We start from the raw sequence: 57,671 nt of genomic DNA, 5'->3' as shown, positions 1-57,671 counted from the left end.
AGTTACCCTCGGCAGGGTCGAGGAAGTAGATGCCCAGTCCGGGGATAACCTGCCGTCCGTTGCTTTGCTCCTGCCAGTCGAGTGCGAACGGATAGAAGTTGTTGCCGCGGAAGTACATCATGGGGTAAACCTGGTCTTGTATGCCTTCGCCCAGCCAACCTTGCACGTCCTGGCAAACGGTATGGAAGGCGTTCCAGCCGCGTGACGGATAGCGGGATGTGTCGCGGTACTTACCTACGGGACAGGTGCTGACCTTTACCCACGGTTTTATCGCCTTAACGCCTTTATAGAGGTAGCGGACGATTTCCGTGATGTTGTCCCGCCGCCATTGTGCGAGGTCGCGCCCGTTGCCGTATTTTTTGTAGGTGTAGCTATCGGCAAAGCGCAGGGCGCGTTCGGGGTAGCGCAGGTAGTCGAAGTGCACGCCGTCTACATCGTATCGCTCCACTACCTCGCGTACAAGGCTCATCAGGTACTCTTTGGTTTGCGGATGTCCGGGGTTGAGGAAATATTCGCGCTTGTAGGGTATGCAGATAGCCGGCTTGCGTTTGGTGACCGATGCTTTGCCGAGGGCGGCTACATGCTTGCGGTTACCCAGGGGAATGGTTACTATCCAGGCGTGGCACTCCATGCCCCGTTTATGGCACTCCGCCACTGCAAAGGCAAGCGGGTCGTAACCGGGATTGCCGCCGGTTTTACCTGTCAGAATGGAGTTGTAGGGTTCGATGTCCGATTGGTACAGTACGTCGCCACGGGTTCGTGTCTGGAACAGTACCGTATTGAAATTGGCGGCTTTCAGCTTATCCAGTATTTCCACGAGTTCAGCCTGCTGCTTGCGTATGCCTTCGGGAGTGGTGGTACGGGTACGAGGCCAGTCCAGCCCGTAGACGGCAGTAATCCAGGCGGCTCGCACTTCATATTTCGGGGGGCGCTGGGCGGTAAGGGGAGGGAAGAGCAGTATGGATAATAGTAGTATGAAGCTTGATTTTTTCATAATTGCATTATGGGTTGGGGAGGTGGTGAATAAATTCCTGCCTACCTCCTTTTTTCTGTTATATTTCACGGCGAAGATAAGTAAATCACTTGATAAATTTGTGTAGTTTAGTTGGAAACTGTTACATTTGCATGCATAAAATACATTAAACATCTACACGCCATGATTACATTTACACTTTGCCTGTTGGCGTTGGTTGCAGGTTATTTTATCTACGGGCGCTTTATCGAACGTGTGTTCGGGCCGGACGACCGTAAGACCCCTGCTCTTACAAAGGCCGACGGAGTGGATTATATTCCGTTGCCTACATGGAAAATATTTATGATACAGTTTCTGAACATTGCGGGCTTAGGACCTATTTTCGGTGCGATTATGGGAGCCAAGTTCGGTACGGCGTCCTACTTGTGGATAGTGTTCGGAAGTATATTTGCCGGGGCGGTGCACGATTATTTTGCAGGAATGCTTTCGTTGCGGCACGACGGCGAGAGCCTGCCGGAAATCATAGGCCGCTACTTGGGGCTGACCGCCAAGCAGGTGATGCGCGGGTTTACCGTTATCCTGATGATATTGGTGGGGGCTGTTTTTGTGGCGGGACCTGCCGGACTGCTTGCCAGCCTGACACCGGAAACGCTGGATACTACTTTTTGGATTGTGGTGGTATTTATCTACTACGTGCTTGCCACGCTGTTGCCGGTAGACAAGATTATCGGTAAGATATATCCGTTGTTCGCCATTGCGTTGCTGTTTATGGCAGTGGGTATCCTGGTGATGCTTTACGTTAACCACCCGGCGTTGCCGGAAGTGTGGGACGGGCTGGAGAATACCAATCCCGATGCCGCCGTGCTGCCTATTTTCCCTATAATGTTCGTGAGCATCGCGTGCGGGGCAATCAGCGGTTTTCATGCTACGCAAAGCCCGCTAATGGCACGTTGCATGACGAGTGAGCGTCATGGCCGCCCCGTGTTCTACGGAGCGATGATTACCGAGGGTATCGTGGCGCTTATCTGGGCTGCCGCCGCTACTTACTTTTTCCATGAAAACGGAATGGGAGAGACGAATGCCGCCGTGATAGTGGATGCCATTACCAAGGACTGGCTGGGTACTGTGGGTGGCGTGCTGGCGGTATTGGGTGTGATTGCCGCGCCTATCACCAGCGGCGATACCGCTTTCCGCTCGGCACGGCTTATCGTGGCCGACTTCCTGGGTATGGAACAAAAGTCGATGCGCCGCCGTTTATATATATGCGTGCCGATGTTCCTGGCGGCTATCGGGCTGCTGTTGTACAGCTTGCGCGATAAAGACGGTTTCGATATGATATGGCGTTATTTTGCGTGGGCCAACCAAACCCTGTCCGTTTTCACCTTGTGGGCTATTACGGTGTACCTGGTGCGTGCAGGGAAACAATATTTCCTGACGCTGATACCCGCCTTCTTCATGACCTGCGTCTGCACGACCTATATCTGCATAGCACCTGAGGGATTCGGACTGCCGCATCCAGTGGCTTACGGCATAGGGCTTGCCAGCGTAGCGATAGCCTTGGTGTGGTTCGTCGTATGGAAAAACAAACAGACTAAAAATCTTTAACTGATGAAGAAATTCAAGAAATCTACCGGGCTGACCGTAGCCCTGCTTATCTATGTTTCTGCTACTGCGGCATATTTCCTGCCGCGCAATACGGAAATCAGCAATACGGAAAAGTATGTTACCGTGATTGCTTCGTATGTCATCGTACTCGTGTTGTGGCTGGTGCTCCGCAAGAAGGAGGAATTGCAGCAGAAACGCCGTAACGAAGATAAAATAGAACGAAAATAATTATTTACCAAAAATGAAAACAAGATGAAAAAACTTGTATTACTCGTATGCCTGCTTATCGGCACTGTGGCTGCCCATGCGCAGTTTGAAAAAGGAAAATGGTTTGTAAACCCTTCCATTACCGGGCTTAACTTCTCTTATAACACAGAAACGGACAAAGCCCATTTCGGCCTGGAAGCCAAAGGCGGTGCGTTTGTTGTGGATAATTTTGCGTTGCTGATAGATGCCGGTGCGAAGTGGCAAGGCGGCGGTACGGATGTCTATACGCTGGGTGTGGGCGGACGTTACTACATCGAGAAAATCGGTGTATTCCTGGGCGCTGATGTCAACCTGAACCATTATAACTGGGACGGCGGTGACAAGACGCGTTTCGGCTTCGGCATGGAAGGCGGTTACGCATTTTTCCTCTCGCGTACGGTAACTATCGAACCTGCCGTGTACTGGGATATAAATAAAGACCGTTCGGAATTCGGGCTGAAAGTGGGATTCGGTTTCTACTTCTAAGCAGGGAGAAACCGGTTGAGGATATGGAAAGGGTTGCATCTGTTGCAGGGTGCAACCCTTCTTTAATATAAGGACTATGATTGGCTTTCCTTTTCTTCTCTTTTTTCTCTTTTCTTTCTCTTCTTTCTCCCCATTATGTCCGTAGGTGTCCTTTATCGGTTTGAGGGTATATCGGCATTCACCACAGATTATGCGGATTCACATAGACTTTCTATCTTGATAATTATTATTTGATTTCAATTTGTGTGAATCCGCGTAATTCAGCGGTGAATACTGACACCTATTCTGCCGGAGTCAGTTTTTCTTTCAGGAACTGCCCCGTATAGCTTGCAGCACATGCCGCCACTTCTTCCGGCGTGCCGGTTGCCACGATGTTACCGCCTTTGTTTCCGCCTTCGGGTCCGAGGTCGATAACATGGTCGGCGCATTTCACTACATCCATATTGTGTTCGATGATGACAATGGAATGGCCGCGGCGTATCAGGGCGTCGAAGGCTTCCAGCAATTTGCGGATGTCGTGGAAGTGGAGGCCGGTAGTGGGCTCGTCGAAGATGAAAAGCGTCGGATCTGCCTTCTCCATGCTGAGGTAGTAGGCGAGTTTCACACGTTGGTTCTCACCGCCGGAAAGGGTGGAGGACGACTGGCCGAGCTTGATGTACCCCAGTCCGACGTCTTGCAGCGGTTGCAGGCGCTTCACAATTCTTTTCTGCCCGTACTGGGTGAAGAATTCGATAGCCTGGTTGACGGTCATTTCCAGTACGTCGTAGATGTTGACGTCGTGGAACTTCACTTCCAGCGTATCTGCCTTGAAACGTTTGCCGTGGCAGGACTCGCATTCCAGTACGAGGTCTGCCATGAACTGCATCTCTACGGTGATAGTGCCTTCGCCTTTGCACTCCTCGCAACGTCCGCCTTCGCTATTGAAGCTGAAATGCCCGGCGGTGTAGCCCATTTGCTTGGCAAGGGGTTGCTCTGCCCATAGTTTACGGATTTCATCGTAAGCCTTGATATAAGTTACGGGGTTGGAACGCGAGGATTTGCCGATAGGGTTCTGGTCTACGAACTCCACGTTGCGCAGGTTCTGCAAGTCTCCGCCGATAGAGGCGAACTCGCCCGGGCGCTCGCTGCATTCGTCCAGCTCGCGTTTAAGGGCGCGGAAGAAGATGTCGCGCACCAATGTACTCTTGCCCGAGCCCGACACGCCGGTAACTACGGTCATTACGTTAAGCGGGAAACGTACATCGATACCTTTCAGGTTGTTCTCGCGGGCGCCCGTGATTTCGATGTACTGGTTCCACGGGCGGCGGCTTTCGGGTACGGGAATGGTTTCCTCGCCCCGCAGGTAACGCACGGTGTACGAGGGGGAGAGGGGAAGGGCGGTAGTGGACGGTGTCGTTTTGCCGCTTACCTGTCGGTCGCCTAAAATATCTTTCATGTCGCCGTGGTAGACCACTTCGCCACCCAGACGGCCGGCTTTGGGACCGATGTCGATGATATAGTCGGCGGCACGGATTATCTCTTCGTCGTGTTCCACCACTACTACCGTATTGCCCAGTTGTTGCAGTTGGCGCAATACGTGTACCAACCTGTCCGTATCGCGGCTATGAAGCCCGATACTCGGTTCGTCCAGGATGTATAGGCTACCCACGAGGCTGCTCCCTAAGGAGGTGGCCAGGTTAATGCGCTGGCTTTCACCGCCGGAGAGCGAGTTGCTGAGGCGGTTCAGCGTGAGGTAGCCCAAGCCTACGTCCAGCAGGAAGCGGAGACGGTTATTGATTTCCGTGAGGATGCGGCGGGCGATGTCGGCATCGTGCTTGTCCAGTTGCAGGTTGTCGAAAAACTCTTTCAGCTCGGTTACAGGTAGGTCTACCAGTTCGGAGATGCTCCGTCCGCCTACGCGGACATAGCCGGCTTCGGGCTTCAATCTCGTACCGTGGCATTTGGGGCAGAGGGTTTTGCCGCGATAACGTGCCAGCATTACGCGGTATTGTATCTTGTACTGGTTTTCCTGTAACATCTTGAAGAAATCATTGATGCCTTCGAAGTAACGCGTACCTTCCCACAGCATCCGGCGCTGCTTGTCCGTCAACTGGTAATAAGGGGTGAAAATGGGGAAGCCGGCTTTCTCCGCGCCCCGTATCACCATGTCTTTCCATTCGCCCATTTTTTCTCCGCGCCAGCACACCACCGCACCGTCGTACACGGAGAGGGAACGGTTGGGAACGACGAGGTGCTCGTCAATGCCGATAACCCGTCCGAAACCTTCGCATTCCGGGCAGGCTCCGATAGGAGAGTTGAAAGAGAACATCTGGTCGTTGGGTTCTTCGAACGTAATGCCGTCCGCCTCGAACTTGGTGCTGAAACGGTACAGGCTGGTAGTGCCGTCCGGTCGGTAAAAGCGCAGCAGGCAGGCTCCGTCACCTTCGTACATGGCAGTTTCGGCGGAGTCGGTAAGGCGGCTGACGGCATCTTTCTCGCCGGAAGCCGTCATGCGGTCTATCAGGAGGAATACGGTGTCGCCGTTTTTGTGGCGGTACTCGTCGATACGCACCATTTCGCCGTTCACTTCCAGGCGGTTGAAACCTTGTTTCATATCTATCTCCAGTTGCTGTTGCAAGGTGCGTCCCTCGCGGAGCAATATCGGAGCGAGCACGGTGTAACGCGTACCTTCGGGTTGCTGGAGCATGCAGTTCACGATGTCCTCGGTGGAATGTTTCTTTACCTCCTGTCCGCTGACCGGGCTGAACGTCCGTCCCACACGGGCGTAGAGCAAGCGCAGGTATTCGTATATTTCGGTGGAAGTGCCTACGGTGGAACGCGGGTTGCGGCTGCTTACCTTCTGCTCGATAGCGATAGCAGGGGGGATGCCTTTGATGAAGTCGCATTCGGGCTTGCTCATACGTCCCAGGAATTGGCGGGCGTAGCTGCTGAGGCTTTCTACGTAGCGGCGCTGCCCTTCCGCATAGAGAGTGTCGAATGCGAGCGAGGATTTGCCGGAGCCGGATAGCCCGGTGATGACGACCAGTTTGTTGCGGGGAATCTCCACGTCGATGTTTTTCAGGTTGTTGACGCGGGCTCCCTTTATGATGATAGATGTATTTTTTGTCATAGACTGTTGAAAATGAATTGGGGTACAAAGATAATCATTATCTTTGCCATGCAATATTTAAAAAGAACAAAATGAAATTCAGAAATCTCCTCTTGCTATTGTTGCTGTGTGCGCAACCCTGGGTAATCCGGGCACAGCAGACCTCCGCGGCCCCTCATCCGAAACGTGAATTCCGCGCCGCATGGATACAGGCGGTGAACGGGCAGTTCCGCGGCATGCCCGCCGGCAAGCTGAAACAGACTTTGATAAACCAGTTGAACTCCTTGCAGGAAGCGGGCATCAATGCCGTTATCTTCCAGGTACGTCCTGAGGCGGATGCGTTGTATGCCTCGCAATACGAGCCGTGGAGCCGTTTCCTGACAGGGACGCAGGGCAAAGCGCCGGAGCCGTACTGGGACCCGATGCAGTTTATGATTGAGGAGTGCCACAAGCGTTGCATGGAGTTTCATGCCTGGATTAACCCCTATCGTGTAAAGACGTCGCTGAAAAACGAGCTTGCTCCCATTCATATTTATAATTCGCATCCGGAGTGGTTCGTGACGTACGGCGACCAGTTGTACTTCGACCCGGCATTGCCCGAGAGCCGCGAGCATATCTGCAAGGTGATAACCGACATCGTTTCGCGTTACGATGTGGATGCCATTCATATGGATGATTATTTCTATCCTTATCCTATCAAGGGGAAAGACTTTCCGGACGATGCGAGCTTCACGCGCTATGGCGGCGGTTTCGACAATAAGGCGGACTGGCGCCGCAGCAATGTGAATATCCTGATTCAGAAGATACACGAGACGGTTCGCGGATTGAAGCCGTGGGTGAAGTTCGGGGTGAGTCCTTTCGGTATCTACCGCAACCAGAGCAGCGACCCGCTGGGCAGCGATACGAACGGCCTGCAAAATTATGATGATTTGTATGCCGATGTGCTGCTGTGGGCACGCAAGGGGTGGATAGACTACAATATTCCGCAGATATACTGGCAGATAGGGCATCCGGTAGCCGACTATGAAACATTGGTGAAGTGGTGGGCGAAGCATACGGAGAACCGTCCTTTGTTTATCGGCCAATCCGTGATGAATACCGTGCAGAATGCCGACCCGAAAAATCCCTCTATCAACCAGCTCCCCCGCAAAATGGCTTTGCAGCGGGCTTACCAGACGATTGGCGGCAGTTGCCAGTGGCCTGCCAGCGCCGTAGTGGAGAATGCGGGCAGATACCGGGATGCCCTGGTTACGGAATACCATAAATATCCCGCCCTTCCGCCGGTGTTCGACTTTATGGATAATGAGGCTCCGGGCAAAGTACGCAAAGTGAAGCCCGTATGGACTGCCGACGGTTATATCCTCTTTTGGACTGCACCGAAGTTCAAGGATGAAATGAACCGTCCGGTACAGTATGTCGTCTATCGCTTCGGGGCGAAGGAGAAGGTGGATATCGACGACCCCTCGCACATCGTGGCTATCACGCGCAATACTTTCTACAAGCTGCCTTACGACAACGGCAAGACGAAATACCGCTATGTGATTACGGCACTCGACCGCCTGCACAACGAATCCAAGTCGGTAGGAAAGAAAGTGAAGTTGTAGGGGAGGGCTTGCCTAATAGAGTATCAGCCCCGCTATTCCGCATGCTATAATCATCAGTATGGGGTTCGCTTTGTACTTTTTCGTCCCGATGAAAGCTACGAGGAAGATGATGATACTGATAACAAAGGAATACATATCTTCGCCGGGCGAGCTGAAATTCTCCGCATTCATCAATACCAGCGCCGCCGATGCCAGCAGGCCGACTACTGCCGGGCGGAGTCCGCTGAATACGGATTCTACCGCCGGGTGCTTCTGGTATTTCAGGAAGAACCTGCTGATAGTGAGCATTAGGATGAATGAGGGTAGCACTACGGCGAAAGTCGCCACACAGGAACCCAGTACGCCCATACCCGCACCGTAATGCTCGGCTATCGTGGTGTAGCCTACATAGGTTGCCGAGTTGATACCGATAGGTCCGGGTGTCATTTGGCTGATTGCTACGATGTCTGTAAACTCCTGCGGTGTAAGCCAGCCGTAGCGGGTCACTACTTCACCCTGTATCATGGAAAGCATGGCGTACCCGCCGCCGAAACCGAAAAGGCCTATTTTGAAGAAGGTATAGAATAATTGAAGGAAAAGCATGGATGGTTAGTGGTTAGTGATTAACGGTTAGTGATTGAATTTGGTGATTGATATTTGATGATTTATACTTAATACTTGCTGATTAGCGCTCATTTATTTATCCCCATTTGTTTATACTTACTTATCTATCTACTTATTTATTTAGTTATATTCAACTCTATCTATTTATATTCAGCCGGCTGATATTTATCGGCTGATACTTGCCGGTCGATATGCAAAGTCGATATTCAGCGGTTGGCAATGCAGTATCCGCCTGGCTTTCAATTTCCTATTCCCACTTTTTCGCTTTCGCCTGGCGTAACCTCCCGAACAAATACCCGCCTACGCCGGCTGCTATGATAATCCAAATTGGCGAGAATCCCAGTAACCAGATAAGCAGTGCCGATACGACCGGAATCCAGATAGTATAGCGGTTGATTTTGGCGGATTTTGCCATGCTGAAAGTCGGGGCGGCTATCAGTGCGACCACCGCCGGGCGGATACCTTTGAAGATACGCTCTACATAAACGTTGTCTTTGAAGTTGTGGAAGAACAAGGCTATGGCGAGAATAATGAGGAACGAGGGCAGTATCGTTCCCAAAGCCGTAATGATACTTCCCCGTATTCCCCGCAGGCGGTAACCTATGAATATGGATATGTTGACAGCAAGGATACCCGGAGCCGACTGGGATATGGCAAGCAAGTCTATAAAATCCTCTTTGGCTATCCACCGGCGCTTCGTTACGATTTCGTTCTCGATTAACGGAACCATGGCATATCCCCCGCCGATAGTGAATGCCCCGATTTTAAAGAAAATGGAGAATGCTTCGATATATATGTTACTCATATCGCGTGTAATGCTATAATCTACTTATTATTTTGCCCGCCGGCATTGCCTTCTTCTTTTGCATACTGGCTCGGGCTTACGTTGAAATGCTTCTTAAAGACTTCACGGAAATATTTCGCATCGCTGAACCCGGTCATTTCGGCAACCTCGGTGATAGTGTACTTCTGCTCTTTCAACAGTTGCATGGCACGTTTCAGGCGGATTAGCCGCACATAGTCCCCCGGAGACTGGTCGGTCAGCGCTTTCAGCTTGTTGTAGAAACTGGTACGGCTCATGTTGAGCAGGGTACAGAGTACGTCGATAGTGAAGCCCGGATTGTCCATATTCTCCTCCACATTTTTCTTGATACTGGCGATGAACTTCCAGTCCAAATCAGTCGAGCAGTTGATACACTCCGCATTGTGGGAGTCGTCGTTCAAATCCAGGTTGGCGTATCTGTGGCGCAGCAGGGCACGGTTGGTTAGCAGGTTGGCAATGGTGGCGCGTAGTATTCCGATGTTGAACGGCTTCACGACGTATTCGTCCGCTCCGGTCTGCAAGCCGTCGATGATGTTTTTGTCCGTGTTGAGAGCGGTGAGCAGGATAACCGGAATGTGCGAGGTAGCAATATCGTTCTTTACCGCCTGGCATAGTTCGTCGCCCCGCATTTCGGGCATCATGATGTCCGAAATAATGAGGTCGGGGAAATACTCTTTCACGATGTAAAGCGCCGATTTGCCGTTGGAGCATACCTGTACATGATAGTTCTCCGCCAGGGTACGGCGCAGGTACTCCCTCAGCTCGTCATTGTCCTCTACCACCAATATCTTCTGGCGGTTGTCGGCGTGCCGGGTTTGCTGCTGGGCATGTTCGTAACCCTCTATGGGAGCGGTTGCGGTGGCGGGAGTGCTCGGCACATCCTTCCTTAAGGTTGCGGCAGGTTCCGGTACATAACTCTTTTCCTGCGCTTTCTCCTTTATGAAGTCGGGACGGCGTATGGCTTTACGGTAACGCTTCTCACCCTTCGGGAAAGACACCTTGATGCAGGAACCTTTGCCCTCGGTACTGGTGAAGCTCAGCTTCCCTTTGTGTATATGCACGAGTTTCCATACCAAAAGCAACCCTATTCCGCTGCCGGTTACTTTGGAGTTGATAGCATTGCTGCCGCGGAAATGCATCTTGAACAACTTCTTCTGCTCGGCTAACGGAATGCCGATGCCCGTATCGCTCACCTCTATATTCCAGGTATCCTCCGCTTCGTAGGCGTAGACGTGTACACTGCCGCTGTCAGGTGTATATTTCAGTGCGTTGGATACGATATTCTTCAGGATAGAATCCATTTTGTCCTTGTCCAGCCACACGTTCAGGTAGCGGAAGTTGCTTTCGTAGGTCAGGTTGATATGCTTTACGGAAGCATAGGGGCGGAAGGTGTTGATAGTCTCGCTTATATAAGCTCCCAGTTCGTATTCGGATACGTGGAAGTTATTCGTATATGTGTCCGCCCGCTCAAAGTTGATAAGGTTGGTCGTAAGGCGCAGTAGGGCGTTGACATTACGGAGTGCCGTGTTGAGGTTGTCTATTCCGTCCTTGCTCAGCGTTTCGCGGTCAGAGAGCTCCTCCAACGGCGCTTTGATAAGCGTCAGCGGTGTACGGATGTCATGCGCCGTGTTGACGAAGAAGCGAATCTTGTCGTCGGATATCTTTCGCTGCTTGCGCAATACGATGATGCGCAGCGCAATGCCTGCAATGGCTATGAGGATGAGTGCATACAGCAGCAGCGCCCATATGCTGAGCCAGGCAGGCTGTTCGATGATAATGTCCATGCTGCGTTCTTCCAGAACGATGCGGCGGTCTTCATTGGATATGGCGCGGACACGCAAGGTATAATGACCGGGATTCAGGTTGGTAAAACGGATAACGTTTTCCTCTCCCGGGCGGCTCCAGCCGTCGTAAAACCCTTCCAGCTTCCACGAATATAGGATAAGGGAGGGATAGTCGTAGTTGATAGAGGACACCTGGAGCGAGAATATATTCTGGTTATACTTCAGTCTCAGGCTCTTCGTTTCGTCGATGTCCAGAACCAGCGGAGAACCCTCGTCCTTGGGATATACAGTCTGGTAGAATACGCGCAAATCGCTGAATATCATACGCGAGTCGTACTCGCGGGGCATTGCCATGTCCCTCGGGAACTCTATGGCGCCGTCGGTACTTCCGAAGATTACGTTCCCGTTTTTACGCAATGTTCCCGAGCTGGCATTGAAATGGTCGGAGTGCAGTCCCTGTTCCTTTGTCCAGTTATGGAAAACCTTTTCCTTGGGATAGAAGCCGCTCAGCCCGTGCTCGGTACTTAGGAGGATGTCGTCTTTCCCGTCAGACAGGATTGTGTAGATGTTGTTGGAGATAAGCGCGCAGTTATCCTTGTGGTAATGCTCGAAACTCTTTTGTACAGGGTCGTAAATAAGCAGTCCGGAGTTGTTGGTTCCGATGTACAGCAGCCCGCCCGGAGCCTGGTATAAAGAGCATATATACGACGATTCTACCGGCATCGTGATATATTGGTGCTTGCCGGTAGCTTTCTCCAGCAGGTACAACCCGTTGGTAGTACCTATCCACATATATTCCCTGTCCTTCTCTTTGATTTCCGTTATGCCGTCCAGCCCGGATATGAAATTTATCTTCTTGTGGATGAAGTCTATCTTTTTGAGGTTGTAGTATCCTCCCGACCAGATATACCCTTCGCTGTCCTTGACGATAGAGCGGATATATTTGTCGGGGCGGATATTCGTTCCCCCGAATAGTGCAGGAGTAAAGAAACTCACACTCCCCTTCTTCTTGTCTATCTGATAAATGCCGGAACTATACCCTCCTGCCCAGATAATGCCGGGGCTGACCTCGCACAATGAAATGAAGGTATGGTTCTGATTCTTATGGTTTTCGTTGAACACGCTCAGGAATGATTGCCATTGCCCGGTACGCTCGTTGTACAGGCTGATGCCGTTGTTGGTGGCATACCACAAATCGCCCTCGCTGTCTTCGATGATAGCGTTTACTTGGTCGTTGATAAGGGATTGCCTGTTGCCGACGGAATGCTTTATCCACTCGTAATCGCTGTATTTATTATTGCGTACGGTAATGCCGATAGGGTAGTTTGCCATCCAGATGCGCTGGTCGTCGTCTACGTATATGTCGTAAATCGTATTACCGTTCATGGCATTGTACCTGTTGAAGTCGGCTACGATATACGGTTCGGACTGGTAAGTGTCCACATTCATCTTGTAAACGCCCGCACCGTCCGTCGCTATCAGTATTTCCTTGTCGCCGAACATGCAGATGCGGTTGATACTAACATCTACCAGCCCCGACTTGATGTGGAACGCCTTGTGAAGATTGAGGTCGTACACATAGATACCTCTTTGAAAAGTCCCGATAAAGACCTTGCGGCTGCTTTTATGGAAAAAAAGCTCATTGATTTGCAGCCTCAGGGTATCCAACTTCTCGCAAGGGTTCAATGAGAGTACGTTGTTCTTTAGTTCGGCATAATGCACGCCTACGTCCGTACCTATGAAAAAGTGACTGGCATCTATCTGCTCGATGTCCGTAATACTTTCGTTGATTTCGTTCCTGATAATGACAGTCTCTTTCGTATTGCTGTTATGCAGGTAAATGTTTTTCTGGTTACAGAGCCATATGGTGCTGTTATCGTCTACGAAGCCGTAGCTTACGGGGATGTGCAAGCCCTGCGTCTCGCTTTTGGGAAGTTTATATATCAGTTGGAAACGGTCGTGCTTGCTCTCGTAACAGAATACGCGCCCGTGCTTGCCGATTTCCCATAATCTGCCCTGGGAGTCGGTGTACAGCCAGTTGAGGTTCATCATGGAATTGATTTCCTCTTCTCCGTCCATGAGCTTGTAATGTTTGAATTCTTTCCCGTTGTAACGGTCGATGCCGTCGTGCGTAAGGAACCACATATAACCTTTAGGCCCTTTCTGGATTGCGTACACCCGTCTGTTGCTCAAACCGTCTTTTACTCCGATGTACTTGTACGTCTGGGCGGTAGTCAAAAAAGATGATACCAGGAAAATGAAGAAAAAGAAGAGCTTTTTCATGTTGGGCAATTTAGGAGTTCGAGTTCGATAAACGTTAGGGAAGTCATGATATTAACACAAAAGTAGTGAAATTGTTTGATATATGCAAAAAAGGCGGAACAGAATAGCGAGGTAAACAAGAAAGTTACGGACGACGGAGGGATAAATAAAATGTACCGAAGCTCCTGCACATAGGCAAGAACCCCGGTACATTACCGTATTGATTACGTTGTTACCGTATTATTGCGTTACAACCGTATCATTCATTATTACCGTGTTGTTACGTTATAACCGTGCTGATTACATCATAGCCGTATTGCTGCGTCGTTACCACATTGTTACACCGCAACTTTACGCCTTGTCTTTTTTTGTCTTTTCCTCCACCCACTTGCGTGCGTTGACAAATGCTTCTATCCACGGTGTAATCTGGTCGCTGTGGATGCGGTCTTTGGGATAGCAGCCGTTTTGCCAGGGGAAGATAGAACGTTCCAAGTGAGGCATGATAGCCAGGTGACGCCCGTCGGTGCTGGCTATTGCCGCGATAGAATAGTCGGAATCGTTCGGGTTGCCCGGATATTCATCGTACGTATATTTTGCCACCACATTATATTTGTCTTCATCGTAGGGCAATGAGAACTTGCCTTCTCCATGCGCCACCCAGATACCGAGCTTGCTGCCGCTCAGGGAGCCGAACATCACGCTGCGGTTGGCAGGGATAGTGAGGCCGACGAAAGCCGACTCGAATTTATGCGAATCGTTGTGCAGCATCTTTCCCTTCTTTTCGTGGTCGGGAGTGATAAGCCCCAGCTCCATCATCAACTGGCAACCGTTGCATACGCCCAGGGACAACGTATCTTCGCGTGCATAGAACTTGTCGAGCGCTTCTTTAGCTTTCGGGTTGAAAAGGAAAGCACCTGCCCAGCCCTTGGCGGAGCCCAGCACATCGGAGTTGGAGAAACCACCGCAGTACACTACCATATTCACGTCTTCCAGCGTCTCGCGTCCGCTGACGAGGTCGGTCATGGTTACGTCCTTCACGTCGAAGCCGGCGAGATAGAGCGAATATGCCATTTCACGTTCGCCGTTGGTTCCTTTTTCACGGATGATAGCAGCACGGATACCGGTCGGAGTACGGCGCTCCGGGTCGATGCCGTATTGTGAAAGCTTACCCTTGAATCCGGGCAGGAATGCCAAGTCCAGCGGTTGCATCTTGTAGTTCTCGAAACGCTTTTGGGCACATCCGTTCATGGACTGCTTGCGGTCGAGCAGATAAGAAGACGAATACCACACATCACGCATATAGTCTATGCCGAACTGGTAAGTAGCGCCGTCTTTGGTTACGAGGATATGGCGCTCTTCGGCCGGCTTGCCGATTTTGATATAGCCTACGCCGGCATCTTCCAATACCTTCTTCACCTCCTCTTTGTGCTTGTCGCTAACCTGGATAACGATACCCGGATTTTCGGCGAACAATATCTTAATGAGGTCTTGCTCCTTCATCTTGTCGAGGTTGATTTCCATACCGCCCTCCACGTTGGCGAAACACATCTCGAGCAGGGTGGTGATAAGACCGCCGGCGGAGATATCGTGTCCCGCAAGAATCAACCCTTTGCCGATAAGCGCCTGTACCGCCAGGAAAGCGTCGCGAAAGTATTCGGCATCCTGCACGCAAGGAACTTCGTCGCCTACCTTGCCCAATGACTGCGCAAAGGCGGAACCGCCCAGTTTCAGCTTGTCGAAGCTGAAATCTATATGGTAAAGAGTAGTCTTTTTATCGTTGACGAGCACCGGAGATACCACCTTCTTCACATCGGAAACTTCGCCGCCGGCCGATACGATGACCGTACCCGGAGCGATAACCTTGCTTCCGTCGGGATATTTCTGCGTCATAGACAAAGAATCCTTGCCCGTAGGAACGTTGATTTGCAGTGCGCAGCAGAAGTCGCTCAATGCCTTGACCGCTGTGTAGAGGCGTGCGTCTTCACCTTCCTGCGAACGGCACGGCCACATCCAGTTAGCCGACAGCGATACGCTGTCCAGCCCTTCGGCAAGCGGAGCCCATACGAGGTTGGTCAGCGCTTCGCTCACGGAAAGAATGGAACCGGCTGCCGGGTCGGCAAGCGCTGCCTGCGGGGCATGTCCCAAAGAAGTGGCGATACCCTTCTCGCCGCGATAATCCAACGCTACGACACCGCAGTCGCTCAACGGCAACTGAAGCTCGCCCTGGCATTGCTGGCGGGCAATCTTACCCGTTACGGAACGGTCTACTTTGTTCGTCAGCCAGTCCTTGCAGGCAACAGCTTCCAATTGGAGCACGTTGGTGAGGTATTCGTGCAGTTTCGACAATTCGTATTCCGGCATTTCGTAATGGCGTTCCACTGTTTTGTCCACCATATAAGTCTTGGGAGAAGAACCGAACATCTGCTCTACGGCAAGGTCGAACGGACGTATGCCGTCGGCTTGTTGGAAGGCGAAACGATGATTGCCGGTAGTTTCACCGACTACATACATCGGGGCGCGTTCCCGCTCGGCCACCTTACGTACATGCTCGATAGCCTCCTCGTGAATCAGCAGACCCATGCGTTCCTGGCTCTCGTTGGCTATGATTTCTTTGGCAGACAACGTTTTATCGCCGATAGGCAGCTTGCTCATGTCGATAAGCCCGCCGCATTCCTCTACCAGCTCCGACAGGCAGTTCACATGGCCGGCAGAACCGTGGTCATGGATAGAAACCACCGGATTGGTGTCCTCCTCGCAGAGTGCACGTACCACGTTATAGGCACGCTTCTGCATCTCGGCATTGGCACGCTGTACGGCATTCAGCTCGATACCGCTGCTGTAACGTCCCGTATCTACGGACGATACGGAGCCGCCTCCCAAACCGATGCGGTAGTTGTCGCCACCGATAACCACCACTTTGTTACCGGCTTCGGGCGTACCTTTCAGACAGTCGCGCTGCGTGCCGTAGCCCACACCGCCGGCAAGCATGATAACTTTGTCGTAACCGTAAACCTCATCATTCTCCTTATGTTCGAAAGTCAGTACGGAACCGCAAATCAGCGGCTGGCCGAACTTGTTTCCGAAATCGCTGGCGCCGTTAGATGCTTTAATCAGGATTTGCTCGGGAGTCTGGTACAGCCATTTGCGTACCGGGAGTATCTCCTCCCAGGGACGTTCCTCGTCCGTACGGGGATAAGAAGTCATATACACGGCAGTTCCGGCGATAGGCCAGGAACCCTTACCGCCGCCCATACGGTCGCGTATCTCGCCGCCCGTACCGGTAGAAGCACCGTTGAAAGGCTCTACGGTAGTAGGGAAGTTGTGCGTTTCGGCTTTCAGGGAGATAACGCTCTTGATATCCTTTATCTGGAAGAAATCGGGTTTGGAATGGTCTGCCGGGGCAAACTGTTCGATAACCGGACCTTCGGCAAAGGCTACATTATCTTTATAAGCCGATATAATCTTGTTCGGATTTTCCTGCGTGGTCTTTTTAATCATCTGGAAAAGGGAAGATTCCTGCTCTACTCCGTCGATGATAAATGTACCGCCGAAGATTTTATGACGGCAGTGCTCGGAGTTGATTTGTGCAAAGCCGAAAACCTCGGAGTCGGTGAGCGGGCGTCCCAGGTCTTTTTCTACCTTTTTGAGGTAGTCCATTTCTTCTTTGGAAAGAGCCAAGCCTTCTTTTTCGTTGTACGCTTCGAGGTCGTCGATGTGTATAATAGGTTCCGGCTGGCGGTTAGTCGTAAATACATTCTGGTCTAAACCCTTATACATGCGTTGCAGCATCGGGTCGTGGTCTGCGTTTTCATCTTTTACGGGGAAATATTCTTCGATACGGATAATACCGTCCAAACCCATGTTTTGGGTGATTTCCACAGCATTGGTACTCCAAGGAGTAATCATTTCGCGGCGCGGACCTACGAAATGTCCTTTCAGGTTGTCTTCACTCTCGGGGGTGGCTTCTCCAAAAAGCCAGCAGAGTTTGTCGCTGTCTGCTTGGGTAAGTTCGTGGCCACATTCTACGGCAATCACGCTCTTGGATAGTGTTCTGAAAAAAAGAATCATACTTTTATTTAAGAATTTACGGATTTGCTACTCTTGATTGAAGTTCCTCACAATAAGTCGGCTTCTTCTCTTTTCTTCTTGGGTGCAAAGATATACAAAATCGTTGGGTGAGAGAAAGAAATGGAAATAAAAAACTTTAGCCGGACATAAGTGAAGCATGTCCGGCTAAAGTTGTTATTTTATATCCGAATAAGGATGTACGAAAGAGCTGTGTTAGTTCAAATCAATGCAAGAACCCTGGGGGTTTCTGTACCAATACTTGCAATCTTCGCCACCACTTGTTACCCACTTATTGAATTTGGGATATACTTTAATGATATCTTCCTTTTCTGCAGGGTGGCTAATCTTTTGTGGAACAGCGATAGCCCAAACTAAATTTTCTTTGGATTTATATTCCGTATCAATACTTTGCTTGTTTCCCTCTATACCTGTAGGAGAAAAACCTCTGAAGTGGATTTCATCTCCAGTTTCTTTGTTTTGGATAAAGAAATCGAAATAATCGGGAAGATTCTTTGCTAACTTTTCGTATTGTTTAGCAATATAATAATTCTCCTCACCAAAACCGTTTCTGGTAACTCTGCAAGTAACAACCGGCATATTTTTATTTATTTGTCCGGTAACTGTGTTGTAATAACCGCCATTGCAAAGGGATTCAGTACCATTGATAAAGAAAATGACATCATCTTTGCCACTACGACCTTCTCTTAGTAATTCTATGGTAATGCCATCAGTGGAAGACTCATATTCTATATTAGCCCATTTGAGATTCTCCATAGCAAACCCTTTCAGACGAATGGCCGGACGGAAAGGCAAACTACCGCCTATGGCGCGTATTTGGAATTTCATTATAAAACCGACGGCAGCTTTTCTCCAATCAATACCGATAAACGGGGATTTGAAAATCTCTACATTATATCCGATAACATAATCATTAAAGTCATAATCGCCCTTTGAAGGGTAAAGGTCTTCGAACATCAATGTTCCTTGACCTCTTTTTTGGGGGTAATAGTAATGTTCCCGAAGATCTCCCAAAAGTCCTTCGCGCACTACGTCCTTTTCAGCAGGCAACTGTATGAAACTTCCTTCTCCCGGCCATACCCGTGTCGTAACCCCATTCGTATTGATTTCGAATACCTCTTTCCCGTCTTCCGTGGGATATTGTACGAAGATGCTGGTTACATACGTCGGAATATTCACTGAGACATCCGTTGCCTCATTAGCATTCAGCACGAGGTTCTCAATCAACAGGCTTTCGTCTGTACAGTCTTTATCCGTATAGATAGACACTACTGTGTTTACTTTCGAAATAAGGTTATAAGTCTGGCTTTGGGTCGTTTTCCAGTCAAAGTCAGCGGGAGCTACAAGGTCTTTGGTGTTTTCCACTCTTTCGGGGGTGAACACCTCGTTTTCGCAAGCATTGAATAACAACATGCTGCTTGCTGCAAATAAAAGGGTTAGACATTTTTTCATATTTCTGACCGATATTTTATGGTTATCCGCCACAAAGATATGAATTATATACTAACAATGTATATAAAAGTTGTATTATTTATCCTATTTATTCCGTTTTAACAATTTAAAGGCTTGTAAACTGTATATGCCTATACATAATATACAAGTTTTGTGCTTGCTGCTATTGCTTGCCCGCACCCCGGAAAAGGGCGATATCCGGAGTACAGACAGGCGGAATTTCTGTGTGGTGTCAATATATTACCACGCCGCCCACCGTCATGTAAACTTACTATTCCGTTGGATTGGCAAGAATAACATTGCTTTATTAAAATCCTTTTCTGACGAAAAAACGTTAACTCTATTCGGTCGTCTCATAAAAAAGTACGATATTTGCAGGCATGATTCAGATAGAAACCATATTTGACATATTGTGGAAGGGATTCATAATCGGTGTGATAGTGTCTGCACCGTTGGGTCCTGTAGGAGTATTATGCATTCAGCGTACACTGAACAAAGGGCGTTGGTATGGTTTTGTAACCGGGATAGGAGCCTCGCTGAGCGATATAGCCTATGCGTTGCTGACAGGTTACGGCATGAGCTTCGTTTTCGACTATGTCAACAAGAATATTTTCTATCTGCAACTGTTCGGAAGCATCCTTCTGCTGGCATTCGGTATCTATACATTCCGCAGCAATCCCGTACAGTCCATTCGCCCGGTATCCACCAGTAAAGGTTCTTATTTCCATAACTTCATTACGGCATTTGCCGTTACCCTTTCCAATCCGCTAATCATATTTCTTTTCGTAGGTCTTTTCGCCCGTTTCGCTTTTGTCAGCGAAGGCGTCCTGGTCTTTGAGGCCGTTACGGGCTACCTTGCCATTGCTTTAGGAGCGTTGAGCTGGTGGTTTGGAATAACCTTTTTCGTCAACAAGGTACGTACCCAATTCAACCTACGTGGCATCTGGATATTGAACCGGATTATTGGCGGCATTGTCATGATAGTCTCTGTGCTCGGTCTGGTGTTCACCCTAATGGGCGAGTCGCTTTATTAGCCGGAGCGGATAAGGAAGAGACAAACGATACATAAGCGATAAGCTGGCGACAGGTAGCGGATAGGCAATAAGCAATAAACGGATAATGACGGCAACAAGCAAGTTATGACAGGCAACAGAGCGATAAGAACAATGACAGATACCAGGTAGATAATGGTAAGTAACAGACAGCTAATAAAGCTCCGGTTATAAACCGTAAATCTGAAATCGTAAACCGTAAGTTTGAAATCTGAAATCATAAACCTAAAATCATCGACCCCTGACGTGAAAATTTCGCAGCAACTGAAAGAAAAGAATATTGCCGAATACCTTATATATATGTGGCAAGTGGAAGACTTGATTCGCGCCAACAAGTGCGACATCGATTTGCTCCGCAGCAATATCATTTCCCGTTACCCGGCGGAAGACCATGCGGCATTGGAGGAGTGGTACGCCAACCTTTCCGATATGATGCGCGCGGAGGGAGTGACGGAGAAAGGCCATTTGCAGATTAACTGCAACGTTATCCGCAACCTCACGGAGCTGCATGCCGGGTTGCTGGCATCCACGAAATACCCATTTTACAATGCGGCGTATTTCAAGGCACTGCCTTTCATCGTAGAATTGCGGCAGAAAGGCGGCAGGGAAGAAGAACCCGAGTTGGAAACCTGCTTCGAAGCACTTTACGGCGTACTGCTGTTGCGCCTGCAGAAAAAGGAAATCAGCCAGGGCACTGCCAAAGCGGTAGAAGCTATCAGCAGCTTCCTTTCTTTGCTTGCCAACTATTACGACAAAGACAAGAAAGGCGAATTAAAGCTGGACGACGACTGACGGCATATGTACACGAACTTAGGTAATAAACAGGTTAATAAACAATAGATTGTCAAATAATAAATATCAAAGTAAATCTGCCGGCAAGATAACCCCGCCTGGCAAGCAAAGTAATAAATAGTAAATCGTCAACGTACCTATGTGTCAAAGATAAAAAATATGTCATGACCGCAGGGAATAAATAGTAACTATCAAGATGAATATATTAGTAACCGGCGCCAACGGACAACTCGGTAACGAGATGCGGGCGCTCTCTGCTGAACATCAGCAACACACTTACTTTTTTACAGATGTACAAGAACTGGATATCTGTGACGAACAAGCCATACATACATTCGTGACCGGCAACCGGGTGGATGTCATCGTAAACTGTGCCGCTTATACCGCCGTAGACAAAGCGGAAGATAATCCGGAACTTTGCGACAAACTGAACCATATAGCCCCCGGCTACCTGGCTGCTGCGGCCGAGGCCTGCGGTGCTGCCATGATACAGGTTTCTACGGACTACGTGTTCGACGGAACCGGCCACATCCCCTATACGGAAGACATCGCCCCTTGTCCCAATTCCGTTTATGGTTCCACGAAACTGGCGGGCGAGCAGGCTGTTATGGAAAAATGCAGCCGTGCAATGATTATCCGTACGGCATGGTTATACTCCATTTACGGCAATAACTTTGTAAAGACAATGATTCGCCTGGGCAAAGAACGCGATACGCTGGGCGTCGTATTCGACCAGATAGGCACGCCCACATATGCCAACGATTTGGCTCGCGCTATCTTTGCGGCTATCAACCAGGGCATTATCCCCGGTATCTATCATTTCAGCGACGAAGGCGTCTGCTCCTGGTATGATTTTACGGTAGCCATTCATCGCATAGCAGGCATTACCTCATGTAAAGTCAGCCCGTTACACACCGGTGAGTATCCGGCTAAAGCCCCGCGTCCCCAATACTCCGTGCTGGACAAGACGAAGATAAAGAATACCTATAAGCTTGAAATTCCCCATTGGGAAGAGAGCCTTGCGGTATGTGTAGGACGATTGGATTCGTGAATATCGGAAAGAATTGAATGTATATATAAAAATAAAATAACAGGCACATATAGAACGGATACGATAGTTGAAGATACCGGTACATTGAAAACCGGGAAATCCGTATAATCCGTGCCTGAAAAATAATCAGTTATGGCAAATCAAGAGATAGAGAGAAGGCGCACCTTTGCGATTATCGCGCATCCCGATGCCGGTAAGACATCGCTCACCGAGAAACTGCTGCTGTTCGGTGGCCAGATACAAGTGGCGGGTGCGGTGAAAAGCAACAAGATAAAAAAGACGGCAACCTCCGACTGGATGGACATCGAGAAGCAGCGCGGCATCTCGGTCACCACCTCCGTAATGGAATTCGACTACCACGACTATAAGGTCAACATACTCGACACCCCCGGTCACCAGGACTTTGCCGAAGACACCTACCGCACGCTTACGGCGGTAGACAGCGTGATTATCGTGGTAGACGGTGCGAAAGGTGTGGAAACCCAGACACGCAAGCTCATGGAAGTCTGCCGCATGCGCAACACCCCCGTAATCATCTTCATTAATAAAATGGACCGTGAGGCAAAAGACCCGTTCGACCTGCTGGACGAGCTGGAAGAAGAACTCGCTATCCATGTCCGCCCCCTCACATGGCCTATCGAGAGCGGCATCCGCTTCAAAGGAGTGTACAATATCTACGAACACAACCTCAACCTCTACCAACCCTCCAAGCAAGTAGTAACGGAGAAGGTGGAAGTCGATATAAACACGGAAGAGCTGGACAACCGGATAGGCACCCAACTGGCGGACAAGCTGCGCGGCGAGCTGGAACTGATAGACGGCGTATATCCCGAGTTCCAGGTAGAGGAATACCTGAAAGGCGAATTAGCCCCCGTATTCTTCGGCTCCGCCCTGAACAACTTCGGCGTGCAGGAGCTGCTGGATTGCTTCGTGGAGATAGCCCCCAGCCCCCGTCCCGTAAAGGCGGAGGAGCGCGAGGTAGAGCCGGACGAACCCAAGTTCACAGGCTTCATCTTCAAGATAACCGCCAATATCGACCCGAACCACCGTTCGTGCATCGCATTCTGCAAGATATGCTCCGGCAAGTTCACCCGCAACACGCCTTACCTGCATGTGCGCCACGGCAAGACGATGCGTTTCTCGTCGCCCACGCAGTTCATGGCACAGCGCAAGACCACTATCGACGAGGCATGGGCGGGCGACATCATCGGCCTGCCGGATAACGGTACGTTCAAGATAGGCGACACGCTTACCGAGGGCGAGATGCTCCATTTCCGCGGCTTGCCGAGCTTCTCGCCGGAGATGTTCAAGTACATCGAGAATGCCGACCCGATGAAGCAGAAACAGCTTGCCAAAGGCATCGACCAGCTAATGGACGAAGGCGTGGCGCAGTTGTTCGTCAACCAGTTCAACGGGCGCAAGATTATCGGCACGGTGGGGCAGTTGCAGTTCGAGGTTATCCAGTACCGCCTGGAGAACGAATATACCGCCAAATGCCGCTGGGAGCCGCTGAGCCTGTACAAGGCATGCTGGATAGAGAGCGACGACCCCGCCGAGCTGGAGGCTTTCAAGAAACGCAAGTACCAGTATATGGCAAAAGACCGCGAGGGCAGGGACGTGTTCCTGGCAGACAGCGGCTACGTGCTGCAAATGGCGCAAATGGACTTCAAGCATATAAAGTTCCACTTTACGAGCGAGTTCTGACAAAATATATACTATTACGCTATGACAGAGGCGCAAAAGAATAAAAAACTTTGTGCCTCTTGCTTTTTTATATGCAGAAAGTGTTACCTTTGTGATTGTAATGAAACGAATAAGTATGGCTTATGAAGACAATGGATTTAAACGATTATCGGAATGAATTGATTCGCGATATATCGGTTACCGATAATTTAGAGGTCCTGCGGACCGTGCGCCGTGCTTATTGCCGCGCATTGGGCAGGGTGGCGGAAAGCGCTGGTAAGGAAGATAATCTTCCAGTTTATACGGTAGAGGAACTGAATGCTCGGATTGATGAAGCTGAGGCGGAGTTTGAAAACGGAGAGGGAATTCCGTCGGAAGTGGCGCATCGCCGTATGAAACAATTTATAGCGGAGTTATGAGAATAGAGTGGTCTGCTCGAGCTTTGTGTGAATGGGAAAATACAACACGTTACATCTATAATGAGTTTGGCAGGAAGGCTGCCGAAGAATTTGAAAAAAATATAGCTTGTTGGGAGAACCGAATAGCTATAAATCCTGAATTGGCACATCAAGAACCTCTATTGAAAGACCGTTCCAGGTTATATAGGGGATTGATTGTGAGCAAGCATAGCAAATTGATTTTTTATGTAGAGGCAGAGGTCATTTATATTACCGACCTTTGGGATATGCGTCGTGAGCCTTCCTGGTTATACAGACGGATAAAATAGGTGAACCGCCGATAATGAAACACATATATATTCTTTTCTTACTGGCTTCTTTTGGGGGCGGTAACCGTATCTTGTTCGGTTCTTGCCGATAACTAGCTCTGTCTGCTCATCCAGCAGGGTTTCAGCAGTGCGCAGATAGTCGCATGTCATGTATCGCCGTTTCTTCCTCTTCCATATCCCGGCAGAAATTCCGTTTGAAGAAGCGGATAATGCAAGCGGAAAAGGGATTGTTTGTCAATGGGGGGGAACACTGGAAATAGTAGTGCATCATATCTGAAATTTCGGATTGTAAGGCAATGCTGATAATTCTCTCTATACTTATCTTTATAGAGGTATAAAGTTATTAGGTGGCGTTAAGATAAATTAAACCCGTAATTTTTTACGGAAATCCTTTTCCGTATCTTTGTCTTTTGATAGTTAAGCCGATAGAAATATGTTAGTAAAATTTGCCGTTACCAATTACCGTGGATTTGCAGACCGCATCGAGTGGGATTTGTCGACTCCGCCAGTTATGAGTTCAATAAAATGCCATAAAGGACGGAATAATAAAGAATGGTATAATATATGGCCCGAACGGTTCGGGCAAAACAAATTTCAGCTTGGCTTTATTTGATATCGAGAACCATTTATCACCCAAATGGAAGAAGATAGATTATTATGTGAATTTCGTGTATGCCGGCAAAAAAGAAGGCGTGGTAGAATTCGAATATACATTCAGATTCGGGAGCGAGGCAGTCGTGTATGCTTATTCTAAGAATGCCGGCGGCATATTGGTGTCCGAATCGCTTCGTGTCGGCAAGCAGATTTTTTGCGATATAAACGGTTCGGAGATTCCTTTCAGCTTGGTTGCATCTACCGGAACCAAGTCGCTGCAACTGCTTTATTTCTGGATGAAGCGGATGAGCGAGGCATCATTTGTCTTTATCGACGAGTTCGATACATTCTATCATTTCCGCCTGGCTTTCGAGGTTTGCAAAGTACTGTTCAATATGGATTGCCAGATATTTACCTCTTCACACAATATTTATCTGATGACGAATGACCTGCTGCGTCCGGATTGCAATTTTATTTTGAATGACAACAAGATTAAACCTTTATGCGATTGTACGGATAAAGAGATGAGATTCGGGCATAATATCGAAAAGCTATTCCGGGGTAATACCTTCAACGTATGATTCTATTTATATTTGAGGGCAGGAAATGCGAGCCACGTCTTTTCGAGACTTTGAAACATCTGTTTTTTACTAAAGAGGCAGAGCCGTTTGTATGTATCCGTTAGGATAACCCCTCTGCGCCCCGGCGGGCATACCTTGCCCCGTGCCGTATCACCGGTAAATAAGTTCCCTTGTCGCCCCCCAGCGGGACGGCAGGGGAACTTTGCTGTAAGTATCAATGGCGTTTGCACGTCGTGCATCTGTAATGATAGTGGTCGGTCGTACCTCCGCAGATGTTGCACGTGCTGCCTCCCGTATTGTGGTAGGGGGCGAATGAGCTGGATGCCGCATACCGGTACGACTCCGGACGGTAGCCTTTGCCGCCGCAGTCGGGGCAGACGCCGCTGCCCGTTGAGGTGCTGCGGGAAGGAGTGCTGTTGGAGGGACTGCCCGAGCCGTTGCCGCCACCGCTGGAATATACATTTCCGTTCTGGTCGTAGCCTATGCTTACGCCGTTCTGGAAGTGGCTGACCAGCGTGGTATAGCCCTGTCCCCGGCAGCTTTGGCATACTTTGCTCCCGCCGCAGGCTTTGCAGGGATACCACGTGCCCCCGTAGGCGCGCCCCATGACTCCTCCCTGCCCATTGCATACACGGCACACTTTGCTCCCGCCGCAGATTATGCAGGGGTTCACGGCGGTCGCATCTATGGAGCCGTCCGGGTTCTGCACATAGTCCACATAGCCTCCGTTGGGATTGTTCTGCCTCCAGGAGCGCCTGCCGGTGTCGTTGGTAGTGTTGTTGCCGGTGGTTACGGTACGGGAGGCGGTGGCGGTAGAGGAGCCGGAGCTCGTAGGATTGCCTCCGCCTAAGTATTGAATGGATATCCCCTCTTGCCAGTTCTTGGAAATCCAGTCCGAGATGCCGGAGGTGCGGAAGGTGTAACTCTGCTTCGCCGCGCCCCTGCGGGTGGAGCCGTAGGGGATAAAGTATTCGCCGTCGGCATACTCCACCAGGTGCACCCGGTTGCCTTCGTTCCATATCTGCTTGATTTTCTGGGTTACATTGTCGTTTGTAGCCCAGGCATATCCCTGCGACGTTATTTCGCTGCCCTTGGTCATCACCCAAAGCCATTTGCCGCTGCTGTAAGTGGCTTGGGTTATGTAGTATTCCTCGTCGCGGTTCTTGTCGTACCACACTTTCAGCTTGCTGAATACGTCTTGCTTGTACCTCTGCCCCGTGTAGTTTTTTACTTTGGACATGACGATGAGCCATTTGGACTCGCTGCATGTAATCGAGGTGATGTAATGCCCCGCATCGTACTTTTCCTTTATCCAGTCCGTAGGCCACGAGCTGCTGTAATGGTAGCTCTGGCCGGTGAAATTGTCGTTTTGGGACATCGTGACGAACCACCCGTTCTCGGTATAGGAGGCGGCTGTGATGTACTTGTCCTGTTCCCAGTATTTCTTAATTTCGGACTGTTGCAGCTCTTCGCCCGACCCGCTGTAAAACCACGTTTGTTCCTTTAGCTTGTCGTTTGCTTCCATTAAGATGAAGGTGACGTTGTCTTGAGCCAATATATGATGAATATTGGACATGAAAAAACACAGGAATAAGAAGTAGCGCATAGTAAGAATCTTTTTAATGTCATTTGTCTTTCGAAGGGTTGTTCTCCTGGATATAATCCGTAGTTCTGCCTGGTTATATGGTATGCGTACTATGCCCTGGAAACCTGCTTGTTATACAAAAGTAGGCATTATTTCCGAACCGTAGCTATCCGGGCGTGTTTTTGTGCGGAATTCCGGGAATATTTTCCGTGCTTTCCCGTTGCCGGGGTTGTTTGCGGCCGGGTTGTCCTGTCATTTTACATGGCGGCAGGGGCGCTTGTAGTGCTGCGGCAAATCGGCTGCCCGGGTGTGCCTTCACTTTGCTTTTAGCATTATTTATAATTATATTGCACTATTCTTTAACGAATTATCGCTAATTTCGGACGAATTTTTCTAAAACCGACGGAATAACTAATAATTAATAATATGGAAAACTTGAATTTAGCGCTTCTGCTAATGGTGGTAGGTATGGCAACGGTATTCGCTATCCTGCTGATTGTTATCTACTTAGGAAAAGGTATTATAGCTCTTGTAAATAAATATGCTCCCGAAGAGGTTGCGCCTGCCAAATCGGCGGCAAGCGGTCCTGCACCTATCCCCGCCAATATCATGGCGGCTATCAGTGCAGCGGTTACGGTGGTAACGCAAGGCAAGGGCAAGGTGTCTAAGGTAGAGAAAATCTGAAATAACTAATCTTATATAAACACACACAGGAATAATTTGGTATGAAAAAAGAAATTAAGTTCAGTCTGGTATTCAGGGATATGTGGCAAAGCGCCGGAAAATATGTTCCCCGTGTAGACCAACTGGTAAAGGTGGCTCCCGCCATTATCGAAATGGGCTGTTTTGCCCGCGTAGAGACGAACGGCGGAGGTTTTGAACAGGTGAACCTATTGTTCGGCGAGAACCCCAATAAGGCTGTGCGCGAGTGGACGAAGCCTTTCCACGAAGCCGGTATCCAGACGCATATGTTAGACCGTGCGCTGAACGGCCTGCGCATGAGCCCCGTGCCTGCCGATGTGCGCAAATTGTTTTATAAAGTAAAGAAGGCGCAGGGCACGGACATCACCCGTACGTTCTGCGGCTTGAACGATATACGCAACATCGCTCCCTCCATTACTTATGCGCACGAGGCGGGCATGATTTCGCAATGTTCTCTTTGCATTACCCATTCGCCTATCCATACGGTGGAATATTATACGGATATGGCGTTGAAGCTTATCAAGCTCGGAGCCGACGAAATCTGTATCAAGGATATGGCGGGTATCGGACGTCCGGTGTCTTTGGGTAAGATTGTTGCCAATATCAAGGCGGCTCACCCGGAAATCCCCATTCAGTACCACAGCCATGCGGGTCCCGGCTTCAATATGGCAAGCATACTCGAAGTGTGCGAGGCGGGCTGCGACTATATCGACGTGGGTATGGAGCCGCTGTCGTGGGGTACGGGACATGCCGACCTGCTCAGCGTGCAGGCTATGCTGAAAGATGCCGGTTTCCAAGTGCCCGAGGTCAATATGGAGGCTTATATGAAAGTGCGCGCGCTTATCCAGGAATTTATGGATGACTTCCTGGGGCTGTACATCAGCCCGAAGAACCGCCTGATGAACTCGTTGCTGATTGGTCCGGGGCTTCCGGGCGGCATGATGGGCAGCTTAATGGCGGACTTGGAATCCAACCTGGAATCTATCAATAAGTATAAGGCTAAGCGCAACCTGCCGTTCATGAAGCAGGACGAGCTGCTTATCAAGCTTTTCAACGAGGTGGCTTATGTATGGCCGCGCGTGGGTTATCCCCCGTTGGTAACTCCGTTCAGCCAGTATGTGAAGAATCTCTCCATGATGAACGTTATGGCTATGGAGAAGGGCAAGGAGCGCTGGGGCATGATAGCCGACGATATTTGGGACATGCTGCTGGGCAAGGCTGGCAAGCTGCCGGGCGAGCTCGCTCCCGAAATCGTGGAGAAGGCGGAACGCGAAGGCCGCAAGTTCTTCAACGGCAATCCGCAGGACAACTATCCCGATGCTCTCGACAAGTACCGCAAGCTGATGAAGGAGAACAAATGGGAGCTGGGCGAGGACGACGAGGAGCTTTTCGAGTATGCCATGCATCCGGCGCAGTACGAGGCTTACAAGAGTGGCAAGGCGAAGGAGGATTTCCTTGCCGATGTGGAAAAACGCCGTGCCGAGCGCGACAAGTCTCCTCTGGACGATGCCAAGCCCAAGACGCTTACCGTACAGGTGGACGGGCAGGCTTACCGCGTGACGGTTGCCTACGGCGATATCGACTTGCCGGCTTCCGCTACCGAGAAGCTTACCGCTCCCGCAGGCGAGGGGCAGGATGTGGCGGCTCCGCTCGAGGGTAAGTTCTTCCTTACCAAGAATGCACAGGAAACTCCGCTCAAGGTGGGGGATAAGGTGCAGAAGGGCGACCTGCTCTGCTACATCGAGGCGATGAAGACGTACAATGCCATTCGTGCCGACTTCGGCGGAACGGTTACTGCTATCTGCGTCAATCCGGGTGATTCTGTTTCTGAAGATGATGTATTAATGAAGATTGGATAATGGAAGATATATTTGCAAAACTCTATGATATGACGGCGTTCAGCAATATCATTGCCGACCCGTCGTTCCTTGTAATGTATGCCATTGCCTTCATTTTGCTGTATCTGGGTATCAGGAAGCATTACGAGCCGCTGCTGCTGGTTCCCATTGCTTTCGGCGTGCTCATCGCCAACTTCCCCGGAGGCGATATGGGTGTGATTCAAGCGGATGAAAACGGTATGGTAATGGTGAACGGAGTGTTGAAGAACATCTGGGAGATGCCGTTGCACGAGATTGCGCACGACCTCGGACTGATGAACTTCATCTATTACATGCTGATAAAGACCGGGTTCCTGCCGCCTATCATCTTTATGGGTGTGGGTGCGCTGACGGACTTCGGACCTATGCTCCGCAATCTGCGCCTTTCCATATTCGGTGCGGCTGCACAGCTCGGTATCTTTACGGTGTTGTTGTGTGCGGTAATGATTGGCTTTACACCGCAGGAAGCCGGTGCATTGGGTATTATCGGCGGTGCAGACGGCCCTACGGCTATCTTTACCACTATCAAGCTCGCCCCGCACTTGTTGGGTCCTATCGCCATTGCTGCCTACTCGTACATGGCGCTGGTTCCGGTTATCATTCCATTGGTTGTGAAACTGCTTTGCAGCAAGAAGGAGCTGATGATTAACATGAAGGAGCAGGAGAAACTTTATCCTTCGAAAACAGAGATAAAGAACTTGCGTGTATTGAAGATTGTCTTTCCGATAGCCGTTACTACCATTGTTGCCCTTTTCGTGCCTACGGCAGTGCCCTTAATCGGTATGCTGATGTTCGGTAACTTGATTAAGGAAATCGGTTCCGATACCAGCCGCCTGTTCGATGCAGCGGCTAACAGCATCATGAATGCGGCTACTATCTTCCTGGGGTTGAGCGTGGGTGCTACCATGACGAGCGAAGCGTTCCTCAACTGGACTACTATCGGTATCGTTGTCGGCGGTTTCCTTGCATTTGCCTTGTCTATCTCGGGCGGTATCTTCTTCGTGAAGCTGTTCAACCTGTTCTCCAAGAAGAAAATCAACCCGCTAATCGGTGCTACGGGGCTGAGTGCCGTGCCTATGGCGAGCCGCGTATGCAACGAGATTGCAACCAAGTACGACCCCAAGAACCATGTGCTGAATTACTGTATGTCCAGTAATATTTCCGGTGTCATCGGCTCTGCGGTGGCGGCGGGCGTGCTGATTTCGTTCCTCGGATAAGGGGGAGACGATGATATGATGAAGGGGTGTACTGAGGTTCACCACAGATTACACGGATTGATACGGACTTTTATTATTCAGACAGAAGAATGAGAGTTTAGACAGAAGAACAAAAGGACAAAAGAGAAAATCTGTTCTTTTGTTCTTCTGTTCTTTTGTCTGAAATAAGACCTATGAGGTCTGCATCATCTGCTGATAAATTAAGAAATCTGTGTCAATCCGTGTAATCTGTGGTGAATTTCAGTACACCCTCTTTAGTTTATTCATAAGTGTTATATAAAACACAAATAATATAGAATATAAAACTGAATATCAATCATTTATTTGAAATCATACAAATAGCATTGTTTTCTGATTTTGCCTTATCACGGCTTTATTCTTGCATTATATGTTACTTTTTTGTTATTCATTTCTTGGTAGTTTGAATGTGTTTTGTTACCTTTGCATATGCAGTAACAATTAACCAAGAAGGAAGTCATGGCACGGACAAAGAAATCGGATTCTGTACCCGTCCGGATCCGTTTTAAGGAATTGGAAAACGGGAACAAGTCTATCTATCTCGACATTTATTACGAGAAGAAGAGACGCTATGAGTTTTTAAAACTCTACCTCGTGCCGGAGAATTCAGCCGAAGCCAGGGCGCAAAATGAACATACGCTCAAAGCCGCCAATGCAATCAAGGCACAACGCATTTTGGACATCACCAACAAAAAACCACAAAAGGATCTTTCTGACAAGGCCAAAGTGTTGCTAACGGATTGGTTATATGTTTATTCAGAGAAAAAAACAAAGGATGGCAAGACCTCTGTGGAAAAGGTCGTCCATTCCACTGTCAAGCAACTTGAACTTTATGCTCCCAAGGCAATGTTATGTGATGTGGACAAAAATTTCCTTGAAGGTTTTGTACAGCACATGACGGAAACTAAATCCTACAGAACCAACCGTCCTTTTGCCAAGAAGACCATATCAAATCTACTCGCCTGTATTATTGCTGCTTTGGGGTTAGCCGTAGAAGAAGAAATATTGTCATTCAATCCGGCAGAAGCGGTTGACCGGAAAGCCATACAGGGGAAACAGAAAAAACGCGAATACCTTACCATTGACGAAGTGAAGAAGTTGATAGACACTCCTTGTGCAAAGGAGGATGTGAAAAAGGCATTCTTATTCTCCTGCTTCTGTGGTTTGCGCATCAGCGATGTCCGTGCCTTGCTTTGGAAAGATGTGATTTATGAAAGTGATAAAATCCACCTTGAATTAAGGCAGAAAAAAACAGAAGCCTTACTGTATTTGCCCTTGAATAAACAGGCTCAATATTTTTTACCTGAGAACAAAGGTAAGGTGGAGGAATGTGTTTTTTCTTTGCCGAGTGAAACCACTATATCGAAAATTTTGGGCAAATGGGCAAAAGATGCGGGGATAAACAAGAAGGTCTGCTACCATATGAGCCGCCATACCTTTGCCACTATGGAACTGACAATGGGAGCTGATTTGTACACCACGAGCCTGCTAATGGGGCATAGCAATGTGCAAATCACGCAAATTTACGCCAAGATAATAGATGTGAAGAAAGAACAGGCAGTCATGATGATTGATGCCTTATTTGATGAACCTTAAAATGAGCGATTATGGCACGACCCAAGAAACAAGTAAAAGCCAAAGAGCCAGTAAGACTTCGATTTAATAGGTTGAAGAACGGGAATACCTCCATCTATCTGGACATTTACCATGATGGCAGGAGGAGTTACCAGTTCCTCAAGCTCTATCTTGTGCCTGAAGATGGAGTGGCGGCAAAGATTCAAAATGCCAATACGATGGCCAAGGCAAACGCAATCAAGGCTGAGAGGATTTTGGAATTGACTAATAAAGTGGCGGGTATAACCGACCGATCTTACAAGGCCAAAATGCTGTTCACTGACTGGATGAGAATTTATCGGGATAAAGTTGCTGAACATTCCTCCACAGCAACCGTAAAGATGGTTGAAAGGATAATCTCAGAGGTGGAAAAATATAATGGTGAAGTTATATTGGCAGAAGTTGACCGTAACTACATTATGGGATTCATCGAATGGTTGGGGAACAGAAAAATGTACAAAGTCAACAAGGGGAAACTGAAGAAAACATCAGTGGGAGCCTATGTCCGTTATATCCGTGCAGCCCTGAATTATGCAGTAAAAGAGAACATTTTGCGCACTTCGCCTTTTAAAAGCGTTAAAACAAGTACGCTTTCCGAAACTGAATCAAAACGTGAATACCTCACTGTAGATGAGGTGAAGCGGCTTATTGCCACCCCATGCCAGAGCCGACAGTTGAAAGCCGCATTCTTGTTTTCTTGTTTCTGCGGATTGCGTATAAGTGATTTAGAGAGCCTTTGTTGGAAGCATATCATAAAAAACAACGGCAAGTGGCAGGTGGAAATAACGCAGTTCAAGACTGGCATCCAACTTTACCTTCCGTTGAACATGAATGCAAGAAAATGGTTGCCGAAGCAAAGCGGAGCAACGCCGGACACTCCAGTGTTCCCCAAGTTGAACCGAGGTTACAAGACTGTGTTATGTGATTGGGTGGAGAAAGCTGGTATTTATAAGCACGTCTGCTTTCACACAAGTAGGCACGCATTCGCGACCCTTGCCCTGACCGCCGGGGTTGACATTTACACGACCAGTCAGTTGCTCGGCCACACCACCATTCGGCACACACAGCGTTACGCAAAAATCATCAACAGTAAGAAAGACGATGCGGTTTCCCTGTTGGATAACGCATTCGTCCAGTGATAATAACCCTCTAAATTTTTACAGTATGATTAGAAAGCGTAAGAAGATGCCTGCTTTTAAAAAAAGGACAGGCGAACCGTGCCAATACTCATTTGGCAGGCCGTGTATTGCAAAGTGACCTGAACTCCCTGCTCAGGGAAGCGGTAACCATGTACCAGTCCGAAGTTGTGAACGGCAGAAAACTGTACAAACTGTTTGCCGCAGATTTTCTGAACAACCACCACCACACCGACCGACGTGATGCGGCAGGATTGAACGAGCACCGGAAGAACCTCGGCATCCTGAGACGAATCCTATTCACACGGAAAGATCTCCTTGTGCGGTTCTCTGAAGCGGGTACGCCCGATGACGCCACCTTGAAAGACCTGTTGCACTTGTACTACACGACGGAAGCTCCTCCGGGGCAAGAAGCGGGTGCAGCCGTGCCCTCCACCGCCGTGCAAAACCATTCCTTGTCGTTGGGCTGCTGCCTTGACGATGACCAACTGAGCCTCATTGCCGATTGTGCCAATGAGGCTCGCGTGTTTGTGGAAGCCATTGACGCATCCATCCTGCGTTCTCTTTTGGATGGCAAACTGCTTGTTCCGCTGCGGTCGCGCAACAACCGAATGCTTGCCTACTTCTTTGACCAGTTGTGCCGGCATGGCCTTATCCTTCCCCGTTGGCAGAACTTGCTGGAACAGGCCGGAAGCATACTCAGTCCAAAGGGCAACAGGCCCTTAAGGCATGAGCAGTTCTCTAACGCGCTGACCCATGCGAGAAATACCCCGAACAGTATGCAGAAGAAAATCCAGGAATGCGTCCAACAAGTGCAAGAACAGCTTTCAAATGACGGGACAGCCAGCAAATGACAAGGCAAAACAGCAATAGTTGGAGCAACAGTTCCGAACTGTTACTGTTGGCCGTGCAACCGTTTGGAAGCAAGAGCCTAATTTCGCCCCCTGAAACGAAACAAGTTTTGGAGGGCGAACCTCCTTCATTGTCCAACTTAAAATGCAAGAATGATGGAACAACAACGAACTTCAACGAATGAACAGCCTGAACGGGTGGAATGCCCGTCCTGCCTGTTGAGACTGAGCCTGCTACAAGCGCAGGTGGAAAAAGTGGAAAAGCTGCTGTACTGCATCAAGGACACGCTCAACTTCAAAGAGGCTTGCCGGTACACCGGACTTTCGGACAGCCAGCTTTACAAGCTGACAAAAACGGGAAAGGTGCCGCACTACAAGCCCAGCGGCAAGCTCCTGTTTTTCAGCAAACGGGAATTGGACGGTTGGCTGTGCCGCAACCATGAATGTGGGGAATTGCCCTGTCTGGATGAAGTAACGGAAGTGGAACTTAAAGGAATGGGCATATGACGGAATCTGGATTTTTGGAAACATTGGAGCGGGTGGAAGCCGTCCACTCCATATTGAAACGGATGGAGGACATTGACTGTGTATTGGACAAGATAACGGTCATAGAGGAGTTCATCAGCCGTTTTGGTACATTGGAGGCATTGATTGCCCGGTTTGAGGAAGTGGAACGGCAGCTTTACATCTTGAAGGAAGTGTTCAACGTGGAAGAAGCGGCCAAGTACCTGAACATATCCACCGGCCATTTGTACCGTCTCACGTCCACCCACGAGATACCGTTCTCGAAGCCGAATGGCAAACACATCTTCTTTGAACGGAAGGCGTTGGACGACTGGAAACGCCGGAATCCGGTGCTGTCCAACCGGGAAATTGAACGGCAAGCGGCACTTGCCGGAATCAATATGGGAACCGGAAGCCAACCAATGAAGAAAGGGAAGAAGCCATGAACACACACGGAATCATACCGGTGTCGGAAGACATCGACAGGCAGGTTTACGAGCAGATATTGAGCTTCATCCGGCTGCGGGTGACAGAAACATACGCCTACCCTCCTGAAATCGTGCAGGTGGACGGCATCACCATCGCCACGCTCGGAAATTTCAGCGCGTCCGTGGGCAAGCCCAAGAGCAAGAAGACCTTCAACTGCGCTGCCATTGTGGCGTCGGCTTTGTCAGGCAAAAACATCCTGCATTACAAGGCCCACCTGCCCGAAGGGAAACACAAGGTGCTGTATGTGGACACCGAGCAGAGCAAATGCCACTGCCACAAAGTGCTGGAGCGCATCCTCAAACTGGCCGGGATGCCGACAGACCGGGAAACGGACAGGTTGGTGTTTTTCATGTTGCGGGAGTACAGTCCCAAGCAGCGGAGGCAAATCATCAACCATGCGCTTGCTTCCGACCCGGAGATAGGCTTTGTCGTGATAGACGGCATCCGCGACCTGATGTACGACATCAACAGCCCCAGCGAGTCCGTGGACTTGATAAACGACCTGATGCGCTGGTCGAGTATGCATGACCTGCACATCCACACCGTGCTGCACTTGAACAAAGGTGATGACAACACGCGGGGGCATATCGGTACCGAACTGAATAACAAGGCAGAAACCATCCTGCAAGTGACCAAGAGCCAGTTTGACAGCAACATCAGCGAGGTCAAGGCGATGCACATCCGGGAAAGGGAGTTCCAACCTTTCGCGTTCCGCATCAACCGAGAGGCTCTGCCGGAACTGGTAGAGGATTACGCTTTCACGCAAGAACGTAAACCCACAACTGAGGCCATCACGGATGCCCAGCACGCAAAAGCGTTGGAAATTGCATTCGGAAGCGGCCCCATCGTAGGATATGGACTTCTCATCAAGTCTTTGCGGCAAGGGTATGCGGAAATCGGTTTCAAGCGCGGACGCAATGTCTGCATCGAACTGAACAAGTACCTGATGGGCAGGGGCGTCATCGTCAAAAAGGACAAGGCTTATGTTTATCTGCCGGAAGTATTGAACAATGGGGATGACTCCGACCACAAAGAGGTTTAGTTTAACGGGAGGGTATATATATGATAAACTTGGAGAACTTCTATCCCGGCACAACCCGGTATGGAAGATTGGGAGCATAGAGGTTTAGTTTAACACAAGGCGTATATATATGACAAACGGGGCAAACCGGCATTCCACCGCCTAAAATGATAGATTGGAAAGCGGAACAGGTTTAGTTTACGCAGGGCGTATATATATGGTAAACTTGGTTATATCCACTCCAATATTCATCAAAATGAAAAATAGAATAATATGAATATATTGCAAATCAAACAAATAGCTATCGTGGATTTTCTGCTGGCCATCGGCATCCGACCGATCAGGGAAACCACAGCGTCCGCATGGTATCACGCACCTTACCGTGAAGACGAAGATCCGTCTTTCAAAGTGAACAAGAACCGCAATGTATGGTATGATTTTGGTACGACCAAAAGTGGCGACATCATTGACCTTGCGTTATTGGTGTACCGTACTTCAAACATCTCCAAAGTATTGAAGATGATAGAACAGGCGGCTCCTGCCGTGCCCTTGAAGGTGCGGACATTCGTACCACATTCGCAACAGTCCGCAACTGATGGCAAGCAACCGCAAGCGGCTGCATTCCAGAACCTGCGGTTGCAAGCGTTGATATCCATTCCTTTGCTCTCCTACCTGTCCAAACGAGGCATAGACATGGAAATAGCCAGACAAGAATGTAGGGAAGCGCATTACACTTGTCATGGGAAAAGTTACTATGCCATCGCGTTTCCCAACGAAGCGGGTGGTTATGAGACTCGCAATCCTTATTATAAAGGGTGCATTGCCCCGAAAGCGGTGTCATTGATTTCACAAGGGCAAACGGACAGCGTGTGTCTGTTCGAGGGATTCATGGATTACCTGTCCTTTCTGACCTTGCGGAAACTGGAACGGTTGTCCGTACCCTGTTATGGCTCAAACCTGTTGGTGCTGAACTCGGTGAACAACTTGCCCAAGGCATTACCACGGCTGAAAGCCTACAAGCACATCTATTGCTATCTCGACAATGACGATGCCGGACGGCGAGTGGTGGACATGCTTCGGGAACTCAAAGGCGATGCCGTGCATGACATGATGGAAGCCTATCCGCTCTACAAAGACCTCAATGACATTCTTGTCGGGAAGAAAAAGATGCCGTAACGATATGAATCTGCTTGTTTCAGAACCTGCAATTCCCTATTTATGCGAATGTGGTGTGAAATATTTCGCAAAGAGAATGAAGAATTGCTTTGGAATATTTGACGGTTTGGGATGGATTCGGTATTTTTGCATAGAAATTATCACCAAATTCACAATAAAGGCGAATATGGCAACAAAAATACAGCAAATATTGGAATCGAACCCTAATAGTTCATTGTTCTTCGGGGATTGGCTCACGAAGCAGGGGCTTAACTCCAAGGAACAATATTCGTATATGAAGAGGGGTTGGCTCACTCGTATCTCCAAGGGTGTTTATGCTTTGAAAGGCAAATTACCCACGTTGCTGCAAACGGTGGCGGCTTACAATTCGCAACTTGGTAAGCAGTGCATCGTGGGAGCTTATACCGCTTTGGAATTAAGGGGGTATTCACACTATCTTTCCCTCGGCAAGCCTAAAGCCTATCTGTTTACCGACAAAGAAAACAAACTGCCCTCTTGGATTGTTCAAAGGGAATGGGACATGGCTGTCAAGTACATGACAACCTCTTTCCTTGGAACAGACTTGAAAGCTGTCGAGCCAATGGCTGTTAACAGTGACAGTTTGCTCGTTTCTTCTCCTGAAAGGGCATTCTTGGAATGCCTTCATCTGCCAGATGCAGCTTCCTCCTTGCTGGATATGTATTACATCATGGAGGGCCTGACCACGCTTCGCCCCAAACTGGTGCAATCGTTGCTTGAATCATGCACTTCGCAAAAGGTAAAACGCCTGTTTGTCTATATGGCAGAGAAAGCAGCACACCCTTGGTTCAAAGCTCTAAAACTGGACTCCATAACATTAGGCACATCCCGATATATGGTGGTGCCAACCGGAAAATATATCGCCAAATATAATATGACCATACCCAAAGAACTTGCAGAATATGAATAGGAACAACGCCAATACACAGATATACAGTCAAAAGGTGGAACTTTTGTTGCGACTGATGCCGATTGTCATGGAAGAGGGCGTGTTTGCCGTACATGGCGGCACAGCCATAAACCTTTTCCTTATGGATTTGCCTCGATTATCAGTTGATATTGACCTGACATATATTCCATTGGCAGAGAGAAACCAAAGTTTGGAGGACATCAACCAGCACTTGAAATCCATAAGCGAGAAAGCGAAGAAAACTTTCAAAGGAATGCATATTGTGCCTAAGTATGACATATGCAAACTACTTTGCGAATACCGGGGCAAACAAGTCAAGGTGGAGGTGAACCAGACAAAGAGAGGACTTGTCGGTGGCGAGGCAATAACCATGCCGCTGAGCGACAAGGCACAAGAGGAGTTCGGACTCTACTGCGAGGCTAACATAGTACCACAGACACAGCTATACGGCGGGAAGATTGCGGCGGCTCTTTCCCGCCAGCATCCTCGTGACCTGTTTGATGTAAAGTATATGGAGTTGCCAATGGAAGATTGCAGGGAGGGGCTTATCTTCAACTTGCTTGGCAGCGACCGTCCTATACATGAGTCGTTTTCCCCGAGGCTCATAGACCAACGTGAGGCAATGGCAAACCAGTTCGATGGCATGACTGACATTCCTTTCACTTACGAGGAGTTTGAAGAAACAAGGACAAAACTGATAACCGAAGTCAACCGATTGATGACCGATGATGACAAGAGGTTTTTGGTCAGTTTTGAACTGGGCGAACCGAAATGGAATGGATATGAGTTTGAATACTTCAAGGATTATCCGTCTGTAAAATGGAAACTTGTCAATCTTGCAAAGTTGGCAAAACAGAATCCACAAAAACTGAAAGATGAAGCAGCCAAGCTTAAAGTACTTTTTGATGTGGAGTAGTCCATCAATAATCTGTTTATATAACAGTTTGACAAGTATATAAAAGGAATACCAAGCCTTAGCTTGTCAACTGGTATAAAGAAGGACAACCGTCATGCCATATAGGTAGAACGGCTGTCCTTTCTTATTTCCTGTCTTTTACGCCGGTCTGCGCCCTCTGACTTTCCAGCCATAGACATCGGCAACGTATGGATAGAGTGAACGTGTGAGCTTGCGGAAACCCTTCTCGTCAATTTCAAGGTTGTAAATTTTGTCGGCTATCCGCTCGGCATCCTCCCGGCTTTTCGCCACCCGGTAAAGCACATAGTTCGTGCCGTCGTGGTGCGTGAGTCGGGCACGGATGTTGTAGCCGTCGCCGTACCATTCGTTGTCATCGCATGAGCTGCGCAAGATGTCGGCAAGGTTGCTGCCCAAAATCTGGTAGCCCTGCCTGCGCCCCCGCCACAAGCCCAAGTCGCCAAAGGCGATTATCACGCCGTCCACCTGCACATTGAGGTTCATGCGCTCGTCATCGAGCCAACTGTACACTTCCTCACCCCATTCTTCATCGCTCACTGTGTAGCCGTCATCTTCCAAATACTCACGCTGGCAGTCTTGGTAATACTCCCTTGCCTTGTCGTCAAAATAGCTGTCGTTCGACCAAATAATCTGTTTCATCGTTTCGAGAATTAAAATGTTAGACTTCTTGTTCTTTCCCTGCCGTCGGGCTTCCACCCGTCCACAGGGACTTGTTTTTACGTGCAAGAGCCAAGGCGGAAAGTCGGGAACGAATGCAAGAAGGCAGTAGCCACTGCGCCTTGCAGCTTCCCGACAGCCTTACCTTTGCACAGGAAAAACAACGACCGTGGAACAGCCCTTGCACTTCATTGCCGGAGAAGATATGCTTCGATGGTTGAGCAAGTATAATTTACCCAAAGAAGCAAGTATAACTGTCCTTGGAAAGGCTTTCAAAGTATGATTGACCGTATGATTTTTTCGCCTGAAGAAAAATCAAGTTAAAACAGCACAGTATTTCCATCAGAGGTTTCCCGAGGCAGCCTTTCCGCTATTCTTTTGCAGGCAAAACGAGATTGTAAACCCATAAACCAGACAATGCAATGAGTCCATTTATGATATTCGCCTTGGTTCTGACGATAGCCTACGTCCTCTATTATGCGGTGGTCGTCGCCAAGGATTTGCAAGGTAAAAAAGGAATCGCCAACTCCACCGAGGAGGTGTTCGACCTGGACGGCATGGAGGAAGAGGAGTCCGTGGAAGTAAGTGAGACCGCTGACAGTTTCCAAGTGGGAAATTCCGGAGAAAAGCAGGCTGTCTCGCCTGAGTCCACAGCGGTTGACCCTATTGAGAAGCCGGAAGCCCCCACATTGAATGCGGTAGAGGAAAAGGCAGAACAACTCAAATCCAGCCTGCTGGAAGCCGACATAACGAGCGAGAATGGTGTGACCGCTCCCGAACTCCATGAGTTGTTGGAGGGCAAACGGGAAACCTTGTTCAAAATCCCCATGAAAGTTACAAGGAATGAGTTGTAAGATGCGCAGGTTGACAGGCTTGTTGTTTGGCGTGTGTGCGGCCTTGCCCGCCTCGGCCAAATGTGGCGGCGTGGACTACAGTTGGGGTGCTGACGCATTGGCACTTATGCACGATTATGTCGTGACGATGATGCTGTATGTCCTCTACCTGCTGTTCGCCATTGCCGCCATCGTCGCCATCTATGCCAGTTTGCAAATCTATATCAAGATGAATACGAGGGAGGAAGGCATCACAAGGGAGATAATGATGGTGGTCGGTGCTTGCCTGTTTATCATAGGTGCATCCATCGTGTTCCCGGCATTCTTCGGCTACCGGGTATGACAGGAAGAAATGAGACAATTCACATAGTGTTTAATTTTTAAGGTAAAAAGAATGTTTAAGGAAAAACTCAGAAAGTGGATGAAGGGACTTTGCCCTTCCGGGAGATTGAAAATGCTCTCCCTCATGCTGCTGGCAGGCACAACCGCAGCACTCGCCCAGAACGCCGCCGGTGACTATACGGCAGGCACCACCGCCCTCGGTACGGTGACGACCGAAATTGCCAAGTATGTGCCCTACGTGGTGAAGCTGTGTTACGCCATCGCCGGTGTCGTGGCCATCGTGGGAGCTATCAGCGTGTACATCAAGATGAACAACGAGGAGCAGGATGTCAAGAAGTCCATCATGATGATTGTGGGCGCTTGTATTTTCCTTGTGGCGGCCGCACAGGCACTCCCGTTGTTCTTCGGCATCACCAGCTAAGCCATGTCCGGAACGAACGGCGACACCCGGCCACTGGAATACCCCATGTTCAAGGGGCTGCAACGGCCTCTTGAATTCATGGGGATTCAAGGCAGGTACATCTATTGGGCGGCAGGAGCCATCGGTGGTGCCATTGTCGGCTTCATCGTGGCTTACTGCCTTTCCGGTTTCCTTGCCGGGCTGATAGTCCTGGTGGTGACACTTTGCGGCGGCGCGGCACTTATCCTGCTCAAACAGCGGAAGGGGCTTCACAGTAAAAAGAACGACAAGGGCGTGTTCGTCTATGCCCGCTCTAAAGGATTGTAAGTAGGATTTCACTCTATAAAACAGCAGATACGAAAATGATTAAAAACCTCTATAAAACAACGAACGGATGCAAGCCTTTCTGATAATATGTATCGGGCTGCTCCTCGCCTCCTGCGGCGGGAAGGAACAGCCCAAGTCCACGGTCGCCGCCATTGAGTCGGGCGAGAAAACCCGCATGGAATGGCAAAAGAGCCGCAAGCCTGTTGAGATCCACATAGAGGCTGTGGAGGGAATAACCCCTGCATGGCCCCACTTTGGCATATATATGGACGTAAGCGCCACCACACCCGAAGAAAGGCAAGCATTTGCAGGAACGATGTTCACCCGAAAAGGTGGTGTATATGTGTCGGGAAACAGCCATGCCGTCACTAGCGACACGACGGCAACCGTCAGTGTTTGCTATCCATTCCGAAAAGGATTGGGAACAGACGACATCATCCGCTTGGCCGCTCCGTTCGATGAAAACCTTTATGGAGTGGAAACCCACCGCGTCATCGGAAACGCCATCCAACCGGCATTCAGGCTGCAAAGTTCCATGGCGCTGCTCCGCATTGTCTGTGAGAGCGACGACCTGCGTGACCGGCTGGACGACATCACTCTCATCGGGGATAACCTCTATACAGAGGGCGGCTACCAGCCTTATACGGGCAGATGGCTCGATAAAAAAGCCAATGGCAGCCTACAAGCGAAAGATGCGGATTGTCTGTTGAACAATGGCAGGAAGCATGACCTCTATTTGATTCCTACTGAAACCGCTTGCTCGGTTACAATCAACATCCGTATCAATGGAAAAGACCATGCGTTGCGCACCATGCTGCCACCCTTGACGGCAGGGAGCATGACGCACCTTTCCATCCGTAAGGGGCGTGAGGGCGTGGCTATCAATGGCAGTTGGGTGGAAACAGAGCGTAGCTTGGCGTATGAACACCGGATGATGCCGGTTGATTCCGTGCAGGTGGGCCATTACCTGCAAAAAAACGGAAAGGTACAAGCAGGACGTGACTCCCTTTCCATCGCCGTGGTCGTGGAAACAGACGGCAAGCATGGCAAGGCCGTAGCCCTGTCAGATTGCAACGGGATGTTCATATTCTCTGGTAACGACCTTTCAAGCGGCAAGCTGTATTCGACCATAGACGGAACTCGTCATGAGGGCATCATCAATCCGACTGGCGACACCCCGGAGGATGACAAGATTATCTACAAGCCCGGTATGCCCTACCCGGACGATTGCGCCTTGGGCCATGCTGACGGGGCAAGCCTTACGCAAGGACTGATTGAATCCAACAGGCAAGCCAAGCAAGGATCTCCTTTGGGCAGACAAACCATGCTGCAAGAGGCAATGCGGCATTCCGGCAGTTATGTGCCCTCACTCGGTGAATTGGCCGGGCTTTATTACTTGCTGGAATGTGACAAGTCATCCACACTGAAAGGTTTGATAGCCACCCTGCAAGGCGAATACCTCACTTGTTCCGAAAGCGGCAAGGACACCTTCTATCTGATGGACTTCTCCAATGGCATTGTAACAGGAGGATTATCCAAGCGATATGCCCAAGCGAGACTACGGCTTTTCTACTTATTCTAAAAATGCAGATGAACCCATGACACTCTATGTACTACTGACATTCACGGCTCTTTTGGCAGGCATGGCCATCTCTGTCAAAGCATTCGGCACGGGAGGCAAGCGCAAACGCATGTTCCGAGAAATTTATTTCTCCATTGAGGACGTGGAGGGCATCGGTATCCTCTACACCAAGACCGGAGAATATTCCGCCATCCTGCGCATCGAAAACCCGGTGCAGAAGTTCTCCGCCGACATCGACAGCTATTATGAGTACACCCGGTTGTTCACCGCATTGGCACAGACACTTGGCGAGGGCTATGCCCTGCACAAACAGGACATCTTCACCAGGCAGGGCTTCGAGGAAACAGGCAACGGCAGGCACGAGTTCCTGAGCGAATCCTATTTCCGCTATTTCAAGGGAAGGCAGTACACCAACAGCCGCACCTACCTGACCGTGACGCAGGAGAACCGCAAGGGCAACCTGTTCTCCTATGATGACAAGCGGTGGAAGGACTTTTTGGTAAAGATACGCAAGGTGAAAGACCAGTTGCACGATGCGGGTATCAGTACCTCGTTCTTGGGCAAGGCAGAAGCGAGTGCTTACGTTGACCATTACTTCACGATGAACTTCTCAGACAAGCCCGTGGCAATGGACAGCTTCAAGGCGGGCGAGGAATGTGTGGAGATGGGCAGCAGAAAATGCAAGGTGTTTTCCATAGTCGATGTGGACAGCACAGGATTACCCTCGCTGGTACGCCCGTTCACCAACATTGAGGTAAACAACACCGAGATGCCCGTGGACTTGGTGTCTATGATAGACAGCATACCCGACGCACGGACAGTGGTTTACAACCAGATGATTTTCATGCCAGGCCAGAAGAAAGAGCTTGCCGCACTGGAAAAGAAGAAGAACCGCCATGCCAGCATCCCCAATCCATCGAACCTGATGGCCGTGGAGGACATCAAGCGGGTGCAAGACACCGTAGCGAGGGAAAGCAAGCAACTGGTCTATATGCATTATAACCTCATGGTGTGCTGCGACAAGGGGATCGACCTGCAAAAGCCTACCAACTACTTGGAGAACTGCTTCGGGAGGCTCGGCATCCATATCAGCAAACGGGCATACAACCAACTGGAACTGTTCGTCAACTCCTTTCCTGGCAACTGCTACGGCATGAGCGTGGACTACGACCGTTTCCTGACCTTGGGCGACGCAGCAGCCTGCCTGATGTACAAGGAACGCATCCAGCACAGCGAGAACACCCCGCTGAAGATATACTATACCGACCGCCAAGGTGTGCCTGTGGCCATTGATATCACTGGTAAGGAAGGACGTAACAAGCTGACTGACAACTCCAACTTCTTTTGTTTGGGACCAAGCGGAAGCGGCAAGTCGTTCCACATGAACAGCGTGGTGCGCCAGCTGCACGAACAAAACACGGACGTAGTGATGGTAGATACGGGTAACTCCTACGAGGGCTTGTGCGAGTACTTGAACGGCAAGTACATCAGCTATACGGAGGAGAAGCCGATTACCATGAACCCTTTCCGCATCAACCGCCAAGAACTGAATGTGGAGAAGACAGGCTTCCTGAAAAATCTCGTGTTGCTGATATGGAAAGGCTCCCAGGGCACGGTCAATAAGACCGAGGACAGGCTCATCGACCAAGTAATCACCGAATACTATGACGTTTATTTCAACTGTTTTGACGGCTTCACCCCGCCCCAACGGGAAGACTTGCGCAAGAGCCTGCTGGTGGACGACCGCACCAACACCCGTGACGGCAAGGAAACGGAAGAGGAACGGATGGCCCGTATCGAAAGGGAGATTGAGGAGATAGAACTCCGCCGAAAAGAACTGAAGGTGGAGAGCCTCTCGTTCAACACGTTCTACGAATACTCCGTGCAGCGCATTCCCGACATCTGCCACGAGAATAACCTTGCGGGCATCGACCTCTCCACCTACCGCTACATGATGAAGGACTTTTACCGGGGTGGCAACCACGACAAGACGCTGAACGAGGAAATGGACGGCACCCTGTTCGATGAAACTTTCATCGTCTTCGAAATCGATGCGATAAAAGATGACCCGTTGCTTTTCCCCATCGTGACGCTGATTATCATGGACGTATTTCTGCAAAAGATGCGCCTGAAAAAGAACCGCAAAGTCCTGGTGATTGAAGAAGCATGGAAGGCCATCGCCTCGCCGCTGATGGCAGAGTATATCAAGTTCATGTACAAGACCGCCCGAAAGTTCTGGGCAAGCGTGGGCGTAGTAACGCAAGAGATACAGGACATCATCGGCAGTGAGATCGTGAAAGAGGCCATCATCAACAACTCTGATGTGGTGATGTTGCTCGACCAAAGCAAATTCCGTGAGCGGTTCGACGGCATTAAGGCGATACTCGGCCTGACCGATGTGGAGTGCAAGAAGATATTCACCATCAACCGCTTGGAAAACAAGGAGGACCGCTCGTTTTTCCGGGAGGTGTTCATCCGTCGTGGCACGGCCAGTGAAGTGTACGGCGTGGAAGAGCCGAGGGAATGCTACATGACCTATACTACCGAGCGGGCTGAAAAGGAAGCCCTCAAACTTTACAAGCGGGAATTGGGATGCAGCCACCAGGAAGCCATCGAAGCCTATTGCAGGGATTGGCAACTTTCAGGCATCGACAAGTCCTTGGCGTTCGCCCAAGAGGTTAACAAGACAGGTCGAGTGCTGCATCTGGAACGAAACCGTCGGATGACTATTTAGTAATCATCTAATAATCAACAATAAACCATCGACGTTATGGAAGCAGAAAAATTTATTCACGACTTTTGGAAGGCCAACGAAATCAGCAATTTCTCAAAAGAGGCCACCGTGTTGTTCTTCTACCTCATTTATGTGTGGGAGAACGAGAATAAGCCTGACGTGTTCTATGTGCATCCTGCCAGCCTACTGTGCAAAGTAAGGGGATTCAGCGTGAAAGGCGTGCTGGCCGCCAGTGAGGAATTGCAGGAACGTGGCTACATCACCTACAAAGCCCCAGACCAGCAATGGTGTTCCGGGCAGTATTCACTCTGTTTTGACCGTGAGGTGAAGTCCGGGAAGAGTGAAAATCCCGCCCATTCCGCAGGCAACATCATGAATGCGCAAAATGCCAAGCCGTAACCCATGAAAAAAATCCTTGTCCTGTTGCTGTGCGTGTGTGTTTCCGTCCTTTCGGCGGAAGCACAGTATGTGCGTGTCAACTACGACAAGAAGACCGTGGCGGCAATGGCGGCGGCTTACGCCACCGAAACGGCTACCGAAGCTTATTATACCGAGCAAGTAAAGGACATACTCGACAAATACAGCGCGGCGGAAGTGGCGGCGGCGGGCATATTCCTGTCGAAGTTCCTCGACCGCAAGGCTCTTACCGACCTGGGCATCTGGAGCGACGGCACGGAAAACTACTATTATCGCCGCATTTACCACCTCGTAAGTGCGAAGATAATGCCGAAGATATGGACAGTGGCAGGCCAGATGCTCCATTCCCCGCAGACTGCCCTGTATTGGGGCAGTTACCTGATGAAAGTCTGCGCCGAGGTAAAGGCCCTCTGTATGCAATTTGAATCGGTAGTGACCAACGGCACGTTGTCGTTCCGGGACGTGGTGTTCCTGGAGATTGCCCCGCAGTTTGCCCCGTTGTTCAAACTGTCGGAAAGCGGCGGCATCGACTGGAAAGCCTTTTTTGACGATTTGGGCAACATACAGCATAACTTCACCAAGGAAAACCTGAAAGCGGACATTGATAACCTATATAATATAGGTGTGGGACTGGCCAATACCGGGGCGGACAATTTCACGGATGCCATTCTGGGTGAAAGCAGTTTCGACGACTTGCTGAACGGAAAGGTAAGCGACATTGCGCGAGTGGCCGGGAATGCTTACGACCTGTACGGGCAACTGGAACATTCCATGGGCAATACGTTGCTCTCGATGGTCGGCGGGCCGGAAGGCGTTGCCAACCTCTTCCAAATAGACAACTACAACCTCACTTCGTGGATAAGCGACTACCTGAAAGAGACGGCTGGGCAATACTACACCCAACGGTGGTACATTTACCGCAGGGATGCCGGCACGGAAACCCTGTGTGACTACACCCCTCCCACGGACGATAACAGCATCCTCTATGGAGGAGAATGGACGCGCTTCAACACCACGAACTCCAATTTCTATCCCAACAGTTCGCAGACCGAGCAGATACTGAGCAACTCGGAACGGTATGCCGGATGGTCGAGGGCGCAGGTGGAACAGATGAACCAGTCAAACGACGGCTATACCTGCAGCATCAGTTATTACCGTTCAAGTTACAACATTTCCAAAGGCGGCAAGCAAATACAGAAAGCATACGCCTATAGCATACGGGTGACAAGAAGCTGGAACCAAGAGGAGGTAGTATATGAAGAAGTATTCGATTCCTACAAGATGGACTTGAATACTTTCAAGGCCGGGCTTAACGCCCGATTGTCGGAGTTCAACGACAATGAGGAAGGATACACCTATGTCATCGGCAGCGATGCCAAGCACTATTACCAGGCCACGGACGAAGCCAAGCTGCAAGGTTGCGAGAGTGTGATTGTCAGCGTGACCTGTCATGATGGGGTGACATTAGGCAGCGGAAGCACCCAATACAAGTGCCGCACCTGCGGCGGCAGCCTGAACAACCATTCCAAGGACTGCGCCATGCAGACTACTGTGTCCGGGGATGACGAACTGGACTTGTCCGGTCTGGACGAACTGGAAAACGAATACAACGCGGAAGCGGCGGTCTTGCAGTCACAGATAGATGCCTTGGAAGCCGAGAACGCCGAGTTGGTGAAGCAAATCGCCTCTGCCACGGTGGAAGAAGCGGCATCCTTGCGGCAGCAGTACAACCGCAACAAGGACGAAATTAACCGGTTGGAATCCGACCTTACCACCGTCCGGAAGAAGCAGGACGAGCTGGCGCAGGCCAAGGAGGAAGCGGCGGCGGACAATGCCGTGCCCACCGATGACTATTATCGCATCCCCGCCCTTATGCAGGAATGCAGAAACGCCTATAGCCTGACGTGGCAGGGTGACGGCTGGTGGAGCGGCTACAGCTACCTGCGGGAAGCCACAGCACCGAACATCAACGGCACCATCACCTTCAAAGCCACCCTGTCCATCGCCCGCAAGCCCAAGTATTTCCTTGGAATCAAGATACACCGTGCCATCATGCAGATAAGCTGGGAACTGACGGCGGAGTATTCGGACACGGAAGTGGTGGACATCATCGAGCTTGATCCGGCCATGAGCGAGTCGGAAAAGGCAACGTTGGTCAATGACCGACTGTCGGAGATTGCCCGGCAATACCCTTCGTGTGAAATCACCACGGAATATGTGAAGTCGGAACCGGTGGAGGAAGACACGACTACGGACACTTACCATTTGCTGTGGGCATCCGACCGGCTGGAAATCGCCCGTCAGGTGGAAGCCCGGCTGACAAACATCTTCGCCGACCTCGTTGCCTTGGAGAAGATGATGAATTACAAGCTCAGCATTATTGATGTGCTAAAGGACATTGCGCCCTTTGTCAATGATGAACGGGGACGCAGGCTTACTCTGGTGGAGGAATGCCGCCGCAGGTGGTTGCGTGGCGCGGCGAACAGCCTGTACTCGGTGGATTACAACGGGAAATACGAGGAAACAGATGATGAAAGAAGGGAGGAAAGGGAATGAACAAGACCGAGAGACATATCCGCTACATGGCTATTGTAATCATTGTCGTGGCGTTTCCACTGAAAGTGTCGGCGCAATGGAACTTCGACATCGTTTCGGTGGAAGCCTACATCAACGACCACAAGCAGCAGCGCAGCCTGTTGCTGGCCCGCTCCACCTTGGAATTGAGCAACCAACTCCTGCACGAATACAGCAGCGGGGCGGCGGTGGACTTCAAGGAACTGAACGTGGATTTGGACAAGTACACAAGGGCTTTTGATGTCATTGACATCCTCTACCAGTCGCTGCGCACCTCGTTGAACGTGTATTCCACCTACAACAGCGTGAGCGACCGAGTCGGCGACTACAAAGATTTGCTGGACGATTACTATACGAAAGTGGTGGAACGGAACAGGATGGAACTGATGGATACACTGATTATCGGCATCAGTTTGCGGTGTGTGCAGAGGATTGCAGAGGACGGTAAGCAACTCTACCGTTCGATGAGCGACCTTGTGCTGTATGCCACCGGGGCAGCGGCCTGTTCCACCTCGGACTTGCTGTTGGTACTGGAAAGCATCAACCAAGGGCTGGACAACATCGAGCGGCACTTGAACAAAGCCTATTTTGAAACTTGGCGGTACATCCAGCTGCGCATGGGCTACTGGAAGGAAAGCATCTACATAGCCAAGGACAAATCACAAATAGCGAACGAAGCTTTCCGAAGGTGGCGGGATTCAGGATTGAACCCGTATAATCGATGACAAGGTACAGATTAAACGGGGACAGAATGAGAGAAACAAGATACAAGGAACATAGAATAACGAAAGAATTGAGATGAAACGAGCGGTATATATAATAGCTATGAGTGCGGCGATATTTGGCCTTGCACCTGAGGCACTTGCCCAAAGCGTGACTTATAGCCACGACGATGCCAAGATGAACCAGATTACCGTGGCCGAAATCGGATCGGGAGGATTGACACCGGCATTTTATTACCAACTACTGCACAATTCCTACCAAAAGAGCGCGGCGGCAAAGAACAAATTGGGCTTTCGCACGGCGGCGGGTATCAACCTTTACAACCAAGTGGACGATGCAGAGGCATTGGATTCTGCCATGACCCAACGTGCCCGGATTGAGGCGTTGAACGTGACCGACCGAAGCGGCGGTGCGTTAGACGTGGCCTGGCTGGCCGAGGGCGAAAAGGTCAATGCTGCCTTGGAGAACTTCGAGCGGAACATACGGCGGATTACGGAAGCCGGGGGCAGCAGCCGTGAGCGGGAGTTTTGGGAGGATTGCTACCGGATGTACCAATGCGCGGTCAAGGCAGTGCAGGAAGCCTATATGCCCAATTCGGAGCGCAAGAAACAGTACCTCCGCATCCATGCGGACATTATCTGCAAGAATGAAACCTTAGTGCGTTACTTGGTGCGGCTGGCCAACTCGGTCAAAGTGGCGGAACTGTTGGATGCTTCGGCTACTATTGAAGACCGTCGGGCGCAGATTGCCATGTCTGCCATGAACCGTTGGCGGGAAGCCGGGTGGCGGATAATGGGGAATTAAACTGATGGTAGGGATATGAAAGATTCAATAACCAAATATATTATATACAATGAGCAAGGATAACGCGATTCAGGTGTTCAACCACCCGCAGTTCGGGAGCATCAACACCGTAGAAACGGAGAATGGGAAAGTGCTGTTCAGAGCCAATGATGTGGCAAAAGCATTAGGTTATGTGGAAACGGCCAAAGCGGTACGCACCCATTGCAAGGGGGTGTCCGTTTTGGACACCCCCTATGAGAATCAGCTTGGTACGATTGTCATGCAGCCCACCAAGTACATTTCGGAAGCGGATGTTTACCGTTTGGTGATGCGCAGCAAATTGCCCGAAGCGGAGAAGTTTCAGGACTGGGTATGCGAGGAAGTATTGCCGAGTATCCGCAAGCACGGGGGCTATCTGACCGATGCCGCCTTGCAACGGGTAGTCACTGAACCAGACTTCCTGATAGGCCTGGCCAATGCCATTAAGGAGGAGCGGAAAAACCGCCTGGAAGTGGAAGCAAAGTATGAGGAGCAGAAACAGTTAATCGGCAAGCAACAGGAGCAAATAGAGGAATTGGGCAAGCGGACAAGCTACGTGGAACTCGTGCTGCAATGCAAAGGTTTGCTCGACATCACGCAAATCGCGCAGGACTATGGGATGTCTGGGCGGAAAATGAATGCCATACTGCACGAGAAAGGCATCCAGTACAAGGACAACAAGCAATGGATTCTGTATGCAGCCTACAAGGACAAGGGGTATGTGCATAGTGCCACCCTCTCATTAGAAAGCGGAAAATCGGTGATGCGCACCCAATGGACGCAGAAAGGGAGGATGTTCATCTACGAGAAACTGAAAGCGGACGGCATACTGCCGGTAATGGAACGGGAGCAATCCCCAGTGGATAATCAAGCAACAGCATAAGGGCATGGGAGACGACATACTTTCTGATTTCGGCATCCACCTCTTGGAAGAGGAGATTGACGATGTGATATTCCAGACCAACGAGTTCCTTTGTGATGCCACGTTTACAGGCACCCAAGGGCCATTTTGGTGGTTACTGGTGGTTAGCGCATTTCTGCACTTCCTTTTGTTTACAACTTTATGTAAATCAGCTACTTGCAAAATTTTGTTCCATGAGAAAAATCCCAGACGGGACAAAAACGGGACAAAACCACAGGAAAATAAAATCAAGAACGCATCAAGCCCGACATCCCTTGTCTTGGACTTCTCTTTTCTCTGCAAAGGTACGATTTTGTCCCGTGAAAAACAAGCAAAATCCTATAAATATGTTGTCAATCAACCATTTATATCACATGGGCATTTTCGGGAAGATACTGCAAGTGCCTCATGCACAGACTCGTGTTGCTTATTCCAAAGGTTTGTTAAAATCCGTTTTATGCCATTTGTACACTAAGGCATTTCCGCCGATGCATATTGTCTTGGACAAATGTACAACCTTTCTGCCATTATCCGAAATGCTGGATGTGTGTTCAATCAATTTATTAGTAAAAAATGCCACATGGCACAATGACCGGACAAAGCGACATGTTTTGCGTTGTACAATGTAATAAAATCGTTGATTTCCAATATGATAAATGTTTATAAATCATATATTGAATTACGGATTTTACAAATCAAACCATATACATTTGCGGCCAAATTCGATTAACAAACCAATAATATACAACAGCATTATGACTGAAAACAGAACATCGAAAATGAATCTCGAACAGGAGCGCAAAATTGCTGAGCTTCAGGAACGGGTAAACAGACTGGAAAACCTTTGCTATGCGGCCAAGGAAGTGTTGAACTTGGAGGAAGCGGCGAACTTTCTCGGTATGGCCAAAAGTACCCTGTACAAGATGACGCACTTGAACCAGTTGCCGTACTTCAAGCCTGCCGGGAAACTCATCTTCTTTGAGAAGCAAAAACTGATTGATTGGGTGCGTGGCGCAAAATCAAAATCCGTTGACGAAATCAAGGAGGAAGCTGCCGCCAAGATTCAGGAAATGAACGAAAGACAATAACCTTTTTTATTCACATCAAAAACAAATTGTATTATGGAACTGAACAAGAGCATGGAACAGGCCGGAGCAGCTTCGGCTGTTTTGACCGAAAAGAAGAATGAGAGCCGCAAACGTGAGGTAAGCGGCAAGGACGTACAAGCTATCCGCACATTCTTGGAGAGTGTGGGCATCTACGAAGCGGACGCACTGCGTGTGAGCATAACCATCGCTGACGGCAAGGCTACGGCAGAGAGCATTTCAGCGGACGACCGCCTTGCGCTCAACCGCTATCTCAACAGCGGTACGGAAAACGAACGGCTGACAGCGGACAATGCGCAGGAACATCGGTTGAACCGTGTGTTCGGATTGCTGGAGCGTGTGACGGAGTTTTGCGACAAGCGGCAGTTGGTGACGGTCAACAAGGCGTTGCTTTCCATTGCGGTGAATGGCACGGACATCAGCCGTGCCGTGTCGAGCCTTGACAAGCGGCCTGCACCCGGACAACCGTTTTCGGGCAGCACTAACGGCAACGGAACAAACAAGTGACCGTATGCAAAAGGTGTAAAGGTGTATGCTCCGTGGTAACGCAGCTTCTTTTCTTCCCTTATTTCGGGACAGGACTTATTGACTGGTTGATGTATGTTTTTCGGCAATACCTTTCCGCTTATGCAACATCTGGAATGTGAAACCGTGCAGGGTACAACAAAATACAAGTCGGCGTTTCCATGCCTATACCTGCACGGCTTCATTCCATTTAAACAACAGTAATATCACATTTATAAAGTCAAAGATTTTATGGACAAGGAAACATACAAGTTCATGTACCCTACAGGGATTGCATCATTCTCTTTCCGGTTTTCCGACCATGCAATGCAATGGCTGTGCGGAACAACGACCGATGACAACGGCAGGGAAACAGGCAACTTCACATTGTTTGGCGACCTGTTGGCAAGAATGGCATTAACGGACGGTGCAGCCAAAGGCTTTCACAGACCGCTCATGCTTTCCGCAGGTCAGGCGCAGTATTCCGAAGAACAGCTTTCTTCGCAGTGGAACATGGGCAGGAAACGCATACGCAACCTGCTTGCCACGCTTACGGACATGGGGCTTATCGACACCTGCCGTTCAAGGGTGGCATCCGTGATGACCTTTCCGTGCCTACTGCAATGGAAAACAGCGGACGGCTGTATTACATCAAACCCTTTTATCCACGAACAAAGGGAAGAATAAGAGCCGTCAGAAGCCGAGCAGACAATGGTATAGTACAAACAAACACTTTCCGTTGTTCCATTCTCCGGCACTCCACTGGCACCAGTCTGTTTTGGCTATGGCAATCGGACGGGTAGAATGACATGGAGCGGTAGCGTTCAGTTTCGAGGTATGCCGAGGTATTACCGCCTTCGGACGGTATTACCCCGACGCCCTCGCAACAGTCCGACAGACAGTTGTCCTTGCCGCTCGCAGGCTCGCAGCTTCCCTCTTTTAGAAACCGTTTTACGACTATTTTAAGTAATAGGTATATGACACACGAAGAAGATATTTCTGCACAGGAACAGGAGCAAAAGAAGCCCGTTATAAGGCGTGACAGGGTGGTTGTCACCAAGGTCACGGAACTGGAACTTTCGCAAATCAAAGACACCGCCGACAGGTGCGGCATGACACGCAGCGACTTCATCCGGGCAAGGGCACTCGGCTACAAACCACGGCAAAGGCTTTCCAACAGGGAACTGGACGGTTTGCGGCAGCTTGCGGCTTGCCGCACGGACATGGTGAATTTCGCCAATGCCCTGCACGGGTTAAGCGACAACGAGAAGCTACGCCTGTTCCGACAGCAGCCGAAAATGCTTGACTGGTACGAGAAAGTGGCTCATGTCACGAACCGTGTCGCCGACTTTTTGCAGTCCGCACAGACGGCGAACAGCTATCAGGCAGGAACAACAAGCCAAGAAACAAAGGAGGATGTCGCATGATAGCCAACGCGAAAGCCGTAGCCCACGGCATAAGGGCGATGCTCTATGTGTCGGGGGAATCGAGGAACAAGAAGCATCCCGAAAAGATAACGCGCATCTGCGACAACTTCATGCCGCAGGGCATGGACGCTACTGGTATCTGGACGGAAATGAAGTTCGCCACCATGAATCACCCAAATATCAAGAACAATGTCATCCGTATGGAGATAAGTCCGGCAATGGAGCATACAGTGGATTTCACGTTGGATGACTGGCGGCAACTGTGGAATGACTTTGCGGTAGCTTTCGATGAACAGGAAATACACGACAAGGACGGCAAGGTTGTTTCCTCACGGACAAACATATCACACAGCAAGTCCTCCGTATGGCTGCACGAGGAATCCAAGAGCGGCATACCGCACCTCCATGCCATCGTCTGCCGTGTGGACGAGGACGGGAACATCAACAACGACCACGCTATCCACCTTCGCGCACAACGGGCGGCTGAAAAGGTTGCACGGCAAAGGGGTTGGACTACCGCCATGCGCATACACGAGAGTAACATCCCCCAAGTCAGCGACGACTGCATGGAAGCCTTGCGCGAGCTTGACAAGTGGTCATGGGATGGTTACAAGGAACTGCTTGCCGCCAAAGGTTACGAAATGTACCTGCGCAAGGACAAAAAGGACATTATACGTGGCTATGTGCTTATCAGGGGCAACACAAGGTTCAAGGCATCGGAACTCGGAAAGGGGCGCAACTTGACGGCATCACGCATCAGGCAGACATGGGAGAAACTGCATCTTGAACAGGATAAACAAAAGGCCAAACAAGCAGGTGCAACATCCAAACCGACCGCCATACCTACGCCGAAACCATCTGTTTCCAATGCTGCAATGCAAAAGCAACAGCCCCTTATACGGCAGAGCAACCTTGTTTACGAAAACTACACGGAGTATAAATCAAACCGCTTGCCCACGGAATTTGAGCATGACGGAAAGACCAACAAACGCTATCTGCCCGACAAGGTGATTGACTTCTTCAATGATGAGTTCGACTACCAAGAACTTGCCAACTGGCAGGACTTGCAGAACTTGGCGATGGCCTATTTTACACTGATCACTTCTCCTTACGGAGAGGTTTCAAGTGGCGGTGGAGGCGGCTCGCAGTCCGACCTCAAATGGGGGCGCGACCCGGAGGAAGACGAGGTTGAATTTGCCCGCCGTTGTGCGCGTGAGGCTTCGCACAGGCTCGGCATACAGAAGAAATCAGGAATGAAACGCAAATGACAAACCAAATAAACAATAACGGATATGAAACAACCCGATACTGCCGCACTGCGTGAGCGGCTTGCCAATTATACACCCGAAGAGGAACTGAAACAGGACTTGCAGGAGCTTGACGGACTGTTACAGGAAGTCAACAGCCAAATGGTTGAACTTCGCAATCTGCTGAAAGAAATCAATGCCTTGAAAGAAGAACTGCACGGCATACACGGCAGTTTAAAGCACACCGCCCAACGGGAACGGGCGGCTTTCAAGGCTCTGGAAGCGGCCAAGGTAAGCGCCGACAACATAGTGGGCAGCATCAGCAACGCCATTGTCAAGGCAGAACGGAATACCGTCATTCGAGCCAAAGTTGATGTCGATGAACTGGAGAAAGTGCATCATTGCACAGTACAACTCATCAAGGCTGAAGAGGAACTATTGGAAAAGCACAGAAACAAAATGGCCAAACGGCTCCAAAGCAATGAAGGCATTTGGCTTTCCAACCATTGGCTTATATTTGTGGTGATAGTTTTGACTGTCAGTTATCTTGCCGTAATCTTATGGGCTACTATATAGAAGTAAAATATGCTTATCATAGATGTTTTGTTCATTCAATTTTGCATATTGATAAGATGAATTGCAACAAAATAGTTTAAGCCACTGAATATAATGGAAATCCAAAAGAAAGAGCTGAAAATATATTACCCCTATTTTAACATCTACCTTTCTCTTTGAGCTTAGAAAGTTCATTCAGCAAATAGTCAACATACTTTTGTGGCATTCCAATGTCAGCCAAACCTGTGATTGCTTTTGCTTGAACTATGCTCATATCATTAGCGTAATAATTATTAATGAATTCATATAAGCGTCCTAATAAAACTATGGCAGCTCCATATACAGGTTCAAAATCAATGACATCAGGTTCAAATGCAATATTACTGGTACTTAGGCCATGTACAAACTCTCCAAGAAAAGAGAAAAAGCCGGAATCACACTTCAAATGCAGCAAGTCGTACATCTCATTCCAAGTATATTTGTTTTTTTGAATATTTGAAGAGCCTAATGTTTTGTACTTCCAATTGCATTTCTCCATTAGTTTCTCAATAACAGCAGCACTACCACCATATAAGGATAATACTCGAATTTTTGCTTGACAATGTTGTTTTGCTTCCGTATAATGGGTTTTGCTGGCTACTACTTGCTGCTTCAGAACATCAAACTCATCCTTGCTTATGCTATTGTCATAAAACATATTCTCAGGTAGATATTTGAGCCTATTATCGATACCATCCATGACATATAAATAATGTCGTAGTACCATTGATTCTCCATCTTCCTGATAAATAAGGTATAAAGAAGCCATTGTGTCTGCCAATGTTCTTACAATGGCGTTTGCAACTACATAATCCCGATTTTGCTCTATAATGGTGTAAAGCGTACTCGCAGATTTAAGTATGCGAGATGCTATTTGAAGTGGGTAGGCTTTCAAGTCATCTATTGACTCAGATGTATGGATTTTTTTCAGATGAAA

At 49.5% G+C, this 57,671-nt stretch carries 52 protein-coding genes (2 of these 52 cut by a window edge); 42 read left to right on the top strand and 10 right to left on the bottom strand.

Annotated elements, in window-relative coordinates; genetic code table 11:
* Window positions 1–994, bottom strand: partial view of a glycoside hydrolase family 10-like protein gene (locus tag C233_RS0102520; RefSeq protein ID WP_018665910.1) — the 5' portion only. Its footprint begins 482 nt before the window's first position; the window shows 994 of its 1,476 coding nt (coding positions 1–994); its start codon is at window positions 992–994; the stop codon falls past the left edge of the window.
* Between the two features lie 162 nt (window positions 995–1,156).
* Here C233_RS0102520 and C233_RS0102515 point away from each other — a divergent pair, with 162 nt between their 5' ends.
* The 3 genes from C233_RS0102515 to C233_RS0102505 are packed head-to-tail and all read left to right on the top strand — an operon-like array spanning window position 1,157 to window position 3,310.
* Entirely contained in the window at window positions 1,157–2,578 is a 1,422-nt protein-coding gene (locus C233_RS0102515; protein ID WP_018665909.1) for a carbon starvation CstA family protein, read from the top strand.
* Window positions 2,579–2,581: 3 nt separating this feature from the next.
* Window positions 2,582–2,806: a hypothetical protein gene (locus C233_RS0102510; protein ID WP_018665908.1), complete on the top strand. Its 225-nt coding sequence runs from the start codon at window positions 2,582–2,584 to the stop codon at window positions 2,804–2,806.
* Between the two features lie 24 nt (window positions 2,807–2,830).
* The gene (locus C233_RS0102505) at window positions 2,831–3,310 is read left to right on the top strand and encodes a hypothetical protein (protein ID WP_018665907.1); all 480 of its coding nucleotides are present in this window, start codon (window positions 2,831–2,833) and stop codon (window positions 3,308–3,310) included.
* Between the two features lie 280 nt (window positions 3,311–3,590).
* Here the strand turns inward: C233_RS0102505 and uvrA are convergent, their stop codons facing one another.
* Window positions 3,591–6,419, bottom strand: a complete 2,829-nt coding sequence (gene uvrA, locus C233_RS0102500; protein WP_018665906.1) for an excinuclease ABC subunit UvrA — start codon at window positions 6,417–6,419, stop codon at window positions 3,591–3,593.
* A gap of 71 nt (window positions 6,420–6,490) precedes the next feature.
* On the opposite strand from uvrA, the gene C233_RS0102495 reads away from it, so the two are divergent.
* Window positions 6,491–8,002: a glycoside hydrolase family 10-like protein gene (locus C233_RS0102495; protein WP_025068591.1), complete on the top strand. Its 1,512-nt coding sequence runs from the start codon at window positions 6,491–6,493 to the stop codon at window positions 8,000–8,002.
* Window positions 8,003–8,014: 12 nt separating this feature from the next.
* On the opposite strand, the gene C233_RS0102490 is transcribed toward C233_RS0102495, so the two are convergent.
* From C233_RS0102490 to C233_RS0102470, 5 genes are all read right to left on the bottom strand, one after another.
* Entirely contained in the window at window positions 8,015–8,584 is a 570-nt protein-coding gene (locus tag C233_RS0102490) for a chromate transporter (protein WP_018665904.1), read from the bottom strand.
* Window positions 8,585–8,852: 268 nt separating this feature from the next.
* Window positions 8,853–9,410: a chromate transporter gene (locus C233_RS0102485; RefSeq protein ID WP_018665903.1), complete on the bottom strand. Its 558-nt coding sequence runs from the start codon at window positions 9,408–9,410 to the stop codon at window positions 8,853–8,855.
* Between the two features lie 20 nt (window positions 9,411–9,430).
* Window positions 9,431–13,495: a hybrid sensor histidine kinase/response regulator transcription factor gene (locus tag C233_RS0102480; RefSeq protein WP_018665902.1), complete on the bottom strand. Its 4,065-nt coding sequence runs from the start codon at window positions 13,493–13,495 to the stop codon at window positions 9,431–9,433.
* Between the two features lie 330 nt (window positions 13,496–13,825).
* Entirely contained in the window at window positions 13,826–17,542 is a 3,717-nt protein-coding gene (gene purL, locus C233_RS0102475) for a phosphoribosylformylglycinamidine synthase (protein ID WP_018665901.1), read from the bottom strand.
* 213 nt (window positions 17,543–17,755) lie between these two features.
* On the bottom strand, window positions 17,756–19,012 hold the full coding sequence (locus C233_RS0102470) for an LruC domain-containing protein (RefSeq protein ID WP_018665900.1): 1,257 nt from the start codon (window positions 19,010–19,012) through the stop codon (window positions 17,756–17,758).
* Between the two features lie 380 nt (window positions 19,013–19,392).
* Here C233_RS0102470 and C233_RS0102465 point away from each other — a divergent pair, with 380 nt between their 5' ends.
* The 7 genes from C233_RS0102465 to C233_RS22180 all read left to right on the top strand — a co-directional run bounded on the left by C233_RS0102465 (window position 19,393) and on the right by C233_RS22180 (window position 25,492).
* Window positions 19,393–20,046 (top strand): LysE family translocator, encoded by a 654-nt coding sequence (locus C233_RS0102465; RefSeq protein WP_018665899.1) that lies wholly within the window; start codon window positions 19,393–19,395, stop codon window positions 20,044–20,046.
* Window positions 20,047–20,310: 264 nt separating this feature from the next.
* The gene (locus tag C233_RS0102460; protein ID WP_018665898.1) at window positions 20,311–20,856 is read left to right on the top strand and encodes a DUF4924 family protein; all 546 of its coding nucleotides are present in this window, start codon (window positions 20,311–20,313) and stop codon (window positions 20,854–20,856) included.
* A gap of 196 nt (window positions 20,857–21,052) precedes the next feature.
* Window positions 21,053–21,907, top strand: coding sequence for a dTDP-4-dehydrorhamnose reductase (rfbD, locus tag C233_RS0102455; RefSeq protein WP_018665897.1), 855 nt, complete (start codon window positions 21,053–21,055; stop codon window positions 21,905–21,907).
* A 132-nt stretch (window positions 21,908–22,039) separates the two neighbouring features.
* The gene (locus C233_RS0102450) at window positions 22,040–23,611 is read left to right on the top strand and encodes a peptide chain release factor 3 (protein ID WP_018665896.1); all 1,572 of its coding nucleotides are present in this window, start codon (window positions 22,040–22,042) and stop codon (window positions 23,609–23,611) included.
* 122 nt (window positions 23,612–23,733) lie between these two features.
* Window positions 23,734–24,009 (top strand): hypothetical protein, encoded by a 276-nt coding sequence (locus C233_RS0102445; RefSeq protein ID WP_018665895.1) that lies wholly within the window; start codon window positions 23,734–23,736, stop codon window positions 24,007–24,009.
* Window positions 24,006–24,317, top strand: coding sequence for a type II toxin-antitoxin system RelE/ParE family toxin (locus C233_RS0102440; RefSeq protein WP_018665894.1), 312 nt, complete (start codon window positions 24,006–24,008; stop codon window positions 24,315–24,317). The genes C233_RS0102445 and C233_RS0102440 overlap by 4 nt, the downstream gene beginning before the upstream one ends.
* 599 nt (window positions 24,318–24,916) lie before the next feature.
* Complete coding sequence (locus C233_RS22180; protein ID WP_018665893.1) at window positions 24,917–25,492, top strand: AAA family ATPase; 576 nt, start codon at window positions 24,917–24,919, stop codon at window positions 25,490–25,492.
* 214 nt (window positions 25,493–25,706) lie between these two features.
* Here the strand turns inward: C233_RS22180 and C233_RS0102425 are convergent, their stop codons facing one another.
* On the bottom strand, window positions 25,707–27,098 hold the full coding sequence (locus tag C233_RS0102425; protein WP_018665892.1) for a DUF7477 domain-containing protein: 1,392 nt from the start codon (window positions 27,096–27,098) through the stop codon (window positions 25,707–25,709).
* Window positions 27,099–27,503: 405 nt separating this feature from the next.
* Here C233_RS0102425 and C233_RS0102415 point away from each other — a divergent pair, with 405 nt between their 5' ends.
* The 12 genes from C233_RS0102415 (at window position 27,504) to C233_RS0102360 (ending at window position 39,526) form a co-directional block, all read left to right on the top strand.
* Window positions 27,504–27,761, top strand: a complete 258-nt coding sequence (locus C233_RS0102415) for an OadG family protein (protein ID WP_018665890.1) — start codon at window positions 27,504–27,506, stop codon at window positions 27,759–27,761.
* 41 nt (window positions 27,762–27,802) lie between these two features.
* On the top strand, window positions 27,803–29,638 hold the full coding sequence (locus C233_RS0102410) for a biotin/lipoyl-containing protein (RefSeq protein WP_018665889.1): 1,836 nt from the start codon (window positions 27,803–27,805) through the stop codon (window positions 29,636–29,638).
* Window positions 29,638–30,873, top strand: coding sequence for a sodium ion-translocating decarboxylase subunit beta (locus C233_RS0102405; RefSeq protein WP_018665888.1), 1,236 nt, complete (start codon window positions 29,638–29,640; stop codon window positions 30,871–30,873). Before C233_RS0102410 ends, C233_RS0102405 begins: the two co-directional genes overlap by 1 nt.
* A gap of 477 nt (window positions 30,874–31,350) precedes the next feature.
* Window positions 31,351–32,487: a site-specific integrase gene (locus C233_RS0102400; RefSeq protein ID WP_018665887.1), complete on the top strand. Its 1,137-nt coding sequence runs from the start codon at window positions 31,351–31,353 to the stop codon at window positions 32,485–32,487.
* Window positions 32,488–32,498: 11 nt separating this feature from the next.
* Entirely contained in the window at window positions 32,499–33,644 is a 1,146-nt protein-coding gene (locus C233_RS0102395; RefSeq protein WP_018665886.1) for a site-specific integrase, read from the top strand.
* Between the two features lie 92 nt (window positions 33,645–33,736).
* Window positions 33,737–34,495 carry a hypothetical protein gene (locus tag C233_RS0102390; protein ID WP_018665885.1) on the top strand — a complete coding sequence of 253 codons (759 nt, stop codon included), beginning with the start codon at window positions 33,737–33,739 and terminating at the stop codon, window positions 34,493–34,495.
* Between the two features lie 153 nt (window positions 34,496–34,648).
* Entirely contained in the window at window positions 34,649–34,999 is a 351-nt protein-coding gene (locus C233_RS0102385) for a helix-turn-helix transcriptional regulator (RefSeq protein WP_051567745.1), read from the top strand.
* Window positions 34,996–35,442, top strand: a complete 447-nt coding sequence (locus C233_RS0102380; protein ID WP_018665883.1) for a helix-turn-helix domain-containing protein — start codon at window positions 34,996–34,998, stop codon at window positions 35,440–35,442. Before C233_RS0102385 ends, C233_RS0102380 begins: the two co-directional genes overlap by 4 nt.
* Entirely contained in the window at window positions 35,439–36,527 is a 1,089-nt protein-coding gene (locus C233_RS0102375; protein WP_018665882.1) for an AAA family ATPase, read from the top strand. Before C233_RS0102380 ends, C233_RS0102375 begins: the two co-directional genes overlap by 4 nt.
* Window positions 36,528–36,779: 252 nt before the next feature.
* On the top strand, window positions 36,780–37,682 hold the full coding sequence (locus C233_RS0102370) for a toprim domain-containing protein (protein ID WP_018665881.1): 903 nt from the start codon (window positions 36,780–36,782) through the stop codon (window positions 37,680–37,682).
* Window positions 37,683–37,686: 4 nt separating this feature from the next.
* Window positions 37,687–38,610 (top strand): type IV toxin-antitoxin system AbiEi family antitoxin, encoded by a 924-nt coding sequence (locus C233_RS0102365; RefSeq protein WP_018665880.1) that lies wholly within the window; start codon window positions 37,687–37,689, stop codon window positions 38,608–38,610.
* Window positions 38,603–39,526: a nucleotidyl transferase AbiEii/AbiGii toxin family protein gene (locus C233_RS0102360; protein WP_018665879.1), complete on the top strand. Its 924-nt coding sequence runs from the start codon at window positions 38,603–38,605 to the stop codon at window positions 39,524–39,526. The genes C233_RS0102365 and C233_RS0102360 overlap by 8 nt, the downstream gene beginning before the upstream one ends.
* A gap of 138 nt (window positions 39,527–39,664) precedes the next feature.
* On the opposite strand, the gene C233_RS0102355 is transcribed toward C233_RS0102360, so the two are convergent.
* A complete protein-coding gene (locus tag C233_RS0102355; protein WP_018665878.1) occupies window positions 39,665–40,183 on the bottom strand; it encodes a hypothetical protein in 519 nt (172 codons plus the stop codon).
* 113 nt (window positions 40,184–40,296) lie between these two features.
* Here C233_RS0102355 and C233_RS24955 point away from each other — a divergent pair, with 113 nt between their 5' ends.
* The 19 genes from C233_RS24955 to C233_RS0102265 all read left to right on the top strand — a co-directional run bounded on the left by C233_RS24955 (window position 40,297) and on the right by C233_RS0102265 (window position 56,716).
* Entirely contained in the window at window positions 40,297–40,422 is a 126-nt protein-coding gene (locus C233_RS24955) for a hypothetical protein (protein ID WP_262482803.1), read from the top strand.
* Window positions 40,423–40,623: 201 nt separating this feature from the next.
* A complete protein-coding gene (locus C233_RS0102350) occupies window positions 40,624–41,055 on the top strand; it encodes a hypothetical protein (RefSeq protein ID WP_025068588.1) in 432 nt (143 codons plus the stop codon).
* A 1-nt stretch (window position 41,056) separates the two neighbouring features.
* The gene (locus C233_RS0102345; protein WP_018665876.1) at window positions 41,057–41,377 is read left to right on the top strand and encodes a DUF4134 family protein; all 321 of its coding nucleotides are present in this window, start codon (window positions 41,057–41,059) and stop codon (window positions 41,375–41,377) included.
* Window positions 41,378–41,455: 78 nt separating this feature from the next.
* Entirely contained in the window at window positions 41,456–41,797 is a 342-nt protein-coding gene (locus C233_RS0102340; RefSeq protein WP_013619308.1) for a DUF4134 domain-containing protein, read from the top strand.
* Window positions 41,798–41,800: 3 nt separating this feature from the next.
* Window positions 41,801–42,103 (top strand): DUF4133 domain-containing protein, encoded by a 303-nt coding sequence (locus C233_RS0102335; RefSeq protein ID WP_018665875.1) that lies wholly within the window; start codon window positions 41,801–41,803, stop codon window positions 42,101–42,103.
* A 67-nt stretch (window positions 42,104–42,170) separates the two neighbouring features.
* Entirely contained in the window at window positions 42,171–43,685 is a 1,515-nt protein-coding gene (locus C233_RS0102330) for a hypothetical protein (RefSeq protein ID WP_018665874.1), read from the top strand.
* A gap of 16 nt (window positions 43,686–43,701) precedes the next feature.
* Entirely contained in the window at window positions 43,702–46,419 is a 2,718-nt protein-coding gene (locus C233_RS0102325) for a TraG/VirB4 family ATPase (protein WP_018665873.1), read from the top strand.
* Between the two features lie 36 nt (window positions 46,420–46,455).
* Window positions 46,456–46,818: a hypothetical protein gene (locus C233_RS0102320; RefSeq protein WP_018665872.1), complete on the top strand. Its 363-nt coding sequence runs from the start codon at window positions 46,456–46,458 to the stop codon at window positions 46,816–46,818.
* 3 nt (window positions 46,819–46,821) lie between these two features.
* Window positions 46,822–49,392: a hypothetical protein gene (locus C233_RS0102315; RefSeq protein ID WP_018665871.1), complete on the top strand. Its 2,571-nt coding sequence runs from the start codon at window positions 46,822–46,824 to the stop codon at window positions 49,390–49,392.
* Window positions 49,389–50,135, top strand: a complete 747-nt coding sequence (locus C233_RS0102310) for a hypothetical protein (RefSeq protein ID WP_018665870.1) — start codon at window positions 49,389–49,391, stop codon at window positions 50,133–50,135. The genes C233_RS0102315 and C233_RS0102310 overlap by 4 nt, the downstream gene beginning before the upstream one ends.
* A 73-nt stretch (window positions 50,136–50,208) precedes the next feature.
* Window positions 50,209–50,937: a DUF5045 domain-containing protein gene (locus C233_RS0102305; protein WP_018665869.1), complete on the top strand. Its 729-nt coding sequence runs from the start codon at window positions 50,209–50,211 to the stop codon at window positions 50,935–50,937.
* 49 nt (window positions 50,938–50,986) lie between these two features.
* Window positions 50,987–51,838 (top strand): phage antirepressor, encoded by an 852-nt coding sequence (locus tag C233_RS0102300; RefSeq protein ID WP_018665868.1) that lies wholly within the window; start codon window positions 50,987–50,989, stop codon window positions 51,836–51,838.
* A gap of 4 nt (window positions 51,839–51,842) precedes the next feature.
* Window positions 51,843–52,331 carry a hypothetical protein gene (locus tag C233_RS22175; protein WP_018665867.1) on the top strand — a complete coding sequence of 163 codons (489 nt, stop codon included), beginning with the start codon at window positions 51,843–51,845 and terminating at the stop codon, window positions 52,329–52,331.
* Window positions 52,332–52,611: 280 nt separating this feature from the next.
* Window positions 52,612–52,944 carry a helix-turn-helix domain-containing protein gene (locus C233_RS0102290; protein WP_025068585.1) on the top strand — a complete coding sequence of 111 codons (333 nt, stop codon included), beginning with the start codon at window positions 52,612–52,614 and terminating at the stop codon, window positions 52,942–52,944.
* A gap of 33 nt (window positions 52,945–52,977) precedes the next feature.
* Window positions 52,978–53,469: a hypothetical protein gene (locus C233_RS0102285; RefSeq protein WP_018665865.1), complete on the top strand. Its 492-nt coding sequence runs from the start codon at window positions 52,978–52,980 to the stop codon at window positions 53,467–53,469.
* Window positions 53,470–53,718: 249 nt separating this feature from the next.
* Window positions 53,719–54,153: a hypothetical protein gene (locus C233_RS0102280; protein ID WP_018665864.1), complete on the top strand. Its 435-nt coding sequence runs from the start codon at window positions 53,719–53,721 to the stop codon at window positions 54,151–54,153.
* Window positions 54,154–54,443: 290 nt separating this feature from the next.
* Window positions 54,444–54,893 (top strand): plasmid mobilization protein, encoded by a 450-nt coding sequence (locus C233_RS0102275; RefSeq protein ID WP_018665863.1) that lies wholly within the window; start codon window positions 54,444–54,446, stop codon window positions 54,891–54,893.
* Window positions 54,890–56,161: a hypothetical protein gene (locus tag C233_RS0102270; RefSeq protein WP_018665862.1), complete on the top strand. Its 1,272-nt coding sequence runs from the start codon at window positions 54,890–54,892 to the stop codon at window positions 56,159–56,161. Before C233_RS0102275 ends, C233_RS0102270 begins: the two co-directional genes overlap by 4 nt.
* Window positions 56,162–56,185: 24 nt before the next feature.
* A complete protein-coding gene (locus C233_RS0102265; protein ID WP_018665861.1) occupies window positions 56,186–56,716 on the top strand; it encodes a hypothetical protein in 531 nt (176 codons plus the stop codon).
* Window positions 56,717–56,852: 136 nt separating this feature from the next.
* Here C233_RS0102265 and C233_RS22170 read toward each other — a convergent pair whose 3' ends face one another.
* A protein-coding gene (locus C233_RS22170; RefSeq protein ID WP_018665860.1) for a hypothetical protein crosses the window boundary here: on the bottom strand, window positions 56,853–57,671 show its 3' portion. It continues 141 nt past the right edge of the window; 819 of the gene's 960 nt are visible here — the last part of the coding sequence; the start codon falls outside the window, past its right edge; its stop codon occupies window positions 56,853–56,855.

This window comes from Bacteroides gallinarum DSM 18171 = JCM 13658, assembly GCF_000374365.1.
In the GTDB taxonomy this organism is placed as follows: domain Bacteria; phylum Bacteroidota; class Bacteroidia; order Bacteroidales; family Bacteroidaceae; genus Bacteroides; species Bacteroides gallinarum.
This window is presented reverse-complemented; position numbering and strand designations above follow the sequence as displayed.

Coding starts and splice junctions, on each gene's coding strand:
- C233_RS0102515 (WP_018665909.1), top strand. CDS start 1,157: ATGATTACATTTACACTTTGCCTGTTGGCGTTGGTTGCAGGTTATTTT.
- C233_RS0102445 (WP_018665895.1), top strand. CDS start 23,734: ATGAAGACAATGGATTTAAACGATTATCGGAATGAATTGATTCGCGAT.
- C233_RS0102485 (WP_018665903.1), bottom strand. CDS start 9,410: ATGAGTAACATATATATCGAAGCATTCTCCATTTTCTTTAAAATCGGG.
- C233_RS0102410 (WP_018665889.1), top strand. CDS start 27,803: ATGAAAAAAGAAATTAAGTTCAGTCTGGTATTCAGGGATATGTGGCAA.
- C233_RS0102450 (WP_018665896.1), top strand. CDS start 22,040: ATGGCAAATCAAGAGATAGAGAGAAGGCGCACCTTTGCGATTATCGCG.
- C233_RS0102370 (WP_018665881.1), top strand. CDS start 36,780: ATGAATATATTGCAAATCAAACAAATAGCTATCGTGGATTTTCTGCTG.
- C233_RS0102395 (WP_018665886.1), top strand. CDS start 32,499: ATGGCACGACCCAAGAAACAAGTAAAAGCCAAAGAGCCAGTAAGACTT.
- C233_RS24955 (WP_262482803.1), top strand. CDS start 40,297: ATGCAAGAAGGCAGTAGCCACTGCGCCTTGCAGCTTCCCGACAGCCTT.
- C233_RS0102400 (WP_018665887.1), top strand. CDS start 31,351: ATGGCACGGACAAAGAAATCGGATTCTGTACCCGTCCGGATCCGTTTT.
- C233_RS0102470 (WP_018665900.1), bottom strand. CDS start 19,012: ATGAAAAAATGTCTAACCCTTTTATTTGCAGCAAGCAGCATGTTGTTA.
- C233_RS22175 (WP_018665867.1), top strand. CDS start 51,843: ATGGGAGACGACATACTTTCTGATTTCGGCATCCACCTCTTGGAAGAG.
- C233_RS0102270 (WP_018665862.1), top strand. CDS start 54,890: ATGATAGCCAACGCGAAAGCCGTAGCCCACGGCATAAGGGCGATGCTC.
- C233_RS0102380 (WP_018665883.1), top strand. CDS start 34,996: ATGACGGAATCTGGATTTTTGGAAACATTGGAGCGGGTGGAAGCCGTC.
- C233_RS0102300 (WP_018665868.1), top strand. CDS start 50,987: ATGAGCAAGGATAACGCGATTCAGGTGTTCAACCACCCGCAGTTCGGG.
- C233_RS0102440 (WP_018665894.1), top strand. CDS start 24,006: ATGAGAATAGAGTGGTCTGCTCGAGCTTTGTGTGAATGGGAAAATACA.
- C233_RS0102315 (WP_018665871.1), top strand. CDS start 46,822: ATGAAAAAAATCCTTGTCCTGTTGCTGTGCGTGTGTGTTTCCGTCCTT.
- C233_RS0102350 (WP_025068588.1), top strand. CDS start 40,624: ATGAGTCCATTTATGATATTCGCCTTGGTTCTGACGATAGCCTACGTC.
- C233_RS0102320 (WP_018665872.1), top strand. CDS start 46,456: ATGGAAGCAGAAAAATTTATTCACGACTTTTGGAAGGCCAACGAAATC.
- C233_RS0102275 (WP_018665863.1), top strand. CDS start 54,444: ATGACACACGAAGAAGATATTTCTGCACAGGAACAGGAGCAAAAGAAG.
- C233_RS0102285 (WP_018665865.1), top strand. CDS start 52,978: ATGGAACTGAACAAGAGCATGGAACAGGCCGGAGCAGCTTCGGCTGTT.
- C233_RS0102335 (WP_018665875.1), top strand. CDS start 41,801: ATGTCCGGAACGAACGGCGACACCCGGCCACTGGAATACCCCATGTTC.
- C233_RS0102290 (WP_025068585.1), top strand. CDS start 52,612: ATGACTGAAAACAGAACATCGAAAATGAATCTCGAACAGGAGCGCAAA.
- C233_RS0102325 (WP_018665873.1), top strand. CDS start 43,702: ATGACACTCTATGTACTACTGACATTCACGGCTCTTTTGGCAGGCATG.
- C233_RS0102265 (WP_018665861.1), top strand. CDS start 56,186: ATGAAACAACCCGATACTGCCGCACTGCGTGAGCGGCTTGCCAATTAT.
- rfbD (WP_018665897.1), top strand. CDS start 21,053: ATGAATATATTAGTAACCGGCGCCAACGGACAACTCGGTAACGAGATG.
- C233_RS0102505 (WP_018665907.1), top strand. CDS start 2,831: ATGAAAAAACTTGTATTACTCGTATGCCTGCTTATCGGCACTGTGGCT.
- C233_RS0102340 (WP_013619308.1), top strand. CDS start 41,456: ATGAAGGGACTTTGCCCTTCCGGGAGATTGAAAATGCTCTCCCTCATG.
- C233_RS0102360 (WP_018665879.1), top strand. CDS start 38,603: ATGAATAGGAACAACGCCAATACACAGATATACAGTCAAAAGGTGGAA.
- C233_RS0102375 (WP_018665882.1), top strand. CDS start 35,439: ATGAACACACACGGAATCATACCGGTGTCGGAAGACATCGACAGGCAG.
- C233_RS0102415 (WP_018665890.1), top strand. CDS start 27,504: ATGGAAAACTTGAATTTAGCGCTTCTGCTAATGGTGGTAGGTATGGCA.
- purL (WP_018665901.1), bottom strand. CDS start 17,542: ATGATTCTTTTTTTCAGAACACTATCCAAGAGCGTGATTGCCGTAGAA.
- C233_RS0102405 (WP_018665888.1), top strand. CDS start 29,638: ATGGAAGATATATTTGCAAAACTCTATGATATGACGGCGTTCAGCAAT.
- C233_RS0102310 (WP_018665870.1), top strand. CDS start 49,389: ATGAACAAGACCGAGAGACATATCCGCTACATGGCTATTGTAATCATT.
- uvrA (WP_018665906.1), bottom strand. CDS start 6,419: ATGACAAAAAATACATCTATCATCATAAAGGGAGCCCGCGTCAACAAC.
- C233_RS0102510 (WP_018665908.1), top strand. CDS start 2,582: ATGAAGAAATTCAAGAAATCTACCGGGCTGACCGTAGCCCTGCTTATC.
- C233_RS0102280 (WP_018665864.1), top strand. CDS start 53,719: ATGGACAAGGAAACATACAAGTTCATGTACCCTACAGGGATTGCATCA.
- C233_RS0102490 (WP_018665904.1), bottom strand. CDS start 8,584: ATGCTTTTCCTTCAATTATTCTATACCTTCTTCAAAATAGGCCTTTTC.
- C233_RS0102345 (WP_018665876.1), top strand. CDS start 41,057: ATGCGCAGGTTGACAGGCTTGTTGTTTGGCGTGTGTGCGGCCTTGCCC.
- C233_RS0102480 (WP_018665902.1), bottom strand. CDS start 13,495: ATGAAAAAGCTCTTCTTTTTCTTCATTTTCCTGGTATCATCTTTTTTG.
- C233_RS0102425 (WP_018665892.1), bottom strand. CDS start 27,098: ATGCGCTACTTCTTATTCCTGTGTTTTTTCATGTCCAATATTCATCAT.
- C233_RS0102330 (WP_018665874.1), top strand. CDS start 42,171: ATGCAAGCCTTTCTGATAATATGTATCGGGCTGCTCCTCGCCTCCTGC.
- C233_RS0102385 (WP_051567745.1), top strand. CDS start 34,649: ATGGAACAACAACGAACTTCAACGAATGAACAGCCTGAACGGGTGGAA.
- C233_RS0102365 (WP_018665880.1), top strand. CDS start 37,687: ATGAATCTGCTTGTTTCAGAACCTGCAATTCCCTATTTATGCGAATGT.
- C233_RS0102495 (WP_025068591.1), top strand. CDS start 6,491: ATGAAATTCAGAAATCTCCTCTTGCTATTGTTGCTGTGTGCGCAACCC.
- C233_RS0102355 (WP_018665878.1), bottom strand. CDS start 40,183: ATGAAACAGATTATTTGGTCGAACGACAGCTATTTTGACGACAAGGCA.
- C233_RS0102305 (WP_018665869.1), top strand. CDS start 50,209: ATGAAACGAGCGGTATATATAATAGCTATGAGTGCGGCGATATTTGGC.
- C233_RS0102465 (WP_018665899.1), top strand. CDS start 19,393: ATGATTCAGATAGAAACCATATTTGACATATTGTGGAAGGGATTCATA.